48 protein-coding genes and 2 pseudogenes (1 of these 50 running past the window's edge) are annotated in these 57671 nt (G+C 70.7%); 35 read left to right on the top strand and 15 right to left on the bottom strand.

The window, feature by feature from the left end:
• Both ABZX90_RS39120 and ABZX90_RS39115 read left to right on the top strand, forming a co-directional pair.
• Nucleotides 1–287: the 3' portion of an acyl-CoA dehydrogenase family protein gene (locus ABZX90_RS39120; RefSeq protein ID WP_355213092.1), read on the top strand. The gene continues 976 nt to the left of window position 1, outside the view; the window shows 287 of its 1263 coding nt (coding positions 977–1263); its start codon lies beyond the left edge, outside the window; it ends in the stop codon at nucleotides 285–287.
• Between the two features lies 1 nt (nucleotide 288).
• Nucleotides 289–1071 carry an SDR family oxidoreductase gene (locus ABZX90_RS39115; protein ID WP_355213090.1) on the top strand — a complete coding sequence of 261 codons (783 nt, stop codon included), beginning with the start codon at nucleotides 289–291 and terminating at the stop codon, nucleotides 1069–1071.
• Between the two features lie 230 nt (nucleotides 1072–1301).
• Here the strand turns inward: ABZX90_RS39115 and ABZX90_RS39110 are convergent, their stop codons facing one another.
• Nucleotides 1302–1964, bottom strand: a complete 663-nt coding sequence (locus ABZX90_RS39110; protein WP_351134776.1) for a TetR/AcrR family transcriptional regulator — start codon at nucleotides 1962–1964, stop codon at nucleotides 1302–1304.
• Nucleotides 1961–3238: a helix-turn-helix domain-containing protein gene (locus tag ABZX90_RS39105; RefSeq protein WP_351134778.1), complete on the bottom strand. Its 1278-nt coding sequence runs from the start codon at nucleotides 3236–3238 to the stop codon at nucleotides 1961–1963. Before ABZX90_RS39105 ends, ABZX90_RS39110 begins: the two co-directional genes overlap by 4 nt.
• 206 nt (nucleotides 3239–3444) lie before the next feature.
• Between ABZX90_RS39105 and ABZX90_RS39100 the strand changes: the two genes are divergently transcribed.
• The 6 genes from ABZX90_RS39100 to ABZX90_RS39075 all read left to right on the top strand — a co-directional run bounded on the left by ABZX90_RS39100 (nucleotide 3445) and on the right by ABZX90_RS39075 (nucleotide 11067).
• A complete protein-coding gene (locus ABZX90_RS39100) occupies nucleotides 3445–4203 on the top strand; it encodes an ABC transporter ATP-binding protein (RefSeq protein ID WP_355213088.1) in 759 nt (252 codons plus the stop codon).
• A complete protein-coding gene (locus ABZX90_RS39095; RefSeq protein ID WP_355213086.1) occupies nucleotides 4200–5006 on the top strand; it encodes an ABC transporter ATP-binding protein in 807 nt (268 codons plus the stop codon). Before ABZX90_RS39100 ends, ABZX90_RS39095 begins: the two co-directional genes overlap by 4 nt.
• Before the next feature lie 5 nt (nucleotides 5007–5011).
• Nucleotides 5012–5893: a branched-chain amino acid ABC transporter permease gene (locus tag ABZX90_RS39090; RefSeq protein WP_351134784.1), complete on the top strand. Its 882-nt coding sequence runs from the start codon at nucleotides 5012–5014 to the stop codon at nucleotides 5891–5893.
• Nucleotides 5890–7038 (top strand): branched-chain amino acid ABC transporter permease, encoded by a 1149-nt coding sequence (locus tag ABZX90_RS39085; protein ID WP_355213083.1) that lies wholly within the window; start codon nucleotides 5890–5892, stop codon nucleotides 7036–7038. The genes ABZX90_RS39090 and ABZX90_RS39085 overlap by 4 nt, the downstream gene beginning before the upstream one ends.
• A gap of 5 nt (nucleotides 7039–7043) precedes the next feature.
• Entirely contained in the window at nucleotides 7044–8321 is a 1278-nt protein-coding gene (locus ABZX90_RS39080) for an ABC transporter substrate-binding protein (RefSeq protein WP_351134788.1), read from the top strand.
• A gap of 325 nt (nucleotides 8322–8646) precedes the next feature.
• Nucleotides 8647–11067 (top strand): SpoIIE family protein phosphatase, encoded by a 2421-nt coding sequence (locus ABZX90_RS39075; protein WP_355213081.1) that lies wholly within the window; start codon nucleotides 8647–8649, stop codon nucleotides 11065–11067.
• 150 nt (nucleotides 11068–11217) lie between these two features.
• On the opposite strand, the gene ABZX90_RS39070 is transcribed toward ABZX90_RS39075, so the two are convergent.
• Nucleotides 11218–12828, bottom strand: a complete 1611-nt coding sequence (locus ABZX90_RS39070) for a cation acetate symporter (protein ID WP_351134792.1) — start codon at nucleotides 12826–12828, stop codon at nucleotides 11218–11220.
• A complete protein-coding gene (locus ABZX90_RS39065) occupies nucleotides 12825–13349 on the bottom strand; it encodes a DUF485 domain-containing protein (RefSeq protein ID WP_355213079.1) in 525 nt (174 codons plus the stop codon). Before ABZX90_RS39065 ends, ABZX90_RS39070 begins: the two co-directional genes overlap by 4 nt.
• Nucleotides 13350–13662: 313 nt before the next feature.
• On the opposite strand from ABZX90_RS39065, the gene ABZX90_RS39060 reads away from it, so the two are divergent.
• Both ABZX90_RS39060 and ABZX90_RS39055 read left to right on the top strand, forming a co-directional pair.
• Entirely contained in the window at nucleotides 13663–13824 is a 162-nt protein-coding gene (locus ABZX90_RS39060; RefSeq protein WP_355213077.1) for a hypothetical protein, read from the top strand.
• Nucleotides 13825–13828: 4 nt separating this feature from the next.
• On the top strand, nucleotides 13829–14626 hold the full coding sequence (locus ABZX90_RS39055) for an NADP-dependent oxidoreductase (protein ID WP_351134798.1): 798 nt from the start codon (nucleotides 13829–13831) through the stop codon (nucleotides 14624–14626).
• Between the two features lie 82 nt (nucleotides 14627–14708).
• Here ABZX90_RS39055 and ABZX90_RS39050 read toward each other — a convergent pair whose 3' ends face one another.
• Nucleotides 14709–15023, bottom strand: a complete 315-nt coding sequence (locus ABZX90_RS39050) for a transposase (protein ID WP_351134800.1) — start codon at nucleotides 15021–15023, stop codon at nucleotides 14709–14711.
• Nucleotides 14947–15799: pseudogene (locus tag ABZX90_RS39045) on the bottom strand (IS4 family transposase); the annotation flags it as partial. The gene ABZX90_RS39050 and the pseudogene ABZX90_RS39045, both read right to left, overlap by 77 nt.
• 746 nt (nucleotides 15800–16545) lie before the next feature.
• On the opposite strand from ABZX90_RS39045, the gene ABZX90_RS39040 reads away from it, so the two are divergent.
• Nucleotides 16546–17730, top strand: coding sequence for a type III polyketide synthase (locus ABZX90_RS39040; RefSeq protein WP_351134802.1), 1185 nt, complete (start codon nucleotides 16546–16548; stop codon nucleotides 17728–17730).
• Between the two features lie 165 nt (nucleotides 17731–17895).
• Here ABZX90_RS39040 and ABZX90_RS39035 read toward each other — a convergent pair whose 3' ends face one another.
• The 4 genes and pseudogenes from ABZX90_RS39035 to ABZX90_RS39020 form a co-directional block, all read right to left on the bottom strand.
• Complete coding sequence (locus ABZX90_RS39035) at nucleotides 17896–20064, bottom strand: SpoIIE family protein phosphatase (RefSeq protein WP_351134804.1); 2169 nt, start codon at nucleotides 20062–20064, stop codon at nucleotides 17896–17898.
• Between the two features lie 392 nt (nucleotides 20065–20456).
• Nucleotides 20457–20666 (bottom strand): hypothetical protein, encoded by a 210-nt coding sequence (locus ABZX90_RS39030; protein WP_355213074.1) that lies wholly within the window; start codon nucleotides 20664–20666, stop codon nucleotides 20457–20459.
• Nucleotides 20667–20781: 115 nt separating this feature from the next.
• Nucleotides 20782–21176: pseudogene (locus ABZX90_RS39025) on the bottom strand (transposase); the annotation flags it as partial.
• Nucleotides 21177–21312: 136 nt separating this feature from the next.
• The gene (locus ABZX90_RS39020) at nucleotides 21313–21453 is read right to left on the bottom strand and encodes a hypothetical protein (RefSeq protein ID WP_355213072.1); all 141 of its coding nucleotides are present in this window, start codon (nucleotides 21451–21453) and stop codon (nucleotides 21313–21315) included.
• Between the two features lie 662 nt (nucleotides 21454–22115).
• Between ABZX90_RS39020 and ABZX90_RS39015 the strand changes: the two genes are divergently transcribed.
• The 21 genes from ABZX90_RS39015 to ABZX90_RS38915 all read left to right on the top strand — a co-directional run bounded on the left by ABZX90_RS39015 (nucleotide 22116) and on the right by ABZX90_RS38915 (nucleotide 49737).
• The gene (locus ABZX90_RS39015; protein WP_355213070.1) at nucleotides 22116–23588 is read left to right on the top strand and encodes a sugar transferase; all 1473 of its coding nucleotides are present in this window, start codon (nucleotides 22116–22118) and stop codon (nucleotides 23586–23588) included.
• Between the two features lie 73 nt (nucleotides 23589–23661).
• On the top strand, nucleotides 23662–24987 hold the full coding sequence (locus tag ABZX90_RS39010; protein WP_355213068.1) for a nucleotide sugar dehydrogenase: 1326 nt from the start codon (nucleotides 23662–23664) through the stop codon (nucleotides 24985–24987).
• Complete coding sequence (locus ABZX90_RS39005) at nucleotides 24977–26260, top strand: glycosyltransferase family 4 protein (protein ID WP_351134053.1); 1284 nt, start codon at nucleotides 24977–24979, stop codon at nucleotides 26258–26260. Before ABZX90_RS39010 ends, ABZX90_RS39005 begins: the two co-directional genes overlap by 11 nt.
• Nucleotides 26257–27627 carry a Wzz/FepE/Etk N-terminal domain-containing protein gene (locus ABZX90_RS39000; protein WP_355213066.1) on the top strand — a complete coding sequence of 457 codons (1371 nt, stop codon included), beginning with the start codon at nucleotides 26257–26259 and terminating at the stop codon, nucleotides 27625–27627. Before ABZX90_RS39005 ends, ABZX90_RS39000 begins: the two co-directional genes overlap by 4 nt.
• A complete protein-coding gene (locus tag ABZX90_RS38995) occupies nucleotides 27624–29144 on the top strand; it encodes a Wzz/FepE/Etk N-terminal domain-containing protein (protein WP_355213064.1) in 1521 nt (506 codons plus the stop codon). The genes ABZX90_RS39000 and ABZX90_RS38995 overlap by 4 nt, the downstream gene beginning before the upstream one ends.
• Nucleotides 29145–29147: 3 nt before the next feature.
• Complete coding sequence (gene asnB, locus ABZX90_RS38990) at nucleotides 29148–31082, top strand: asparagine synthase (glutamine-hydrolyzing) (protein ID WP_355213062.1); 1935 nt, start codon at nucleotides 29148–29150, stop codon at nucleotides 31080–31082.
• A gap of 36 nt (nucleotides 31083–31118) precedes the next feature.
• A complete protein-coding gene (locus tag ABZX90_RS38985; RefSeq protein ID WP_355213060.1) occupies nucleotides 31119–33314 on the top strand; it encodes a bi-domain-containing oxidoreductase in 2196 nt (731 codons plus the stop codon).
• Nucleotides 33311–35263, top strand: a complete 1953-nt coding sequence (locus ABZX90_RS38980) for an alginate lyase family protein (RefSeq protein WP_355213058.1) — start codon at nucleotides 33311–33313, stop codon at nucleotides 35261–35263. The genes ABZX90_RS38985 and ABZX90_RS38980 overlap by 4 nt, the downstream gene beginning before the upstream one ends.
• A 9-nt stretch (nucleotides 35264–35272) precedes the next feature.
• Complete coding sequence (locus tag ABZX90_RS38975) at nucleotides 35273–36814, top strand: right-handed parallel beta-helix repeat-containing protein (RefSeq protein WP_355213056.1); 1542 nt, start codon at nucleotides 35273–35275, stop codon at nucleotides 36812–36814.
• A gap of 1 nt (nucleotide 36815) precedes the next feature.
• Nucleotides 36816–38048, top strand: a complete 1233-nt coding sequence (locus ABZX90_RS38970; RefSeq protein WP_351134109.1) for an O-antigen ligase domain-containing protein — start codon at nucleotides 36816–36818, stop codon at nucleotides 38046–38048.
• A 2-nt stretch (nucleotides 38049–38050) separates the two neighbouring features.
• Complete coding sequence (locus ABZX90_RS38965) at nucleotides 38051–39292, top strand: glycosyltransferase family 4 protein (protein WP_355213054.1); 1242 nt, start codon at nucleotides 38051–38053, stop codon at nucleotides 39290–39292.
• Nucleotides 39289–40533, top strand: a complete 1245-nt coding sequence (locus tag ABZX90_RS38960) for a class I SAM-dependent methyltransferase (protein WP_355213052.1) — start codon at nucleotides 39289–39291, stop codon at nucleotides 40531–40533. The genes ABZX90_RS38965 and ABZX90_RS38960 overlap by 4 nt, the downstream gene beginning before the upstream one ends.
• Nucleotides 40530–41357 (top strand): glucose-1-phosphate cytidylyltransferase, encoded by an 828-nt coding sequence (locus tag ABZX90_RS38955; RefSeq protein ID WP_351134073.1) that lies wholly within the window; start codon nucleotides 40530–40532, stop codon nucleotides 41355–41357. Before ABZX90_RS38960 ends, ABZX90_RS38955 begins: the two co-directional genes overlap by 4 nt.
• The gene (locus ABZX90_RS38950; protein ID WP_355213050.1) at nucleotides 41354–42001 is read left to right on the top strand and encodes a PIG-L deacetylase family protein; all 648 of its coding nucleotides are present in this window, start codon (nucleotides 41354–41356) and stop codon (nucleotides 41999–42001) included. The genes ABZX90_RS38955 and ABZX90_RS38950 overlap by 4 nt, the downstream gene beginning before the upstream one ends.
• Before the next feature lie 3 nt (nucleotides 42002–42004).
• Nucleotides 42005–43030 (top strand): SDR family oxidoreductase, encoded by a 1026-nt coding sequence (locus tag ABZX90_RS38945; RefSeq protein WP_355213048.1) that lies wholly within the window; start codon nucleotides 42005–42007, stop codon nucleotides 43028–43030.
• Nucleotides 43018–44301, top strand: coding sequence for a DUF4910 domain-containing protein (locus ABZX90_RS38940; protein ID WP_355213046.1), 1284 nt, complete (start codon nucleotides 43018–43020; stop codon nucleotides 44299–44301). The genes ABZX90_RS38945 and ABZX90_RS38940 overlap by 13 nt, the downstream gene beginning before the upstream one ends.
• 5 nt (nucleotides 44302–44306) lie before the next feature.
• On the top strand, nucleotides 44307–45617 hold the full coding sequence (locus ABZX90_RS38935; RefSeq protein WP_355213103.1) for a hypothetical protein: 1311 nt from the start codon (nucleotides 44307–44309) through the stop codon (nucleotides 45615–45617).
• The gene (locus tag ABZX90_RS38930; RefSeq protein WP_355213044.1) at nucleotides 45614–46561 is read left to right on the top strand and encodes a glycosyltransferase family 2 protein; all 948 of its coding nucleotides are present in this window, start codon (nucleotides 45614–45616) and stop codon (nucleotides 46559–46561) included. Before ABZX90_RS38935 ends, ABZX90_RS38930 begins: the two co-directional genes overlap by 4 nt.
• On the top strand, nucleotides 46558–47808 hold the full coding sequence (locus ABZX90_RS38925) for a polysaccharide pyruvyl transferase family protein (protein WP_355213042.1): 1251 nt from the start codon (nucleotides 46558–46560) through the stop codon (nucleotides 47806–47808). Before ABZX90_RS38930 ends, ABZX90_RS38925 begins: the two co-directional genes overlap by 4 nt.
• Nucleotides 47805–48356, top strand: coding sequence for a dTDP-4-dehydrorhamnose 3,5-epimerase (gene rfbC, locus ABZX90_RS38920; protein WP_355213040.1), 552 nt, complete (start codon nucleotides 47805–47807; stop codon nucleotides 48354–48356). Before ABZX90_RS38925 ends, rfbC begins: the two co-directional genes overlap by 4 nt.
• A gap of 7 nt (nucleotides 48357–48363) precedes the next feature.
• Nucleotides 48364–49737, top strand: coding sequence for a glutamate-1-semialdehyde 2,1-aminomutase (locus ABZX90_RS38915; RefSeq protein ID WP_355213038.1), 1374 nt, complete (start codon nucleotides 48364–48366; stop codon nucleotides 49735–49737).
• Between the two features lie 7 nt (nucleotides 49738–49744).
• Here ABZX90_RS38915 and ABZX90_RS38910 read toward each other — a convergent pair whose 3' ends face one another.
• The gene (locus tag ABZX90_RS38910) at nucleotides 49745–50452 is read right to left on the bottom strand and encodes a phosphatase PAP2 family protein (RefSeq protein ID WP_355213036.1); all 708 of its coding nucleotides are present in this window, start codon (nucleotides 50450–50452) and stop codon (nucleotides 49745–49747) included.
• A 389-nt stretch (nucleotides 50453–50841) separates the two neighbouring features.
• Between ABZX90_RS38910 and ABZX90_RS38905 the strand changes: the two genes are divergently transcribed.
• Entirely contained in the window at nucleotides 50842–52128 is a 1287-nt protein-coding gene (locus ABZX90_RS38905; protein ID WP_351134096.1) for a hypothetical protein, read from the top strand.
• 193 nt (nucleotides 52129–52321) lie between these two features.
• Here the strand turns inward: ABZX90_RS38905 and ABZX90_RS38900 are convergent, their stop codons facing one another.
• The 3 genes from ABZX90_RS38900 to ABZX90_RS38890 all read right to left on the bottom strand — a co-directional run bounded on the left by ABZX90_RS38900 (nucleotide 52322) and on the right by ABZX90_RS38890 (nucleotide 54269).
• Nucleotides 52322–53509, bottom strand: a complete 1188-nt coding sequence (locus ABZX90_RS38900; protein ID WP_351134098.1) for a tachylectin-related carbohydrate-binding protein — start codon at nucleotides 53507–53509, stop codon at nucleotides 52322–52324.
• A 109-nt stretch (nucleotides 53510–53618) separates the two neighbouring features.
• Nucleotides 53619–53789 (bottom strand): hypothetical protein, encoded by a 171-nt coding sequence (locus ABZX90_RS38895; RefSeq protein WP_355213033.1) that lies wholly within the window; start codon nucleotides 53787–53789, stop codon nucleotides 53619–53621.
• A 171-nt stretch (nucleotides 53790–53960) separates the two neighbouring features.
• The gene (locus ABZX90_RS38890) at nucleotides 53961–54269 is read right to left on the bottom strand and encodes a hypothetical protein (RefSeq protein WP_351134102.1); all 309 of its coding nucleotides are present in this window, start codon (nucleotides 54267–54269) and stop codon (nucleotides 53961–53963) included.
• Between the two features lie 161 nt (nucleotides 54270–54430).
• On the opposite strand from ABZX90_RS38890, the gene ABZX90_RS38885 reads away from it, so the two are divergent.
• Entirely contained in the window at nucleotides 54431–55426 is a 996-nt protein-coding gene (locus ABZX90_RS38885; protein ID WP_355213031.1) for a helix-turn-helix transcriptional regulator, read from the top strand.
• 128 nt (nucleotides 55427–55554) lie between these two features.
• Nucleotides 55555–55926, top strand: a complete 372-nt coding sequence (locus ABZX90_RS38880) for a hypothetical protein (protein ID WP_355213029.1) — start codon at nucleotides 55555–55557, stop codon at nucleotides 55924–55926.
• A gap of 53 nt (nucleotides 55927–55979) precedes the next feature.
• Here ABZX90_RS38880 and ABZX90_RS38875 read toward each other — a convergent pair whose 3' ends face one another.
• Nucleotides 55980–57092, bottom strand: a complete 1113-nt coding sequence (locus ABZX90_RS38875; RefSeq protein WP_355213027.1) for an aminotransferase class V-fold PLP-dependent enzyme — start codon at nucleotides 57090–57092, stop codon at nucleotides 55980–55982.
• Between the last annotated feature and the right edge of the window lie 579 nt (nucleotides 57093–57671).

The raw sequence follows: 57671 nt of genomic DNA, 5'->3' as shown, positions 1-57671 counted from the left end.
TCGGGAACAAGGAAGCGCGCACCGAGATCGCGGCCATCAAGGTGGCCGCCCCGAACATCGCTTTGAAGATCATCGACCGCGCGATCCAGGTGCATGGAGCAGCCGGAGTGACCGAGGACTTCCCGTTGGCGATGATGTACGCGCAGCTGCGGACACTGCGGCTCGCGGACGGTCCCGACGAGGTCCACAAGCGGGCCATCGCCAGGCAGGAACTGCGGCGGTACCGCGACGGGGCCACCACGGCGGCGAGCGGCACCCCCGGCGGCCACAAGGCAGAGGTGAGCTGAAATGGCAGGGCTGGACCTCAGCGGTCGCACCGCCGTCGTCACGGGCGCCTCCCGCGGTATCGGGTTGGCGATCGCCCAGGCCATCGCCGCCGCCGGCGGAAACGTCGTCCTCACCTCCCGGTCCCAGGAGGCGGCGGACGCCGCCGCGGCCCGGGTCGGGGGCACGGCGATCGGCGTCGGTGCGCACGCGGTCGACGAAGAAGCGGCCCGGCGCTGTGTCGATCTGACGCTCGGGCGCTTCGGAAGCCTCGACATCCTCGTCAACAACGTGGGGACCAACCCGGCCTTCGGACCCGTCATCGACCAGGACCACGTCCGGTTCGCCAAGACCTTCGACGTGAACGTGTGGGCTCCTGTCCTGTGGACGGGGCTGGCCGTGCGGGCCTGGATGGGCGAGCACGGCGGCGCCGTCGTCAACACCGCCTCGGTCGGCGGCATGACCCTCGAGGCGAACATCGGGTTGTACAACGCGTCGAAGGCCGCACTGATCCACCTCACGAAGCAACTGGCGCTGGAACTCTCGCCCAAGGTTCGCGTCAACGCGGTGGCGCCGGGTGTGGTGCGCACGAAGCTGGCCGAGGCTCTGTGGAAGGACCATGAGCAGGCCCTGTCCGCCGCGACGGCCCTCGGGCGCATAGGGGAGCCGGCCGACATCGCCTCGGCGGTCGCCTTTCTCGTCTCGGACGCCGCGAGTTGGATCACCGGCGAGACGATGGTGATCGACGGCGGCCAGCTCCTCGGTGACGCGCTCCCGTTCAGGCAGGGAGCCGACACCGGTCTCTAGGGCCTGGCCGGCCGATCACGACGCAGACGCAGCGCTGGACAGGCGCCGTCCCTTTCCTGCAACTTGATCGGCCGGACAGGTCCTGGCCTGGACAGCGTCGCGATCGACGCCGAGGCGTACACCCCCGTGGCCGCTGTTGCCCTGAGGCAGCGGTCGGCGCGGGGTGTTCGGGGAGTGAGGCGTCGTCGGGCTGGGGCCGGTCCTGTCGCCCCAGCCCGGTGCCGGGCGTTTCAGCCGGGCGACGCCGACAGATGGATCAGGATGCCGCACACCTCGTCCACGATCTCCCGGGCTTCCGTCTCGTCCCCGCAGTCGCCCAGCTCGCGCGCCGTTCCTCCGATGACGGTGGTCAGCACGCTCACCCTGACCCGGCCGGCGCGACGCCGCTCGTCGATCTCCAGGAGCCGGGCGTTGCGCCGTACCCATGCGCGGTCCCACTGGCGGCGCAGCGCGTCGAAGCCCGCGGGGCCGTCGTCTTCGACGAGGAGTCTGCCGAGCCTCCGGTTGTCCCAGGCACCCTCCAGGTATGCCCTGGCTCCCGCCACGAAGAGGGCGATGGGGTCCTCCACGCCACGGTTGCGCTCGGCGGTCAGTGTGGCCGCGGTTCGACGTTCCTGCTCCTCCCGGAACTCCTCCCACAGGGCGAGGTACAGCCCTCGCTTTCCGCCGTAGTGCTGGAAGAGGCTGCCCACCGGGATGCCGCAGCGCGCCGCGATCTCGGTGAGACCGGCGTCGGTGTAACCGCGCTCGGCGAACACCTCCAGCGCGGCGTCGAGCAGCGTGCGCCGGAGGCTTCCGTCCTGCCCGGCGTACCCCTCCGGCAGGCCCGTTCCCCCCTGCCCGCCCGGCTGACGTGCCGCCTCGGGCCCGGCAGATTCCCCGATGCCGCTCACTTGCAATCCCCGCCTTCCTCAGCCCCGTCGCGGATGGCGAGGGCGACCAGTAGTTCCATGAGGTCGGCGATCCGGCGCGGATTGCGGCCGCTGCGTTCCTCGATCCGGCGCAACCGGTAGTGCGCCGTGTTGTGGTGCACCCGCAACCGGTCGGCAGCCAGCCGCAGATTGAGGTCCGCCGCCGCGAAGGCCCGTATGGTGACGGCCAGCGTGTCGCCACGTCTGCGGTCCTCTTCCAGCAGCGCACGCACCCGGCGATCGACCAGCTGGCGGGCGACGTCGTCGGCGCGCAGCGCCAGATAGTCGAACGGGGACAGCCGCGGCAGCGCCGCCACCCCGCCCTCGCTCGGCACCAGGTCGAGGGCGGCTCGTGCCTCCTGGTAGGCGCGCGGGAGTTCACCTGAGCCCTGTGCGACCGTACTGATCCCCATGGAGAGGATGGTTCCGGCCCGCGCGAGCCGCTGCTGCACGGCCTCGAAGTGGGCGCATATGTCCTCTGCGGCCATGCCGGCCCGGACCACGGGCACGGCCACCACCTCGCCGTGGCGTACGACGACCAGCGTTCTGCCGGCCCAGGGCCCGGCGACGCTGATCGACGCGCTGGCGGCATACCCGTTCTCGGCCGAGGTGGGGTCCCCGGCGCGGGTGTCGTCGACGCACACCGCCACGACCGCCATCATCGGCGAGCGCGGTCCGATGCCGTACGCCTGCGCCGCAGCGAACAGCGGACCGCGCGTAGGCGCCACCCCGGCCAGGAGCTGGTCCAGGAGATCCCGGCGCTCCCGGTCCGCGTCCGCCACCACGTGCTGCTGGTACTCGACGTAGGCCTGCGCGGCATGGGTGCTGGCGTAGTCGACGTACCGCATCAGCGGGGTGACGAGGGACAGCGCGGCCTGCTGGGCCCCGGCGGACGTGCCCGCGCAGTCCAGCAGCGCGTCCCACAGCACCTGCCGGCCGACCCGGAAGGCACTGATCCAGTCCTCCAAGGCGAACCCCGCGCGTGCTCGGCGCATCGCTGCCGCGCGGCTGAAGACCAGGTCCTCGGGGGCGATGTCGCGATCGCCGGCAAGCGCCGCCAACTGCATCCGGTAGTGCTCGAGCACCTGGTCTCGTACGTCGCCGAAGAACCGTTCGTCCTGCAGCGCGTACGACGGGATCTCCGCGCGCATCACCTCGACGGCGGTCTCCGCCACCTCCTCGACCCGGTCGTGGACGGCTTGCAGGATCCGCCGCCGCTCCAGGCGGAGCGGTTCGGACAGTCGGGAAGTGGCCATGGCAGGACCGCGAGGCATGGCGCCGATCGTCGCCGTCCACCTCGTGCTTCGTCAACAGGCTGGGCGTGAGACATCTCCCGGCACCTGTGCGCGGCGCACAGTTTCGTGACGGGGAAGTTGGGTGCTCACACCCAATGTGCGCTTGGAACGCCCCCGCCTACTGTGACGCTCGCCCACCCCCCAGCACGTCGGAAAGGGCGTCACTCATGCTCGCGGTCGAAGGCATCACCGTGCGCTTCGGCGGGATCACGGCATTGGACGGTGTCGCATTCACCGTCGAGCCAGGCACCGCCGTAGGGCTCATCGGGCCGAACGGAGCCGGCAAGACCACCTTGTTCAACTGCCTCACCAGGCGCTGCACCGCCGACGGCGGAGACGTGCGCTTCGAGGACGAGGACCTGCTGGCCCTCCCTCCGCACGCCGTCGCCGGGCGTGGCATCGCCCGCACCTTCCAGAACCTGGGCCTGTTCCCGCAGCTCACGGTCCGGGAGAACGTCATGGTCGGCGCCCACAGCCGGGGGCGCACCGGACACCTCGCCGCGGCGCTCCGGCTGCCTCGCGTCCGGCGGGAGGAGAGGACGCTGCGTGACTTGGCGGACGACCTGCTACTGCGGCTCGGCCTGGCGGACGTCGCCGACCGCCCCGCCTCCGGACTGCCGTTCGGCACGCTCAAACGCGTCGAACTCGCCCGGGCTCTCGCGGTACGGCCCCGGCTGCTGTTGCTCGACGAACCCGTCAACGGGCTCAGCCACGGGGAGGTGGACCAATTCGCGGATCTGGTCCGCTCGGTGCGCCAGGAGTTCGACCTCACGCTCGTGGTGGTCGAACACCACATGGCCTTCGTGATGGGCCTGTGCGACAAGGTGATCTGCCTCGACTTCGGCCGCAAGATCGCCGAGGGCTCGCCGGAGGAGATCCAGCGCGATCCGGCGGTCGTCGAGGCGTACCTGGGGGTGGCCGCATGAGCGATCCGACCACCGACCGCACCGAGGACGCGGCGACTGCGGAGCCGGACTTCCTGAAGGTTGCCGACCTGCACGCCGGATATGGCCAGGCCCGCGTGCTCCAGGGCCTCGACTTCTCGGTCGCGCGTGGCGAGGTGTGCGCGATCCTCGGACCCAACGGCGCGGGCAAGACCACGACGCTGCGGGTGCTGAGCGGCATGGTCCGCGGCCGGGGCTCGGTCACCTTGAACGGCACGGAACTGCTGGGCCGTTCGCCCGAGCAGGCCGCCAGGCTCGGCGTGGCACATGTGCCCGAGGGCCGGGGCACCTTCAACGACCTGACCGTCGAGGAGAACCTGCGCATCGGCGCCCATCTGCGCACCGGCCCGCGGCGGCGGGGTCGCACCGAGCGTGCGGCCGTGGTGGCCGACCTGGAACGGATCTACGACTACTTCCCCAAGCTGCGCCAGCGGTCTCGGCAGGCCGCCGGCAGCCTCAGCGGCGGCGAGCAGCAGATGCTCGCCGTCGGCAGGGCGCTGATGCTGCGGCCCTCGCTGCTGCTCCTGGACGAGCCGTCCCTGGGGCTCGCGCCGCTGGTCACCCGCGAGCTGTTCGAGATCGTCCGTGCCGTCAACGAGGAGGAACGAACCACCGTGGTCGTCGTCGAGCAGAACGCCCGGCTCGCGCTGGATATCGCGCACCGGGCCCATGTACTGGAGGCCGGCCGCCTGGTGCTGTCCGGACCGGCCGCACAGATCCGCGAGGACAGGCAGGTCGCCGAGGTGTACCTCGGTGTCTCCGTCCTCTCCCGGAAGGCCGGGTGAGGACGGTGACCGATCTGCTTCAGCAAGTGGTGGAGGGACTGGGCTCAGGCGCCGTGTACGCCAGCCTGGCGCTGGCCCTGGTGCTGATCCACCGGTTCACGGGGATCGTCAACTTCGCGCAGGGCGAGCTGGCCATGCTCTCGACGTACGTCGCCTGGCAGCTGGTGGCGTCCGGGATGCCGTACTGGCTGGCACTGCCGGCCACTCTCGCGGTGTCCTTCGCCGGCGGCATGCTGCTCGAGCGGATCGTCATCCGCCCCGTACAGGGCGCGCCCGAGCTGACGGTGGTCATCGTCACGGTCGGCCTGTTCATCTTCGTCAACGCGCTGGCCGGCCTGATCTGGTCGTTCACCGTGAAGGACTTCCCGCAGCCCTTCCCCGACGGCGGACTCGACCTGACCGGTGTGCGTATGGACTGGTCGACGCTCGGGATCATCGGTGTGGTGGCCGTCGTGATGGGCCTGCTGTATCTGCTGTTCCAGCACACCTCCATCGGTCTGGTGATGCGGGCGGTCGCCTGTAATCCGGCCTCCGCCCGGTTGTCCGGCATCCGGGTGGGCCGGGTGCTGATGCTCGGCTGGGGCCTGGCCGCGACGGTCGGCGCGGTGTCGGGCGTGCTCGTCGCCCCGGTGCTGTTCCTGGAGCCCAACATGATGGGCGGGGTGCTGATCTACGCGTTCGCCGCAGCCACTCTCGGGGGCTTCGACAGCCCGGTCGGTGCTGTCGTCGGAGGCCTGTTCGTGGGTGTCGCCGAGACCCTGACCGGGGCGTACGTGGACGTGATCGGCGCCGATCTGAAGGTGGGCGTCCCCCTGGTGATCATTCTGGCGGTGCTGCTGGTGCGGCCCCAGGGCCTCTTCGGACGGGCGGCGGTGGAGCGCGCATGAGCACCATCACAGCGGCACTCGGCACCGACCGGGTCCGGTGGCTGCGGGCCACGCTCACTGTGCCCGTCGCGGCGGCGGTCGCCGTCGGCGCTCCGTTCTACTTCGCCCCCTTCCAGGTCTTCCAGCTGACCATGGTGCTCGTGTACGCCGTGGCGCTGTCCGGCCTGAACCTGCTGGTCGGCTTCGGCGGGCAGATCTCGCTCGGGCACGGCGCGTTCTTCGCGGCGGGCGCCTACACGGCGGCGGTCATGCTCGACCGGTACGACACCGGCCACCCGGCCACGCTGCCGGTCGCGGCCGCCGGATGCTTCCTGCTGGGCCTCGGGTTCGGAGTACCCGCGCTGCGACTGCGCGGACTGTACCTGGCCCTGGTCACCCTCTCGTTCGCGGTGTTCCTGCCGCCCCTGCTCAAGCGGCTCGAACCGGTGACGGGCGGCTCCATGGGGCTGACCGTGAACAAGCTGCGGCCGCCGGCGTGGAGCGGGCTGGCCGAGGACCAGTGGATGTACTTCGTCGTCCTCGCCGTCACCGCGGTGGCCCTGCTGCTCGCCCGCAACCTGCTGCGGTCGCGGGTCGGCCGGGCACTGCTGGCCGTACGGGACAACGAGAGCGCCGCCGAGATCATGGGCGTGCGGCTGTCGCTGCACAAGACCCTCGCCTTCGCGTGGAGCGCGATGTTCGCGGGTGTCGCGGGGTGTCTGTACACCTGGGTGATCGGCTTCGTCTCGCCCGACTCCTTCAGCTTCGTTCTGTCCATCACCCTGCTGGCCGGCCTGGTGGTCGGGGGTCTCGGCTCGCTGTACGGACCCCTGCTGGGGGCGGCGTTCGTGATGTACGTGCCGAGCGTGTCCCAGGACGTCAGCGAGGCGGCGCCGGGAGTGGTGTTCGGCCTGCTGATCATCACGGTGATGTTCGTGGCCCCGACGGGACTGGCCGGTCTGCCGGGCCGTGTCCTGGGCGCAGTCGCCCGTCGCCCGCCTCGCACCACCGCTGCCCTCGACCGGACACCGGAGGCCGAATCCGCGCCCGATGCGGAGCCGGAGTCCCAGGCCCTGTCCGGACCCTCCGAGACCCACACTCCTGCGGACCCCGCAGGTGCCGACGCCGAACCCGTGGGCGTACCGCCCCGCACGGAAAAGGAATGAACCACATGCGCAAGACGACCGCTCTGCGGGCGGCCGCGGCCGCGACCGCCGCACTGCTCACCGCGACCGCCTGTAGCAGCCAGCGAGGTCAGGACGCCCAGGACACCGCCGCCGGTGGCGCGTGCAAGGGCCAGCAGACCACCGGCATCACCGACAAGACCATCAAGCTGGGTGGGATCTACCCGCTGTCGGGACCTGCCTCCGCGTACGGCACGATCAGCAAGGGCGTGGCCGCCTACTTCAGTTACGTCAACGACAAGGGCGGCATAGACGGCCGCAAGGTCGAGTTCGTCGTCCGCGACGACGGCTACCAGCCGCCCAAGGCGGTCGAGGAGGCCCGCAGACTCGTCGAGCAGGAAAAGGTCTTCGCGGTGTTCCAGACCCTGGGCACCCCGTCCACGGCAGCCGTGTGGGACTACCTCAACAAGCAGAAGGTGCCGCAGCCCTTCGTCGCCACGGGTGCCTCCGCCTGGGGCACGGGTGATCAGCACCCCTGGACCATCGGCTGGCAGCCCAACTACGTGGCCGAGGCACGCGTGTACGCCAAGTACCTGAAGGACGCGAGGCCCAAGGCCAAGGTCGCGGTCCTCTATCAGAACGACGACTTCGGCAAGGACCTGCTCGGCGGGTTCAAGAAGGCCGTCGCCGACAGCGGCGTCAAGGTGGTCGCCGAGGAGAGCTACGAGGTCACCGACCCCTCCGTGTCGGCACAGATGGCGAGCCTCGCACGCTCCAAAGCGGACGTGCTGCTGGATGTCGCCACCCCCAAGTTCGGCAGCCAGGCCCTCGCCGCCGACGCCAAGAACACCAAGTGGAACCCGCTGCACATCGTGAACAACGTGGCCTCGTCCGCCGCCGTGCTCAAGCCGGTCGGGTTCAAGAACGTCCAAGGCGTGGTCTCGGCCACCTACTTCAAGGACCCCGCCGACCCGCAGTGGGCCGCCGACCCGGAGATGAAGGCGTACAAGGACGCGCTGCACACGTACGCACCCGACGCCGACCCGGCCAACCAGTTCAACGCCTACGGCTGGGCCGTCGCCTCCAGCCTGCACCAGGCCCTGGAGGCGATGAAGTGCCCGACCAGGGAAGGACTGCGGGACGCGGTGCGCAGCCTGAAGGACGTGAAGGTGGGCATGCTGCTGCCCGGGGTCACCATGTCCACCGGCCACGATGACGCCTTCCCGCTGGAGACGATGCAGCTGATGCGGTTCAAGGGCGAGCGGTGGCAGCTGTTCGGCAAGCCGGTCGACACCCGCAAGGAGTTCGGCCCGGCGGCGAAGTGAGCCGGCGAGGGCGGTCCGCATCGATGCCCCGATACCTGGGGACCGCGCTCGCCCCGTCACCGGAGCCCGGAGCCGTGCGTGCCTGCCGGTACGTGGACGATCCGACGTCCGCCGGACACGGCGGCGCCGGACCGGGCCGCCGGCTGCGGCGGCGGAGGTGGTCGCTGTCCGGTGGACGCGAAGGAGTCACACCAGGCGCGGTGCCGCTGACAGCGGGCCGACGGGCCTGCCGTGATCCCGCGCGCGAGCCGCGGCCGCGCGCGCGGCCCCACGGGGTTCACTAGGCTTAGGTGTATCTGCGGGTCAGCCGGCGGTGGAGATGCGGATGACGGAGCTCAGCGCAAGCCACGACGATCCGTTCGCCCCGCGCCTCGCGGTCCTGGCGGTGCTCGACGACCGTGGTGCCGTGGTCGGATGGAACCGGCGGGCCGAGGAACTGCTCGGCCATCCGGGCGCAGCCGTGATCGATCGTCCGGCCTTCGAGGTCCTCGTCGATCCGCGCGATCTGCCGGCCGTCAGGGAGGCCGTGGCGAGTTGCCGGAGAGCCGGCGGCTGGTCCGGGGTGCTCAAGGTGCGGCACCGCGACGGACGGTTTGTGGAAATGGGGCTCAGGGCCCAGACGTTCTCCCGCGACGGCCGGGTCCGTGAGTGGCTTGTCGCCGGGGCACCTGCGGCCGACGTCCTGGACTGGCAAAGGGACCGCGCGCTTCTCGACGGGTTGTACCACCAGTGTCCGATCGGCCTGGTCGTCCACGGCCCCGACCTGAAAGTTCTCCGGGTCAACCGGGCTGTCGAACGCTTCTCCGGCGTCCCGGCAGCAGATTTTCGAGGTCTGCCGACCGGCTACATGCTCCTTCCCGACGACGCGCGCAGGGCCGTGGATCGTGTGCGTCAGGTGATGGAGACCGGCAGACCGTTGATCTACTCCGAGCAGTTCGCTCGCCTCGAATCGGATCCGGCACGAGAGCGGGTCGCCTTGGTCTCGGCCTTCCGGATGGAGGATCACTCCGGCCGCGTCCTGGGCGTGGCCGAGATGATCGAGGACATCACCGAGCGCCATCGGGCCCAGCGTCGGCTCGCGCTCCTCGACCAGGCCGGCAGCCGTATCGGAACCACGCTTGACGTGGCGGAGACCGCCCGGGAACTCGCCGAGGTGATGGTGCCGCACCTCGCCGACCATGCGTCGGTGGACCTGCTTGAGCCGGTCACATGCGGCGAGGAGCCGGCTCGGGCACCGGCGGGACCTTTGGTTCGAGTGGGGGCCTGCGGCATCGGAGCCCAGCAACCCGGCCCGCCCCACGGCCAGGGCGCGCCGGTGGAGTTCGCACCCGACACACCCCAGTCGAGATGCCTGGCCGAAGGGCGGCCCGTCCTGGAACCGGTTCTGTCGTCCGACTCGTTCTCGACCGAAAGCCGCCAGGGGACCCACGCCCCGGACCTGGGCGCCCACTCGCTGATCGTGGTACCTCTCGCCGCACGTGGCCTGGTGCTGGGTGTGCTGACCCTGTGGCGTTCGAGCCGCCCCGATCCCTTCGAGGCGGACGATCTCATCCTCGCGCAGGAACTCGGCTCGCGCGCCGCCGTCGCCATCGACAACGCCCGGCGCTTCACCCAGCAGCAGCAGACCGCGTTCACCCTGCAAAGCAGCCTTCTGCCCCGGGCGGTCCCGGACCAGCCAGCCGTCGAGGTGGCCCTGCGGTACCTGCCGGCCAGCGCGGCCCCGGGCCTGGGCGGCGACTGGTTCGACGTCATTCCCCTGTCCGGGGCTCGGGTCGCCCTCGTCGTCGGCGACGTCGTGGGACGCGGCATCCACGCCGCTGCCACGATGGGCCGGCTGCGTACCGCCGTACACACGCTCGCCAGCCTCGACCTGGAACCGGACGAGGTTCTCTCCCGCCTGGACGACCTGGTCACCCTGCTGGCGGCCGAACAGGAAGCATTCGGCGAACGGCCCGTGGGCGAGCAGGTCGTCGGCGCCACCTGCCTGTATGCCGTGTACGACCCTGTCTCCCGGCGGTGCTCCGTGGCCCGCGCCGGCCACCCGCCGCCGGTGGTGACCGGTCCGGATGGACAGGCGGCCCTGCTCGACCTGCCCGCAGGCCCACCTCTCGGCCTGGGCGGCCTGCCGTTCGAGGCCCGGGAGATCGACCTGGCCGCGGGAAGCCTGCTGTGTCTGTACACCAACGGAATCATCGGCGAACGCAACGTCGACGCAGACATCGGCCTGAGCAAGCTGTGCGCAGCGCTCACCCGCCCTGCGGACGAGCTGGAACGGACATGCCAAGCCGTGGTCGACTCGCTCGTGCCCGCACACCCCAGCGACGACATCGCGTTGCTGATCGCCCGCACCCGCATGCTGCCACCGGAGGATGTGGCCTCCTGGCAGTTGACGCTGGAGCCTGTCGGCGCCGCCCGGGCTCGGGCATTGACCTCGGCCAAACTGACCGAATGGGGCCTGGAGCACTTGGCGTTCAGCACCGAGCTGATCGCCAGCGAACTGGTCACCAACGCTTACCGTTACGCCAGTGGCCCTGCGACCCTGCGGCTGATCCGTGAACGGTTTCTGGTGTGCGAGGTCAGCGACACCAGCCACACCGCACCCCACCTGCGCCGCGCCCGTACCACCGACGAGGGCGGGCGTGGCCTGTTCCTGGTGGCCCAGATGGCCGAACGCTGGGGCACTCGCTACACCCGCGAAGGCAAAACGGTGTGGACCGAGCAGCCAATGGCCGGCACGGTCACCTGACCGTCGCAGGCCATAGCGGTCGCCGACTCACACAGCGGCGCGCGTGTCGGCATACGGCTGCCACGGGGCCCCGTGCCGGGCCTTCGGCCCCTGGGCGCACTGCGGCGGCGGGAGCGAGGCCGCCTGCCCGGTCCGCCCCCGCCACCTTGGTCATTCGGCTGCGGCCAGCAGACGTGCCTCGCTCTCCTCGTACAGCCGTCGGCTCTCCCGGCTGTCAGCGCCGCGGCGCCGGTGGTCCAGACGACTGCCCAGCCAGCCCGCCAGGTAACCGAACGGGATGGAGACCAGTCCGGTGGACTGCATCGGGAACCAGTGGAAGTCGGCGGTCGGGAAGACGGCGGACGGCGTGCCCGAGACGGCCTTGGAGAAGACCATCAGCACCAGCGCGCAGGCCGCGCCGCCATAGAGGGTGGCGAGCAGGCCGGTGCGCGTGAATCCTCTCCAGAACAGGGAGTAGGTCAGCGCGGGAGCCACCGCGGATGCCCCGATGCAGACGGCCAGAGTGGTCAGCACGCCGACGTCCCATTTTTGGACCAGGGTGGCGAGCCCGATGGCCACGGTTCCCACGGCCACGCTCGTCCACGCCGCCACCGTCATCTCCGTATGCGGCTCCGCCTGTCCCCGTCGCGCCGCATGGGCGAACAGGTCGTGGGCGAGCGACGAGGCCGCGGCCAGGGTCATCCCCGCGACCGAGGACAGCAGAGTGATGAACACCATTCCCGCCACGGCCGAGTAGAGAATCGTCGCACCCACGGAGGCGGGGGCCCCGCCGAGCACCTGCGACAGCATGAGCACCGAGGTCCTGCCATGCGGGTCGGCCGCGATGATGGACCGCGACCCCACCAGGGCCGCCGCGCCCGTACCCAAGATGATCACGAGCAGGCAGAAGGTGGTGACCGTGCCGACGGCCCACGACATGGAGCGACGCACGGCCGGTACGTCCTGCGCGGAGAACAGACGCATGGTGATGTGGGGCAGGCAGGCCACGCCGAGGACCACGGTGATCTGGAGACCGACGAAGTCCAGCCGGTCGCCGGCCGAGGTGCCCAACTGAAGGCCCTGCTGAAGGAAGGCGGGGCCCGTGCCGCTGCCGTGCTGGGCGGCCCTGAGCAGGTCTCCGGGGTTCCAGCCGAACCGGTGCAGGACCAGGGCGGCGACGACGACGCTGGTACCGAGCAGGATGACGATCTTGATCATCTGAAGGAGCGCGGTTCCCCGCATACCGCCGAGCGCCGCGTAAATGATCATCAGGCTGCCGACGATGACGATGCATGCCGTCCTGGCGCCCGCCCCGTGCGGGATGTTCAGGATGAAGGTGAGCAGCGACCCGGCCCCGGAGAGCTGGACGACCAGGAAGGGCAGGGTCGCCGAAAGCGTCACGACGCAGGAAGCGATCCGCACGGCCCGCCCGGGCATGGTGCGGGCCAGGACGTCGCCCATGGTGAACCTGCCGGCGTTGCGCAGAGGTTCGGCCAGCAGGAACATCAGCAGCACCAGAGACAAGGCGGTGCTGACCGTGAGGACATAGCCGTCGTATCCGGCGAGCGCGATGATGCCGCTGGTACTCAGCACTGTGGCCGCGGAGATGTAGTCGCCCGCGATGGCCAGGCCGTTCTTGAGCGGGGTGAGCGAAAGGTAGCCGGTGTAGAAGTTCGTCAGGTCGTCACGGTCCGGTCCCGTCATCACGCACATCAGCAGCGTGACGGTGACCAGGGCGGTGAAGAGGACGAGGACGGTGGCCTGCGACCCGGAGTCGGTCATCTCGCCACCCCCGCGGACCCGCCGGCCGCCCGCTCCCTGACGGCCCGGGCCAACGGGTCCACCGAGCGCTGTGCGCTGCGCCCGTACGAAAAGACCGCCGCGAAGGTGACGACGAGCTGAAGGATCCCCAGGGCCATTCCCAGGCTCAGCTCTCCGGTGATCCTGGCCCCCATCAGCTCCGGTGCGTAGCAGGACAGCACGACGTACACCACGAAGGAGCCGAGCGCAGTGAACGTGGAGACCCGGCGGAGCACGCGGTAGGCGGAGCGGAGGGCGGCGAGGTCGGCGCCGTGCCCATGTGTCTCGTGCGCGTACGGTTCCTGCCGGGCGGCTTGCCCGTACCAGTCGTACGGAGAGTCGTCGTATCCGGACGGGGCGGGCTCCTGCCCCGGACCCCGCCCGTACTGCTCGTACCGAGGGGCGTGGCCGTACTGCTCGTACCGAGGGGCGTGGCCGTACGGCTCGGTCCGCGGCTGCGGCCATTCCGGCTGCGGATACCGCTCGTCATCGGGATATGTCATCGCGTGGCCTTCCGGTGCGGCTCGGATCCTTGGGGGCGGCTGGTGGAGAAAGGTGCGCGCACCATACCGACTGGTTGGAATGCTGGGCGAGCCTGCGGGGAGTCACGTTTTGGGCTCGACGTGGCCTCCGGCGGGCGGCGTCCATCGACGGCTCGACGGCCTGCGAAGCGTAGACGGGTGACGGGTGGAGCGGCCTATGGCGCATATCACGGCAATCGACGTACCTACTGGTCGGTATGGTCAGGGGTAGCCGCAACGACAGGAGGCGCGATGTCTGCGAACCAACCGCCAGATCCGACTGGCAGCCCGCCCCGTGGGCGAGGTCGAACCGGATGACTGGGAGCACTGTGCGGGGCCCGTCGACGAACCGGGCCAGGGCCGGTTCGCGGGCCGCACGCGCGTCATCTCCCTGGACCCGGCGATGCGGGGCTGGCTGGACGACCGTCCCTCCTACCTGCCGCCGGTGGGCATGTGACGTGATGCGCGCCGGATCGGTCATCGAGGTCACCGCCTCCAACCACCCCGACTTCCAGCCGGGTGATCACGCGGTCGGAATGTTCGGCGTCCAGGAGCACGTGGTCTCCGACGGCAAGGGCGCCATGAAGATCGACACCTCCCTCGCCCCGCCCTCGACGTATCTGGGCGCACTGGGCATGCCCGGGATGACCGCCTACTTCGGCCTGCTGGACGTCGGGGCGTTGAAGGACGGCGAGACCGTCGTGGTGTCGGGGGCAGCCGGCGCGGTCGGTACCATCGCGGGTCAGATCGCGAAGGCCAAGGGCTGCCGGGTGGTGGGTATCGCCGGTGGGCCGGAGAAGTGCGCGTTGCTCACCGGCGAACTGGGATTCGACGCGGCGATCGACTACCGCGCCGACGACGTCAGGAAGGCGCTGCGCCGGCACGCCCCCGACGGCATCGACGTCTACTTCGACAACGTGGGCGGCGACATCCTCGACGCTGCCCTGACCCGGCTGGCGATGCACGCGCGCGTCGTGGTCTGCGGTGCGATCAGTCAGTACAACAACGCCACCCCGGTCAAGGGCCCCTCGAACTACCTGACACTGCTGGTGCGCCGCGCACGGATGGAGGGATTCGTCGTCTTCGACCATGCCGAGCGCTATCCACAGGCCGCGCAGGACATCTCCGCCTGGATCGCCGACGGCCGCATCAAGGTCAAGGAACACGTCGTGAGAGGGAGCGTGGACGACTTCCCCGAGACGCTGCAGATGCTCTTCCGCGGCGAGAACGTCGGCAAGCTCGTCTTGGAGCTGGCATGACGGCCGCCGGGAGCGGGGCCGCGCTTTAACGGTCGGCGAGGCCACTGCAGTGGCCTCGCAGCAGTTTGACTCTCTGCAGCGGTCAGCAGGTCGGGCCGCTCGCCCTGGTCGGCCTCGGCCTGGAGGCCCATTGCCACAGGGCTTCCTTGTGGATGCCCAGGTCCCGGACGGCGTGCGAGAAGGGGCGGCCTGAGGTCCTCACCTCGCGGACGGCTCGCTCACGCAACTCGTCGGGGTACTTCCAAGGCCGCGTAGTCAAGGCGAGTTCACGGTTGTCAACGCCCCGGAGACGGGGTCGTGCCGGCAGCCGGACGTTTTCACTCGTCGTCAAGCGCGTGGAAGCCGCGGGCGATCCTGTGGAGGATGCCCTCGTGGACCCACCGGCCGAGTTCGGCACGTAGTCCGCGTGTGTCGTCCAAGCCGATCCCCCGGGCGATCTCGCAGGCGCGCCAGGAACGTGCCGGGTCGGTCCGCATCAACTGCAGCGTCCGGTCACGTCGACCCACCGGGGTCTGTTGACTCTGGTCCACGGTGATGGTCACGTCGCTGATGCGGGCCGCAGCCGAGGACCTGGGCCTGGTCCGGCGGTGACGCGTACCGGGAGATCGGGCACTTGACGCGGCGCGGGGCGATTCGCGGCCGACGCGACGGCAGCAGGTTCTCCGGAACAGCCTGTCCGATCCGGCCTGGTTCTCCGTCAGGCAGCACGCCTGCAGCGGCGATGACCTGGTCCTTGGCGGCTTCCAGGGCGACGGTGAACGAGGTGCGGTCGGGTCGGTTCCGGGCCTGGGGTCGGCAAGCTCCGCCATGGTCCGAGGCGCAGCCTGATAGGCGGCCAGGTGTGCTCATAGCTCCTGCTGGACACCGGCCGGTCCTGGGAGCGCAGCAACAGTCCGGTCTGCAGCGTGTGACGCAGGGAGTGGAAGGCCGACTCGATCTCCCAGCGTTCGTGGTGGAGCGCGGCCAGTCCGGCGGCGGGATGGCGGCAGTTATCGAGGAGGGTGTGGCCTGTCCCTGCAGCCGCAGTCCTTGGGCGGTGGTTACGGCGATATGCGCGTCGATGGTGCGCAGCCCGACCCCGTTGATCCGTGTCAGACACGTTCCGTCGGGCAGCGGCGCCCAGCGGGCCGGGGTGCGGGCCCCTTTGAGCCGGAGCAGCAGCTGGGCGGGCGACCGACCCCGATCGGTGGGCCATCTCGACCATGTCCGAGGGCCTTTGACTCCCCGTGGCCGCAAGGCCGGCCGACAGTGGGTGGGGTCCGTGGGCTCATGACCCGCGCGCAGCGTCGACGACACCGTCCAGCGCGCGCGTCGGACCCACCGCGACGGCGGCGCTGCGCCGCTTTCCAGCTGCCCGTTGAGCGTGACCGCACCGTCGTGGACGGCGACTTCGGAGATCCGGGGGCTGAGCCGGAGCGCGTCGGCGAACACCTCACGTTGCACGGCCTGCCAGATCTCCTCGGCGGAGCGCAGGAAGACCTGGAGCAGGTCGCGGCGGGTGACGATGTCGACGAGCCGGTCTTTTTCGTCGACCACCGGGAGTCGTTCGATGCCGTGTCGCGTCATCGGCCGGGCGGCCTCGGGCAGGGCCGCCTCCGCGGGACCGTCACGGCGGGCGCCGACACCAGCCCGCCGGCGGTGCGCGCCTGGAACAGGCAACCCCACTGCTGACGGTGAGTCAGGTAAGGGCTGTGGAACCACTCTGAGGGCCCTCTGTTTCAGCGGTGTGTGCCGTATCACGCCCTTCAAGGACCACCCAAGTTGTCTTAGTCACAGCGGAAATGTCCCTTTGGCGTCCATGCTCGACCTGGACAGCGACTCCCGAAGTGGAGCCCATCGGCATGGGCGCGAAGTTCCAAAGCGGCCCATGACGCAGCCCTCGTGACGTTCCTCCTTGTTCCCCTGGAAAGGTGCCCATCATGGCCGCTTACCTCTGTCCTCCTGCCGTGATACACGGCGAGCACGCCGTGGAGACCAGCCAGATCGTGGCGGAGGTGCGCGACCGGCACCCGCATGCGGCGTGGGCGCCGAGGATCGACGGCATCGCGGCCAGTACGGGCATCGAGACCCGCGGGTGGATGCTGCCGCTGGAGACCGCCGTCGCGCCCGGCGACGGCAGCGGCCTGCAGGCTGTCGGCATCCGGACCGCCCAAGAGGCGCTGGCACGCGACGGGTTCACCCAGCAGGACGTGGACCGCGTGATCGCCGCCCTCGAGGCGATACCCGCGCCGCAGACCGTCCAGGAGCGCACCGCGCCGGCCTGGGAGGCCGTGCAGTCCTACGGGGAGCGTGCGGCGCGCGGGGCCCTGCAGATCGCCGGGCTGGACGCCGCAGACATCGACTGCCTGATCACCAGTCACTCCACCACCCCGGCGCTGCCCGGTCTGGACATCGCCCTGGCCAACAAACTTGCGCTCCGCAACGACGTGATGCTGCTGCCGGCCACGCAGTGGGCCTGTGTCGCGGGGACCCGCTCCCTGGCCCTGGCGGCTGATCTCGTGGCCGCGGACCCCGATCGGGTGGTCCTGGTCGTGATCGCGGAGGCGCTGAGCACGACCTACCAGCCCGCGGACGACAGCCTCGAGTCCCTGATCGTCCGGTTGCTGTTCGCGGACACCGCGGTCGCCGCGGTGGTCACGGGCCGCCCGAGGCGCGAGTCGGTGCTGCGGCTGGACGCGGCCTGGCACCACACCGTGCCCGACACCCAAGACCTGCACTGCCTGGAAACGCGGGCGGACGGCACCCACTTCGTGATGGACCGGCGCGGGCCGCGCGCCGTACAGGAGACGGTCACCGCGATGTGGGAGTGGCTGCGCGTCCGTTACCAGGACGACCCCGACTCCTGGCACCCCGACGTGCTGCTCGCGCACCCCGGAGGGACCCGGGTGCTGGAGTACATGGAGCAGACGATGCCCGACGCGTGGCCGTCCGGGCTGCTGGACTACAGCCGGGACAGCTACACCAGCGGCAACCGCGGAGGCGCCGCCGTGTTCGACATCCTGAGGCGGGCGCACGACGCCGGACAGAAGTCGGGCAGTCGCGCCGTCCTGTACGCGGCGGCACCGGGCCTCACCGCCACCGCCCTGGAAGGGGAGTGGCTGTAGCGCGAGCCCGCGCCACCCGTAGCAGCGAACGGGCCGCCCGCATCACCGGTCACGCCACCGGTACCGCTGAGCGCCGTCCGTAGTGTCGGTGGCGCCGGCTGACGCGCACGCCCCCCTGCCCTCGCCGCGCGCGTACGCCCGGCCGCGCCCCGCCCCGCGGCCGCGTCATCTTGCGACTTCCGCCCAGACCACCTTGCCGGTGTCCGTCCACCGCACCCCCCACCGGGTGGTGAGCCGGTGCACGATGTGCAGGCCACGCCCGCCGTCGTCGAGGAGGCCGCCCCGGCTCAGACGCGGCCTGCCGTTGCCGGTGTCGCCCACCTCGCACAGCAGGCCGTGACCACCACCGGCCCTGATCAGTCGTATCGTGATGGGACCGGCGGCAAAGCGCACCGCGTTCGTGACCAGCTCGCTGACCAGCAGCGGCACGTCGTCCTGCGTGTCGCTCCTGGTGTCCCATTGCCGCAGCAGTGCGGAGACGTGCGCGCGGGCACGGGCGGGCGCGTCGTCGCGAGCGGGTAGCCGCCAGGTCGCGGTGTCCCCCTTTTGGTAGCCGATCATGCGCGCGAGCAGCAGGGTCACGTCGTCGCGCTGGCGCACGGGCGCCAGCGCGGAGACGACGTGCCGTGCGGCCTGATGCAGGGCATCCCAGGGGTGCACCGTGGACACGGCATCCGCCAGCCTGCTGATGCCCTCGTCGATCGACAGGGCCGGATCCTCCACCAGGCCGTCGGTGTAGAGGGCGAGCAGGGAGCCCGGGGGTGCGCTGAACGTGTGCACGTCGAACGGCTCCCGCAGCGCGAACTCGGCGCCCAGGCCGGGGTGAGGGCGGACCGCGAGCGGGCCTGCGCGCCCGTTTGGAAGCACCAGGACGGGAGGGAGGTGGCCCGCGCTGGAGAGCGCCACGTCGCGGCTGACCGGGTCGTAGAGGGCGATGCAGCAGGTAGAGCCGAGGGCGCTGTAGCCGGCCGCCAGCCCCGACTCCGCGTCGTCCAGCAGCGTCACGGTCTCGTCCAGGTGCTCCAGCACCTCGTCGGGTGCCAGCCCCGCGGACAGCAGTGCGCGGGCCTCCATGCTCAGCTGGCCCATGGTTGCCGCGGCTCCCAGGCCGTGCCCGACGACGTCACCGACTACCAGCGCGGTACGGCCGTCCGGCAGCGGAAAGCTGTTCACCCAGTCGCCGCCGACGCCCGCGCTGTCGGGGGTGGCGGGCTGGTAGACGCTGGCGATCTCAATGGTGTGGCCGCCGGTCCGGGGCAGCAGCCGGCGCTGCAACGCCAGCACCTGCGTGTGCTCGCGCTGGTGTTGACGGGCCAGGTCGACGTGATGGGCGGTCCTGGCCACCAGTTCCTGCAGGTCGAACAACTCGCTGTCGCGGAAGGGGCAGTCCGCCCGTCGCCAGACCTCCGCCACGCCCAGCACGACGGGTGGCGCGCCGTCCAGGACCAGCGGTACGCACGCCACACTCGCCGACCGGTCACCGGGCACCAGGGCACGTATCACTCGCTGACTGCCAAGTAGCCGCTCGACCGCCTCCCGGTCGGGTATGACGATGGGCTGCGGGGCATCGTCCCGCCGTACCGCCTGTGCCAGCAGGCGACTCGCGTCGCTCGGAAGTTCGCCGCCCGGAGTCACGTAACCCTCGGGCCACGCCCGGTCCGGCACCAGGGCTGCCCGCCGTAGCCGGATGCGCCCGTGCGCCTGCTCGGTGACTCCCTCGCCCGTCCACACGGCGAAGTCGAGGTCGACGGCGGCCACGTCTCCCCAAGCCAGCAGGGACTCCGCCAGCGACTGCGCGGTCTCGCCGATGTCCAGCGAGGTGCCGATCGCGGTCTCGGCGGCGTACAGGTGCAGCCTCCTGGCCATGGCGATCACGGAGACGGTCAAGCCCTCCTGAGGCGGCGCGGCGGGCAGGATGCTCAGCGAGACCACCAGCTCCGACCCGTCGCCGCGCCGCAGGCGCTGGATCCGGGCGACGTGCGCCTCACCGATCTCCAGGACCTGCCGCAACCGCCGTGTGACCGTCGGTACGTCCCCGGCGGGCAGGAGATCGGCGAAACGACTCCCGGCCACGGCGTCCAGACCCGCGAATACGGGGGCGTCCAGATTGCTGCGGGTGATTCTCAGATCCCTGTTCAGGATGACCACGCCGAGAATCTGATCCTGACGGTCGGCTGCCGGGTTGTCGGGTACGCGTTGGCTGGTGGCGCGGTCGCCCCGCGCGTTCGCAGGACCGGCCGCCGCTGCCGCTCCGCCGCGCGGGATGTAGCGCCCCAGGGCGCTGCTGACCTGGTCAAACGGCGAAGAGGACGAGGGGGAGGGTGTGGAGTCCATGCGGCTCCCTCAGCAATCCCCGGCGCAGCGCCGGGGCTGCACTCGGACCCGTGCGTCGGGGCACCGAGATCCCTGACCGCACACCTCATTGAATAACACCGGGGGTCGCTTCGCCCACACCAGCGGATCGCGCGGTGAACGCTGACCATGAGGGAATGCCGCGGCCGGTGGGGCCGTGCTCCGCCTTGCCGGGGGCGTCGCCCGCCAGGATGCGACGACCGCCGCAGGACCACCGGGGGCCGGCGCCGACGGTGATGGCCAGTCCGAGTTCGCTGCAGAGGCGCGCACAGGAGCAGCATGATCAGGCCGCCCTCGAGCGCGTCGCCGCGCAGCCAGTCGGCCTTGGCTTCCTGGGATCTCCTGGAGGGCTTGCGGAATCCGGCCAATATTGATCAGGGCGTGGCCCCGGGACTGAGCGCGTTCGTCTCGTGCAGTCCGGCCGGTGACCCGGTCGGTTTCGCGTCGAGCAGGTCACGGACCTCCCGGTACAGCGGATGGTCCACCAGTACGGAGATGAGGTAGTCGAGGAGGGCGGCGGTTTGCTCGATGGGGAACAGCGGCGCGTCGTGCAGGTGGCGGTCCAGCCGGAGCAGGGTGCGCATGCCGGTGTCGAGGTCTGTGAGCGGCGGCCCTGTCCGCAGGGCAGGTACCTGCTCATCGGCTCCCACATTTTCGTGCCTCTCGACGACCAGGCAGCCAGGGACGCCGCGTCTGCCCGTCGACGATGAGGGGGTGCTTGCTGCCCGGACGTGCTCGGTCGACCGGGCTGGGACCGCTTTTGGGCCCCGCCGGGCAGCCCGCACGTGCGAGGAGTCGATCACCGCCCGGGACCGGTCCAGTTTGTCCTTCGGCCGCAGCTTCTCCAGCAGCACCACATTCAACTGCACCCAGACTCTGGCCTAGTTCCTTGCCGCCAGGCGCCGCCAGCAGGTCGTCCCCGAGCCGAAGCCGAGTTCCTGGGGCAGGTACTCCCACTGGATGCCGGTGTGCAGGACGAAGAGGATCCCGCACAACGCCTGCGGGTCCGGCACTCGAGGTCTGTCCTCGACCAGGTTCGGCGCTGGCACGGGCAGCAACGGCTCGATGAGCGACCACAGTTCATCCGACACGATCCACGGCCGCGACTGGCGTTCACATTCGCGGCGAAGTTATCGAAGCGGGCCTGGCAGAAGCTGTCCGAGACGAGCGGGAGGCAACGGCCTTCGGCTGGCAGGTGGATCTTCGTGGTCCGTCCGCCGCGGGAGCGTCTTAGGGAGTGGTGGTGCGGCCGGCGTGCTGGTGAGTGCGCTCGATCGTGGAGTCCACGGCGACGAGCCGGTCGAGGTCGACCTCGGCGTCTGCCTGCGCGAGCAGAGCGGTGAAGATCCCTTCCTGCGTGCCGTCGATCATTCGCACCCGCACCCCACTGCCCCGTGCTCACCGCCAAGTTCCGCCGGACTGGCCCCAGTTGGTAGCGCAGAACGCCACGGGGTTGTCGCCCCGGTGCCGACAGACCGGAGAAACCCCGTCATCACAGGTCACAGCACGTCTTCGCCGTCAAGGCACCCGCAGACGGTCACCGAACCCTGGATCCAGCTTCAAATCTTGAGCACAAATTACACACACCCCTCTCTTCAGACGGGCCCCGATGGTCTAGATTGACCGTGCTTCACATGCCGGGACACGAGGCGACAAATCGTGATCTATAGGTCAGACGCTGCGCACAGCCAGTTGCTGCGTCGCTGCTGTCAGTCGTGGGGGTGGTCAGTTCTCGGAGCCCGAGAGGGGGCTTTGGACGCGGGGAGCACCTGAGGTTTCGACGGGTTCCAGCGCACCTCGAGAATCTGGCAGGGCATGTGAGTCCGCTGCCGCCAGGGTGGGTTGTTCAAGTAGCGCTGAAGCAGCAGGGATGTCATGCGCTGGAGGCGAGTGCCTCCCGGAGGGAGGAACAGTGCGGCGCGGGGAGGCGGGGGCCTCCCGAGGGGGACGAACTGTGCGGGGGGTGGGGACCTCCCGGGGGGAGGGGCAGTGTTGGGCGACCACGTCGTACCACTGGGGACCGGGGGGGTTCTGTGCGACAGGGGGGATTAGTCGGCCCGTTTCCGTCGGCGCACGGGCGTCTGGCGGACGGAGCAATCAGCCGGCCGACGAGCGGCTGGGAACAGCGGTACCGCCGTACCGTGATCACCAGCGATACCGTGGTCACCGCCTTGGTGGTGGCGGCGATCGGCAACTTCTTCGGGGCCCGGGACGCGGCCAACTGGCACGAGAAGTGGGGAATACTCGCATTCGGCACAGAGCTGCTGGTGCTGGGAGCGCTTGCGGTGAGCCGGTCGTGGGCTCCGGCCGTGCTCGGCCAGGGCGCCGAGGAATTCCGCCGGCTCGGACGCTCACTGTTCACCGCGACCGTCGTACTGGCGCTCGGCGGGATCGCCCTCACCTCGCGCAACATCAAGCTCTGGATCTTCGTCGCGATCCCAGCGATCGCGCTCGTCACGATGACCGCGCGGTATCTGCTCCGTCTCTCGCTGCACAAGCAGCGGAAGGAAGGGCAGTGCCTTAGACCGGTGCTTGCCGCCGGGAGCCCGGACACCGTGCGCGACTTGATATCCCGAACCCGCAAGTTCCCGCACCTCGGATGGCGCGTGGACGGAGTGTGCACGACGGACGGGATCGACGGTGACGAACTGGACGGAGTGCCGGTCGTCGGCCGACTGACGGACGTCGCCAAGTACGTCGATCACGACGGCTACCGGGTCGTCGCCGTCACGCCGGACGTGTACTGGACTCCGGAGCGGCTGCAGCGGCTGGCCTGGAACCTCGAAGGCAGCGACGCCGAGATGGTCGTGGCCCCCGTGCTGATGGAGGTGGCCGGCCCGCGGCTGCACGTCGACGCGGTGCTCGGGATCCCGCTGCTGCGGGTCAGCATGCCGACCTTCACCGGGGGCCGCCGGGCGATCAAGGGGGTCGTCGATCGGGTGGGCGCGGCGATCCTGCTGATGCTGTTCGCGCCGCTGATGCTGCTCGTCGGACTGCTGGTGCTGGTGGACAGCCGGGGCGGGGTGTTCTACCGCCAGCGAAGGGTCGGCAAGGACGGCCACGAGTTCACCATTCTCAAGTTCCGCACCATGGTCACCGGGGCCCATGGGGCACGTGCCGCACTGGCCGACCGCAACGAGGGTTCGGGGCTGCTGTTCAAGCTCCGCCGGGATCCGCGGGTGACCCGGGTGGGAGCAGTGCTGCGCCGGTACTCGCTCGACGAGCTCCCGCAGCTTTTCAACGTGCTCACCGGATCGATGTCGCTCGTCGGTCCGCGGCCTCCGTTACCGGAGGAGTCCGCCGCGTACGGCCCGGACATCCGGCGGCGGCTGCTCGTCAAGCCCGGACTCACCGGCCTGTGGCAGATCAGCGGGCGCAGCGACCTGCCGTGGGAGGAGGCCGTCCGCCTTGACCTTCGGTACGTGGAGGACTGGTCGCTCGCCCTCGACACGGTGATCTTGTGGAAGACGCTGCGCGCGGTGCTCCAAGGGCAGGGGGCCTACTGATGCGCGGGGGGCGTTGTCCGGCCGACGTGCGGACCGCAGGCCAAAAGGGCCTGCCTGGGGGGAGGAACGGATCATGAGAGTCAGCGTTCTGGGGCTCGGCTACGTGGGCTGCGTGTCGGCCGCATGCCTGGCCGGCCAAGGCCACGAGGTCATCGGGGTGGACGTGAACCAGGCGAAGGTCGACCTGGTCAACGACGGCAAGGCCCCGGTGGTCGAGGAGCGGATCGGCGAGCTCATCGCCGAGGTCGTGCGGTCCGGAGCATTACGCGCCACCGACGACGTACGCGAGGCGATCATGGGCAGTGACGTGTCGCTGGTCTGCGTGGGCACACCGTCGGAGCCCAACGGCAGCCTGTGCACCACGTACTTGGAGCGGGTCACCGAGCAGATCGGCGCCGCGCTGGCGGACCGCAGTGGGCGCAGTGGCCGGCACACGGTCGTGTTCCGCAGCACCATGCTCCCGGGCACCTGCATGAACCTGCTGGTACCGATCCTGGAGAAGTACGTCGGCGGCACGGCCGGGGTGGACGTCGGGGTCGCGGTCAACCCGGAGTTCCTGCGCGAGGGCACGAGCGTGCGGGACTTCTTCGACCCGCCCAAGACGGTCATCGGCGAGCTCGACCCGGCGAGCGGCGACGCGGTGGCGGCGCTGTACGAGGGCCTGCCCGGCGAGGTGTTCCGGGTGCCGGTACCGACGGCCGAGGCCATCAAGTACGCGGACAACGCCTTCCACGGCCTCAAGATCGGCTTCGCGAACGAGCTGGGCGCGGTGTGCCAGGCACTCGGGGTCGACTCGCACCAGGTGATGGATGTGTTCCTGGCCGACCGCAAGCTGAACATCAGCCCCGCCTATCTGCGGCCCGGCTTCGCCTTCGGCGGCTCCTGCCTGCCCAAGGACCTGCGCAGCCTGGTCCACGCGGCGCAGCGGGCCGACGTCTCGGTGCCCATCCTCTCCCACGTGCTGCCCTCCAACTCCGACCATCTGCAGCGTGCGGTGGACCTGGTCGAGCGCACCGGAAAGCGGCGGGTGGGCCTGTTCGGCCTTTCCTTCAAACCCGGCACCGACGACCTCCGCGAGAGCCCGCTCGTCGAACTGGCGGAGAGGCTCTTCGGCAAGGGGTACGACCTCAAGATCTATGACGCCAACGTGAGCCTCTCCCGGCTGATCGGCGCGAACCGCGAGTACATCGAGACCCGGCTGCCGCACCTCGCGCAGCTGCTCGCGGACTCCGTCGACGAGGTGCTCGACCACGCCGAGGTCTGCCTGGTCGGGACCAAAGATCCGGCCGTCCTTTCGGCGCTGCCGCACGGCGGCAGCCCGGTGATCGTCGACCTCATCCGCCTTCCCGACGCCGAGACGCGCCGAGCCGAACCGGGGTACATGGGCCTTGCTTGGTAACAGATCGTTTGATGACATAGCCGGCGGCCACGGCTCGGGCCGGCGCGCGCTGATCCTGGTGGAGAACCTGTCGGTGCCGTTCGACCGGCGGGTGTGGCAGGAGTGCACGACGCTGCGCGACGCGGGCTGGGAGGTGCACGTCATCTGCCCCCGTGGGGAGAAGCGGGACACGGAACCGGAGGCGTTGATCGACGGGGTGCGCATCCACCGCTATCCGTTGCGCGCCGCCACCGGAGGACCGGCCGGCTACCTGCGGGAGTACGGAACGGCGCTGTGGCACACGGCCCGGCTGGCCCGCAAGGTCGGCCCGGTCCACGTCGTCCACGCCTGCAACCCGCCCGACCTGCTGTTCCTGTCGGCCCGGTGGCTGCAGCGGCGCGGCGCACGGTTCGTCTTCGACCAGCACGACCTGGTACCCGAGCTGTACCTGTCCCGGTTCGACCGCGGCAAGGACCTGCTCTACCGCGCCGTGTGCGCGCTGGAACGGCGGACCTACCGGGCCGCGGACATCGTGCTGGCCACGAACGAGAGCTACCGGGACGTCGCGGTGAGCCGTGGCGGCCGGCGCCCCGAGGACGTCTTCGTGGTGCGCAGCGCGCCCCAGATCGAGCGGTTCCAACCGGTACCGCCCGAGACGGAGTTGAAGCGCGGCAAACCTCATCTGCTGTGCTACCTCGGCGTCATGGGCCCGCAGGACGGCGTCGACTACGCTCTGCGCGCCCTCGCAAAGCTGCGCGACGAGTTCGGGCGGACCGACTGGCACGCGGTGTTCGTCGGCTCCGGCGACGCCTTCGACGCGATGGTGGAGCTGTCGCGGCAGCTCGGGCTCACGGACCAGGTGCAGTTCACCGGGCGCATTCCGGACGCCGACCTGGTGCGCTACCTGTCCACCGCGGACGTGTGCCTCTCTCCCGACCCGCGCAATCCGCTCAACGACGTGTCGACCATGAACAAGGTCCTGGAGTACATGGCCATGGGCCGGCCGATCGTCTCCTTCGACCTGAAGGAGGCGCGCGTCTCCGCCGGCGACGCCGCCGTCTACGCGCCGGCCAACGACGAGGCCCAGTTCGCCAAGCTCATCACGGTGTTGCTGGACGATCCGGAGAAGCGGGCCCGGATGGGCAAGATCGGCCAGGAGCGAATCGGCGGGCAGCTTTCCTGGAGCAACTCGCAGGCATCGCTGCTCGCCGCCTACGCCGCCGCGTGCCGGGACCGCAGTGCGGTGTCGGCGAGCGGTCCGGTGCGCACAAGGAAGAAGAGGCAGCGCAGTTGAACGAAGACACCATCCGCCTCGTCACGATCGGGCGGATACTCCGCCGGCGGTGGCGGCTTCTGGCCGTCCTCGCCGTGGTGGGCGCACTATTCGGCTACGGCACCTCGGTGCTGGTGTTCCCGCCGCGATACACCGCGTCGGCGCCGGTACTGCTGCCGGGCATCTGGGAGGAGCGCGAGCTGCTCACCCAGGTGGACATCGCCACCAGTTCGGCAGTGGTCGGCCGCGCGGCCGCCGCTCTCCACTGGACCGGCGTCAGCGACACCGAGCTGCGGGACAACGTGAGCGCCAAGGCCGCCGACGGGAACATCATCACGATCTCCGGTACGGCCGACACCCCGGAGCGCGCGCAGCGGCTCGCCGACCGGGTGGCCCAGCAGTTCGTGCAGTTCGCCGCGCAGGTCGCGGGCAGCGGCACCGACTCCGCGGCGGCCGCGGAGACCGAGGCGCTGCGGAAGCAGGTGGCAGACACCAACCGCCGCATCAGCAAACTGGCCAAGGCTGCCGATCCGGGACAGACCGTGGAGAGCGTGCAGACCCGCACCGCGCTCGAGAACCTGCGCACCTCGCTGGAGGCGGCCATGAAGAAACTCGACGAGGCCGGCCCGGCGAGCAACAAAGCAGGCATGGTCGTCATGGGGTCGGCCGCACGGCCGACCGGCGAGGCGCCGCCGACGAGGATTCAGCTCATCGTCGGCGGGGCGCTGCTGTTCTTCCTGCTCGCGGTCATCGGCCATCTCGTCGCAGCACGGATGAACCGCCGACTGCGCACCGAACCGGAGATCGCCGCGGCGCTGGGCTCGACGCTCCTCGGCACCGTCGACGTGCCCGGTGAACGGCGCGCGCACCCGCCGGCAGGCGGGGGCCCACGAGCCCGGATCGGCCGACTCCTCGGCACCGACACACCGTGGGACACACCGGCCCCGCAGAAGTCCGGCGACGAGGCCGGCAGACGGCTCCGCTACCGGCGGGTGTGCGCTCGCCTCCGGGAGCAGCTGCCGGCTCCCCGGCGGCTGCTGGTCGTCGTACCGGACGGAGACGAGATCGCCCGCCGGGCCGCCGGACAGCTCGCCGCCGAGGCCAAGGGCGATCCGCAGCTGCGGGTGGTGGAGGTGTCGGTGGACCGGCCGATGGTGCCGGACCACGACACCGAGTCGGGCGCCCTGGTGGTTCTCAGCCCGGGCAGCTGGACCGCGGAGGAGCTCACCGGCATCGCCGAGGCGTGCGCGGACGGCAGGCACGAGGTCGTCGGCGTCGTCGTGGCCGGCACGGTCGAGGCCCAGCCCACGCGCTCTGCCGACCAGCTTCCGGACGACGCCACTCCGACGTTCGCGGTGCCCGGCCACGTGCGGGGAGGTTCAGCGTGACGACCAGCACGACTTCGAAATCGCCGGTCGACGCGCCGCTCCTCGACCTGCAGGCGCTGGTGGTGTCGGTGCGCAGGCGCCGCCGCCTGTGGAGCGCAATGGCACTCCTCGGCCTGCTGGCCGGCGCGGCGGTGGCGGTCCTGATGCCGCCGGCGCCGAGCGCGATGACCAAGGTGCTGGTCGCGCACGCGGAGGACCAGCCGAACGACACCGGAACACTGATCCGTACCGACGTCGCGGTGCTGCAGACCACACGGGTCGCCGACATGGCCCTGAAGTCCCTCAAGTCCCCGGAAAGACCGGAGGACTTCATGCGGGACTACCGGGGTACCGGCCTGACCAACAACCTGCTGCAGATCGATGTGACCGGCGACAGCGAAGCGGAAGCGGTGGCCCGGGCCAAGGCGCTGGCCGACGCGTTCGTCACGGACCATGTGACGCGGATGCAGGAAACCGCGAAGGCCGAGGCCAAGGCCCTGCTCGACCAGCGTGACCGCACGCGGGACGAGCTCGCCCAGGTCAACAAGGAGATCGGAGACCGGTCGCCGGACAGCGACCCGACAGCGTCGGCGAGCATCGAGTCGCTCTTCGCCCGCCGGGCCGAACTCAACTCGCGGATAGCCGACTTCGACCAGCGTGCCGCGGACGCGCGTACCGGCACGCCCAGCGTCATCGCCGGCACGCAGATCGTGGACGCCGCGCGCGCGGTGCGGCACTCCCTGCCCAAGGCCGCGGTCACCGACGCCGCGATCGGGCTCGTCCTCGGCCTCTTCCTCGGGCTCGCGCTTGCCGCGGTCGGCGTCGTGGTGGCGGACCGCCCGGTGCTGCGCCGGGACATCGCGGCGAACCTGGGCGCTTCCGTCATCGCGGAGCTGCCCCGCCGGTCGGGCAGGCCGTGGCAGCGCCGACGAACCCGCAAGGCACGCGAACGGCTCACCGCGTCCCTGGCCCGCACCGTGCGCGGCTCCGCGGAACCGGTGTCGCTGCTGGAACTGGGCTGCGCGCGCAGCACGAGCGTGATCGCTCTGAACGTTGCCCGAGCACTGTCGGCCGAGGGGGCCGTGGCCGTCATCGACGGTCTGCCCGGCCCGCAGCTCTCCGGCCGCCGCCAGAAACCAGGAGACCCCACCGTGGTCAGCGGCGAGCAGGCCGCGGCCGTACCGGATCAGGGGCACCTGATCGGCGTCGGCTCGGTCGCACCCGGCACCGCGTGGACCGACCTCCAGTACCTCGGCACCCAGACCGTGCTCGTCGTGCGTGCCGGGCACGGCAGCGCCGCATGGCTGCACACCGTGGCGCGGCAGCTCGCGGACCAGCGCATTCCGGTGATCGGTGTGGTGCTGATCGACCCCGATCCGCGTGACCGGACCGACGGCACGCTGTGGGACGGGCTGCACACCGCGCTGCGCGGCCAGAACGAGCGGCTGGCCCGACAGAACGGGACAGGCCGGCGGCGGGCTGAGCGGCTGCCGATCTGGGCGGCACGGGTCCCGGACAGCGACCAGGAGGTGCGGTAGCACATGTGTGGCATCGCAGGCACTTACCGATGGCCGGACGGGAAGGCCGTGGCCGACCGGCTCACCGAGACCCTCGCCCACCGCGGTCCGGACGGGGCGGGCCGGTACAGCCACCCCGTCGGTGACGGCGAAGTGCACCTCGGGCACCGTCGGCTGGCCATCATCGACCTGTCCGAGACCGGTGCCCAGCCGATGGTCTCGGACGGCCTCGTCCTGACGTACAACGGCGAGCTGTACAACGCTCCCGAGCTGCGTGCCGAACTGTCGGCCGCCGGGGTGCGCTTCCGCGGTACCTCGGACACCGAGGTGCTCCTGGAGGCCTGGCGGCGCTGGGGCACGGACTGCCTGCCCCGCCTCCGCGGCATGTTCGCGTTCGGGATCTTCGACGAGCGCACCGGCGAACTGGTGCTGGCCCGCGACCAGTTGGGCATCAAGCCGCTGTTCCTGCTCCGGCGCGGCGAGGGCCTGGTGTTCGCCTCCGAGCTCAAGGCGTTCGCCGCCGCGACCGGCGGGAAGCTGGAGGTGGACCACGCGGCGCTGGTGGCCTCGCTGCTGTACTACTGGGTGCCGGACTCGCGGTGCGCGTTCCGGGAAGCGGAGAAGCTGCCGCCGGGGACCTGGCTGCGGTGCCGGCCCGACGGCCGGGTGCAGCGCGGCCGGTTCTGGAACCTGAAGGACGTCGCCGCCGAGGGCCGGGAACGAGCCCGGAGCGGCGAACAGCCGGACTTGGCAGCCATCGTCGAGGAGTCGACCCGGCGGCACCTGCTCTCCGACGTACCCGTGGCGACCTTCCTGTCCGGCGGGCTCGACTCCAGCTACCTGACCGCACTGGCGGCCCGCGACCGGCCCGGGATCTCCGCCTACACGATCGGGTTCCGCGCCGAGGACGCCAAGTTCGAGGCGATGCCGGACGACCTGCGCTATGCCCGGCAGGTGGCCGAGCGGTTCGGCGTCGACCTGCACGAGATCGAGATCGCCCCGAACGTACTCGACCTGCTGCCGCAGATGACGTACCACCTGGACGAGCCGATCGGCGACCCCGCCGCGATCAACACCTTCCTGATCTGCTCGGCCGCCCGGGAGGCCGGGGTCAAGGTGATGCTCTCGGGGATGGGCGCCGACGAACTGTTCGCCGGGTACCGCAAACACCTGGCCAACCTCCTTGCCCTGCGCTACCAGCGCGTCCCGCGGCCGCTGCGCCGAGGGGTGTCCGCGGCCGTGGACCGGTTGCCGGTCGCCACCTCCCGCCGGGGGTTCCGGTCGGTGCGCTTCGCGAAGCGGTTCCTCTCCTTCGCCGATCTGCCGGAGGAGACCGCGTTCCGGCGCAGCTACACCATGTACGACCAGGACGAACTGCTCGCCCTGGTCGATCCGGACCTGGCCGGCACGGTCGACGACGTGCTCACCGAGCATGCGGACATCTACCAGGACAACGACCTCGACGACTTCGTCAACCGCATGTGCCTGGGCGACGCCCGGATGTTCCTGCCGGGCCTGAACCTCGCCTACACGGACCGCTCCAGCATGGCCGCGTCGACCGAGGTGCGGGTGCCGTACGTGGACGTCGAGGTGGTCAAGGCGGCGTTCGCCGTGCCCGGCGATCGCAAGATCGTCGGACGGCAGGGCAAGGCCGTACTCAAGGAGGCGGCCACCTCGATCCTGCCCCGCGAGATCGTGTACCGGCCCAAGGGCCTGTTCAGCGCCCCGCTGCGGGCCTGGATGAGCCGGGATCTGGCACCGCTGGTGCGCGAGGTGGTCAACGACGGCGAGCTCGTCCGCTCCGGGATCCTGCGCCGCGACGCGCTGGCCCGGATGGTCGCCGAGGACGCCGCCGGGCAGCAGGACTTCTCCAAGCATCTGTGGCACGTACTGACGCTCGAGTACTGGTATCGCGACGCGACCTCCGGGTCCGGCCAGAGCACTCGCTCGGCGGCGTAGAAGACGGCGAAGACGGCGTAGAACAAGGGGACTTGAGTGAAGCAGGTTGTTCAGAACTACAAGAGCGGCGAGCTGGCGGTGCTCGACGTTCCGGTGCCGGTGTGCAAGCCGGGCGGTGTGCTGGTCCGCAGCGCCTACTCGCTGATCTCCACCGGCACCGAGCTCATGAAGGTGTCCGAGGCCGGCATGTCGATGCTGGGCAAGGCCCGCTCCAGGCCGGACCAGGTGGCCAAGGTCATGCAGAGCGTGGCCACCAACGGGGTGCCCGCCACCTACCGCAAGGTGATGGGCAAGCTGGACTCCTACACGCCGCTGGGCTATTCACTGTGCGGGGTGGTCGAGCAGGTCGGCGCCGGGATCGACGACGTGAAGGTCGGCGACCTGGTGGCCTGCGCCGGCAACGAGCACGCGTTGCACGCCGAGCTGAACTGGGTGCCGAAGAACCTCTACGCCTCGGTGCCGGACGGCCTCGCGCCGCGCCACGCGGCCTTCGGCACCGTCGGGTCGATCGCGATGCAGGGCGTCCGCCAGGGCGAGCCGCAGCTCGGCGAAGTGGCACTCGTCATCGGCCTCGGCCTGATCGGTCAGCTGGTGGTGCAACTCCTCACCGCCTCGGGAGTTCGTGTCGTCGGCGCCGACCCGGACCCGGCGCGCTGCGAGCTCGCCGCGCGCCTGGGCGCCGCGGCCTGCGGCGATCCCGGGTCCGCGGCCGTGGAAACCGCCGTCGCCGAACTCACCGGCGGTCACGGCGTGGACCAGGTGTACCTGGCCGCCGGCGGCGGCAGCAACCAGCCCGTCGAGCTGGCCGCCCGGCTCTGCCGGGACCGCGGCCGGGTCGTCGACATCGGAAAGTGCCGCCTGGACCTGCCGTGGAACGCGTACTACGAGAAGGAACTCGACGTCCGGTTCTCCCGCAGCTACGGCCCCGGGCGCTACGACCCGGAGTACGAGCTGGAGGGCCGCGACTACCCGATCGGCTACGTGCGCTGGACCGAGCGCCGCAACCTGGCGTGCTTCCTCGATCTCCTCGCCCGCGGCAGCGTCGACGTGGAGCCGTTGGTCTCGCACATCGCCGACTTCGACGACGCCGTCGAGACGTACCAGCGCCTGAAGGACGGCGAGTTGAAGGCCGTGGCCGTGCTGTTCCGGTACCCGGAACAGGCGCAGGACACGGCGGAGGCGGCCGCACCGGTGGTGGCGGTGCCCGCGGTGGCTGTGTCCACCAAAAGCATGAAGCCGAGTCCGGCCCGCGCCACCAGCACGCCGGTGAAGCTGGCGTTCGTCGGCGCGGGAAACTACGCGACGTCGATGCTGCTGCCGCACCTGGCACAGCGCGAGGGCGTGGAGTTGTCGACCGTCGTCACCACGACGGCGCTGTCCGCGGCCAACGCGCAGCGGAAGTTCGGCTTCGCCGAGGCGACCACCGATCTCGACGCCGTGCTCGGCGACAAGTCCATCGACGCGGTGTTCGTGGTCACCCGGCACAGCTCGCACGCCGAACTGACCCGACAGGCACTGCTGGCCGGCAAGACCGTCTTCGTGGAGAAGCCGCTGGCCCTCACCGAGGACGAGCTGGCCGGCGTGCTCGCGGCGGTGGAGGAGTCCGGCAACGACCGGCTGCAGGTGGGCTTCAACCGCCGGTTCGCGCCCCTGCTGCAGGAGGCCAGGAAGCGGTTCGGCACCCGGACCGGTCCGGCGAGCCTGCGCTACCTGGTCAACGCGGGCCGGCTGCAGCACGGCAGCTGGTACCTCCAACAGGGCACCGAGGGCTCGCGGTTCGAAGGCGAGGGCGGGCACTTCATCGACACGGCGAGCTGGCTGCTGGAGGCCGACCCGGTCTCGGTGTACGCGGTCGCCCCGTCCGGCAACGAGGACCTCCAGGTCGTACTGCGCTACCCGGACGGGTCCACCGCCACCATCAGCTACGTCACCACCGGCGCACCCGGCTTCCCCAAGGAGACGCTGGACCTCGTCGCGGACGGCAAGGTGCTGCGGCTCGACGACTTCGTCCGTGCTTCGGTGTACGGCCGTAAGAAGTGGGTCAGTTCGCGGCTGCCCAAGGCCCGGGACAAGGGCCAGTCCGCCGAACTGGCCGCGTTCATCAAGGCCGTGCGGACCGGCGGGCCGATGCCGGTGCCGCTGGAGTCGCTGGTCGCCACCACGGCGGCCACCCTCGCCGTACAGGCCGGCCTGGCCGGCGGTGTGCCGGTGACGTTGGAGCGGGCACGATGACCATGAGCGCGGGCTGGTACCTGCGGCGGCTGTCCCGGATGGGACCGCAGGAGGTCGCGGGCCGGGTGGGCGACGCGGTGCGCAGGCGGCGGTGGCGGTCGGCGCCGCCGGACTGCCCGAGCGTGCCCGGCGCCCGGTTCACCGCGGTCCTGCCCGCAGGGACGATCGCCGCCATGGCTCCGGACGCCGCGAAACGCCTCGTCGCCGAGGCGGACCGGCTGATGGACGGGCACGCCGAGTTCTTCGGGGTGGACCGCGACGACCTGGCCGACCCGGACTGGTCGTACGATCCGAAGACCGGGCGACGGGCTCCGCAGGTCTACGCCTTCGACGTGCCATACCGCGACGAGGGCACGGTCGGGGACATCAAGCAGATCTGGGAGCCGTCCCGGCACCAGTACCTCACCCAGCTCGCCGCCGCCTACGCGATCACCGGGAACGAGCGGTACGCCGAACGCGTGGCCGAGCACCTGCGCTCGTGGTGGTCGGCCAACCCACCACTGCGCGGCGTCCATTGGGTCAGCGGCATCGAGCTGGGCATCCGGCTGCTGTCCTGGGTGTGGATCCGCCGGCTGCTCGACGGCTGGCCGGGCGCGGCCGGGCTGTTCGAGGACAACCCGGTGGCGTTGAACCAGATCTGGCACCACCAGCGCTGGCTGGCCGCCTTCCCCAGCCGCGGGTCCTCGGCGAACAACCACGTCATCGCCGAGGCCGCCGGGCAGTTCGCCGCGGCCTGCGCGTTCGACTGGTTTCCCGCCTCGGAGCGTTGGCGAGCCGACGCTCTGCGGTCCCTGGATCGGAACCTGCGCAGCAACACCTACCTCTCCGGCCTCAACCGCGAGCTGGCCACCGAGTACCACGGACTGGTGCTGGAGCTCGGCCTGGCCGCGGTGGCCGAGGCGGACGCCGCAGGCGTGCAGGTCCCCGCGTCCGTCCGCCTTGTGCTGCTGCGCATGACCGACGCGCTCGCGGCCGTCGTGGACAACCGGCTCCGGCCGCCGCGCCAGGGGGACGCGGACGACGGGCACGGTCTGATCGTGGACGGCGCGGGCACCGACCGCTGGGGCTCGCTGCTGGCCACCGGGGACGCCGTGTTCGGCCGGCTCGACTGGTGGCCGACGGTGACCGGCACCGATGTGCGCACCCCGCTGCTGGCCGCGCTCGCCAAACCCACGGAACTGTCCGTGACCCGCCCGGCGAGCCGACCGGCACACTTCGCCGACGCGGGTATGACGATCCTGCGCGGCCCGGAAGAGATCTGGTGCCGCTGCGACGGTGGTCCGCACGGCTTCCTGTCCATCGCCGCGCATGCCCACGCGGACGCGCTGTCCGTGGAGGTGCGGCACGACGGGGTCGATGTGCTCGCCGACCCGGGGACGTACTGCTACCACGGGCAGCCCGAGTGGCGGCAGTACTTCCGGTCCACCCTCGGCCACAACACCCTGCAGCTGGACGGCGGTGACCAGTCCGTCTCCGGCGGCCCGTTCCTGTGGACCCGGCATGCCCGCACCCGCGTCCTGGCCGCGGACACATCCGACGCCTCCGACGGGGGGACGGCCCGCTGGTCCGCCGAGCACGACGGCTACCAGGGCTCCGTGCACCGCCGCCGGGTGGAGCTGACGGCCGCGAGCCAGGAGCTGACGGTGGTGGACGAGGTGAGCGGGTCGCGCCGGACCGTGAACCTGGCGTTCCACCTCGGTCCGGCGATCACCGCGGACCTGGTGGGGAACCGGGCACAGCTCACCTGGACCCGCGACGGCGAGGACCGCTCCGCCGTACTCGACCTGCCCGGGCAGCTGTCCTGGCAGGCGCATCACGGCGAGACCGACCCGCCGCTGGGCTGGTACTCCGCCGGATTCGGGCGCAAGGGACCCGCTACCACTCTGATCGGCACCGGCTCCACCGACGGCACGGAGGGTTTCACCACCGTGCTCGGGTTCCGCGGCTAGGGGGGGCACGTGGGGATCAAGAGGCGGCCCTGGGCGTTGGCGGTGGCACCGCTGGCGCTGGCCCTGCTGGCGGCGACCGGCTGTGACAGCAGCACGCCGGAAGCCAGTGCGAACCCGACCGCCGTGCCGACCACGTCCGGGACGCGGTCCACGTCCCTGGCCCGGGTGTGCGCCAACCCCGCGGCCGGGCCGACGAAGGCGCCGACGGGGGCGGTGACGGTCGACCCCGCGAAGGTCGGTGACCTGGTGGCGAAGACCAAGAACAGCCCCCCGAACACCACGTTCTGGCTCCGGCCGGGCAAGCACAGGCTCGACCCGGACCGTTACGCCCAGGTCGTCCCCAAGAAGGGGGACCGCTACCTCGGTGCGCCGGGCGCGGTGCTCGACGGCGGGAAGAAGAACCAGTACGCGTTCAGCGGCAACGCCGGCGACGTCACGATCCGCTACCTGACCGTGCAGCGTTTCGTGGCGCCGTCGGACGAGGGCGTGGTCAACCATGACTCGGCCGACGGGTGGGTGATCGAGGACTCGACGATCCAGGACAACGACGGTGCCGGGCTGATGGCCGGTGCCCGCCAGCAGGTCCGCGCCAACTGCCTGCGGAACAACGGCCAGTACGGCATGAACGCGTACAAGGGCAAAGGCCGTATCACCGGACTGGTGGTCGAGGGCAACGAGATCGTGGGCAACAACACCGGCGACTGGGAGCGACGCAAACCGGGCTGCGGCTGCACCGGAGGCATCAAGTTCTGGGCCGTCAATGGCGCCGATGTACAAGGGAATTGGGTGCACGACAACCGCGGAACCGGGTTGTGGGCGGACACCAACAACAACGACTTCCTCATCGAGAACAACGTGATCGAGGCCAACGACGGTGCCGCGCTGATCTACGAGATCAGCTACAACGCGATCATCCGGAACAACACGATCCGGCGGAACAACTGGGTCGAGGGCCGCAAGGCGGCCGACAGCGGCGACAGCTTCCCGTTCGCGACCGTCTACCTGTCCGAGTCGGGCGGCGAACCACGGGTCAAGGCCCGTACCGACAAGATCGAGATCTACCGGAACGTGCTGGAGAACAACTGGTCCGGGATCACCCTGTGGGAGAACGCCGACCGGTTCTGCAACAGCCCGGCCAACACCTCGTCCGGTGACTGCACGTTGCTGGTGAAGAAGACCGCCGGCTGCGCGAAGTCGGCCATCGCGAAGGCACCGCTCTATGCCGACTGCCGGTGGAAGACCCAGCGGGTGGACATCCACGACAACCGCTTCGTGCTGGACAAGTCCGTCGTCAAATGCACGGCGAAGTGCGACCGCATGGCGGTGCTGTCCAACTACGGCACCTATCCGGACTGGTCGCCGTACAAGGGCGAGAAGGTGGCCGACGCGATCACGCAGAAGCAGCACAACCGCTGGCACGACAACGTCTACGTCGGACCGTGGAAGTTCGTCGCCCACGACCCGAGCCGGGTGCTCGACTTCGAGGGCTGGCAGGGCATGCCGTACCAGCAGGACGCGGGCAGCACCCTCGACCCACGGGCCGGTGGTTGAGATGGAGGCGGAGCGCACGCCGAAGGTCGTCGGGGTGGTCTGGGGGCTGCTGGTCCTCAACACGCTCGGCTCCGCCGGGGCGAAGACCATCGTCCCGCTGCCCCGTTCCCTCATCCAGCTGGTCACCATGGGTGCTCTGGTCGCCGCGTTCACGCTGGCGCTCGCGGTCAATCTCCGGCTGCGCATCCGAGCCAGTGCGTACGTGCTCCTGCTCACCTTGCTGCTGGTGACGAGCTTGATCTCCAGCGTGCAACTGGAGTCCGGGTTCGGTGCGCTGTTCCGCTGCTTCCGGCTGACTCTCTTCGTCTGCACGCTGTGGCTGCTCAGCCGCTGGTGGGACGGTGGCCTGACGTTCGTACGGCACCACATCCGGATGTACTTCGCGGTGCTCGGGTCGGTGGCCGCCGGCCTGGTCGTCTCACCGGGCGCGGCCCTGCCCGACCTCTACGGCGGACGCCTGGTCGGCGCGTTGTGGCCGCTCACCCCGCCGCAGATCGGCCAGTACGCCGCCGTGATCATCGGGCTCACCGTGCTGCTGCTTCTGGGCCGCCGGACCGACAAGACGAGTGCGGCGGTGGTCATCGTGCCGTCGCTCGTCCTGCTCGCGCTCACCCATACCCGGACGGCCACGCTCGGCCTGCTGCTCGGGCTGGTGTTGGCGATCGGCTCGCTCCTGCTCACCAGCTCCGCGGCCCGCCGCTTCTTCACCTGGGCGGTGGTGTGCGCCACGGTGGCCGCGGTGGGGTTCGCCTCCATGCTCCAGGCGTGGTTCCTGCGCGGACAGAGCAAGGAGAACTTCTCCAGCCTCACCGGTCGGGCCAAGGTCTGGGACGCCCTGCTGTCCGCGCCCCGGACGACCGGGGAGAAGTTGTTCGGCGTGGGCCTGGGCGACAAGTCGTTCGGCGGGCTGCCGATCGACAACAGCTGGCTGGCCGTCTACAACGAGCAGGGGCTGATCGGCGTCACCCTCGTCGCGGCGATCATCATCGTGCTGGGCGGCGTCGCGTTGCTGCGGCCACCGTCGCTGCAGAGGGCCTGCGCGATCTTCCTGATCAGCTACTGCGCGATCGCGTCGTACACCGAGGCCGGCCTCGGCGACGCCTCGCCGTATCTGCTGCATCTGGCCCTGGCCGCCTCGCTGTTGGCGACACCTGCCAAGGCCACCCCCCTCGCGCTGCCCGACGTCCCCCGACGACGCGTCCCGCGCTGGGCCCAGAGAGCAGAGGTGAGGTGAGCATGCACATCCTCGTGGTGCACAACCGCTACGGCTCGGCGCAGCCGAGCGGAGAGAACAAGGTCGTCGACCAGGAGGTGGAGCTGCTGCGTGCGGCCGGCCACCGGGTCGAGATGTTCGAGCGACGCAGCGACGACATCGGCGCCATGTCCCTCCTCGCCAAGGTCGCGGTGCCACTGCGGGTGCCGTGGAACCCGGCGGTCCGCGCGGAGCTCACCGCCCGGCTGCGCACCGAGCGGCCGGACGTGGTGCACGTCCACAACGTCTTCCCGCTCCTGTCGCCGGCGGTGCTGGCCGCCTGCGCCGACGCCGGCGTGCCCGCCGTCGCCACGCTGCACAACTACACCCAGGTCTGCCCGCCCGGCACGCTGCAGCGGGACGGCCGGCCGTGCACCGAGTGCGTCGGGTCCGCGCCGCTGCCCGCCGTCCGGCACGGCTGCTACCGGAACTCCCGGCTGGCGACGGTGCCGCTCGCGGTCAGCCTGTCGGTCAACCGGCGACGGTGGTGGTCCGGCGTGGAGCGGTTCTTCTGCATCTCCGAGGCGCAACGCGACGTGCTGGTGCGGTCGGGGATGCCGCCCGAGCGGCTGGCGGTGAAGCACAACTTCGTGCCCGACCCGGGCACGCGCCGGACGGACGCCGGTGAGCATGTGCTCTATCTCGGCCGGCTCGCGGAGGCCAAGGGCGTGCGGCTGCTCATGGCCGCGTGGGACGAACTCGCCGCCGACGGCGGGGTGGGCGTGCCGCTCGTGATCGCCGGTACGGGGCCGCTGGAGCCGGAGGTGACCGCCTGGGCGGCCGGCCGGGACGACGTCCGGTACGTCGGCCTTTATGACACGGCCCAGTGCCAGGAGGCCATCGCGCGGTCGGTCGCCGTGGTGGCTCCCTCGACGTGGCTGGAGGCGTTCGGCCTGGTGGTCGTGGAGGCGATGGCGGCCGGGGTCCCGACCGTCGCCGCCGGTCACGGCGCCTTCGTCGAACTCGTCGAGGACGGGGTGACCGGGCTGCTGCACCGGCCGGGCGAGTCCGCATCGCTCGCGTCCTGCATACGCCGGATCGCGGCCGATCAGGACCGCAACCGGGAGATGGGCCAGGCGGCCCGGCGCCGTTACGAGCAGGGGTTCAGCCCGGCCGTCGGCCTTGAGCGCCTGGTGGAGGGGTACCGCACCGCGATCGCGGGTCGGTCCGGCGGCGGGGACAGCGCGCCGCCGATAGGGACGGAATCAATGGGGGGCAGTAAATGACACGTTGCCGACTGTGCGGCTCGGCGGCGCTGGCGAGCGTCGTCGACCTGGGGGCGACCCCGCCGTGTGAGAGCTTTCTCGCCGCGGACCAACTGGACCTGCCGGAACCGGCGTACCCGCTGCACCTGCGGGTCTGCACCGACTGCTGGCTCGCGCAGATCCCGCCGCTGATCACGCCGGAGGAGACGTTCAAGGAGTACGCGTACTTCTCCTCGTACTCGACCTCCTGGGTGGAGCACGCGCGTACGTTCGTCGCCGACGCCGTACAGCGGGTGGGTCTCGGCACCGACGGATCCGAGGCCTTCGTGGTCGAAGTCGCCAGCAACGACGGGTACTTGCTGAAGCACGTGGTGGACCGGGGGATCCGCTGCCTCGGCATCGAGCCGTCGGTGAACGTCGGCGCCGCGGCGCGGGACGCGGGTGTGCCCACGCTCACGGAGTTCCTGTCCCCGGACACCGGATCGGCCGTCCGCGCCGAGCACGGCCCGGCGGATCTGGTCGTGGCCAACAATGTGTACGCGCACATCCCCGACGTGGTCGGGTTCACCCAGGGGCTGCGTGCCCTGGTCGCCGACGACGGCTGGGTCTCCATCGAGGTGCAGCACCTGCTGACCCTGATCGAGGAGAACCAGTACGACACGATCTACCACGAGCACTTCCAGTACTACACGGTCGCGTCCGCGATCCGGGCGCTGGCGAGCGGCGGACTCACGCTCGTGGACGTCGAGTTGCTGCCGACGCACGGCGGGTCCATCCGGCTGTGGGCCCGGCCGGCCGAGGTGGCCGGCGAGCCGAGCGGGAAGGTGGCCGAGGTCCTTGACCGGGAGAAGGCCGCCGGGCTCCAGGACCTGTCCGGGTACACCGAGTTCTCCGGCCGGGTGGCCAAGGTGCGCCGGGACCTCCTTCGGTTCCTCATCGAGGCGGCCGAGCGCGGTGAGACGGTCGTCGGCTACGGCGCCCCGGGCAAGGGCAACACCCTGCTCAACCACTGCGGCATCCGGCCCGACCTGCTCTCGTACACGGTCGACCGCAACCCCTACAAGCACGGCAGGTTCACCCCGGGCACCCGCATCCCGATCCTGGCACCCGAGCGGATCGCCGCCGACAAGCCGGACTACGTCCTGGTCCTTCCGTGGAACCTGCGGGCCGAGCTGACCGAGCAGTTGTCCTTCGTACACGAATGGGGCGGCCGACTCGTGTTTCCCATTCCGGAACTGAGCATTGTCGAGGTCAAGCGATGAAGGTCGTCCTGTTCTGCGGCGGTTACGGGATGCGGATGCGCAACGGAACCTCCGACGACGTGCCGAAGCCGATGGCGATGGTCGGCCCACGCCCGCTGATCTGGCACGTCATGCGCTACTACGCGCACTTCGGGCACACCGAGTTCATCCTGTGCCTCGGGTACGGGGCGCACCACATCAAGAACTTCTTCCTCAACTACGAGGAGACGACCTCCAACGACTTCGTGCTGCGGGGCGGGCGGACCGAGCTGCTGTCCACCGACATCGCCGACTGGACGATCACGTTCGCGCAGACCGGCATCGAGTCGCCGATCGGGGAGCGGCTGCGACGGGTGCGGCATCATCTGGACGGCGACGAGATGTTCCTCGCCAACTACGCCGACGTGCTCACCGACGCCCCGCTGCCGGAGATGATCGACCGGTTCGCCCGACGCGATGCCGGTGCGTCGATGATGGTGGTGCCGCCGCAGTCGTCGTTCCACTGCGTGGACCTGGGCGAGGACGGCCTGGTGGGGGGCATCACCGCGGTGAGCGACATGCCGCTGTGGGAGAACGGCGGCTATTTCGTGCTCCGCCAGGAGGTCTTCGACCACATACCGGAGAACGGGGACCTGGTCGCCGACGGATGTGCCCAACTGGCCAAGCGCGGACGGTTGGTGGCGCATCAGCACCGCGGCTTCTGGAAGCCGACCGACACCGTGAAGGAGCGGGCGGCGCTCGACGACGCGTACGCCCGGGGCGACCGCCCGTGGGCCGTGTGGGAACAGGACGGCGCGGGGACGAGCGCGACCGGCGGCAGGCACGGCGCCGGAGCGAGGGCGTGATCCGGCTCGGCGCCGCGCGCCTGGACCGGATCGCCGCGGTGGGCGCGCACTGCGACGACATCGCCATCGGCGCCGGCGGCACGCTGCTGACGATGTGCCTCGCGCGGCCGGGCATCCGCGTCGACGCGCTGGTGCTCTCCGGCGGTGGCAGCGAGCGGGAGCAGGAGGAGCGGGCCGCGCTCGCGGCCTTCTGCCCGGGCGCCGATCTGCGCCTGACCGTGCTCAAGCTGCCGGACGGCCGGATGCCTGCGCACTGGGACGAGGCCAAGGCCGCGGTCGAGGAACTGCGTCTGCAGACCGAGCCGGACCTGATCCTCGCCCCGCGTACCGATGACGCGCACCAGGATCACCGCGGCCTGGCGCAGCTGCTGCCCACCGCGTTCCGTGACCACATGGTCCTCGGCTACGAGATCGTCAAGTGGGACGGCGATCTCGGCCGTCCGTCGGCGTACCAGCCGCTCTCGCCGGAGATCGCCGAACAGAAGGTCCGGCTGCTGCAGGAGCACTACCCCTCGCAGCGGCACCGGCCCTGGTACGACCGGGAAGCCTTCCTCGGCCTCGCGCGGATCCGCGGCATCGAATGCCACGCGCGCTACGCCGAGGCGTTCGCCGTCACCAAACTCACGCTCAACCTGGGGAACTGAACTATGCGCGTACTACTGACCGGACACCAGGGCTACCTGGGCACCGTGATGGCCCCGGTCCTCAAGGCCGCCGGGCACGAGGTCGTCGGCCTCGACGCCGGCCTGTTCGCCGACTGCGTGCTGGGCGAGCCGCCCGCGGACCCGTCCGGGCACCGGGTGGATTTGCGCGACGTCACGGCCGAGCACGTGGCCGGGGTGGACGCCGTGATCCACCTGGCCGCGCTGTCCAACGACCCGCTGGGATCGCTGGCGCCGGACCTCACGTACGACATCAACCACCACGCGTCCGTGCGGCTGGCCCGGCTGGCCCGTGACGCCGGAGTGCGGCGCTTCCTGTACGCGTCGACCTGCTCCGTCTACGGCGCCGCAGGCGGGGACGACCTGGTGACCGAGGACGCCCCGCTGCGCCCGGTGACGCCGTACGCGGAGTCCAAGGTACGGGTGGAGGACGACCTGCACGCGCTGTCCGACGGCGACTTCAGCCCGGTGTTCATGCGCAACGCCACCGCCTTCGGCTACTCGCCCCGGCTCCGTGCCGACATCGTGCTGAACAACCTGGTGGGCCACGCGCTCCTGTCCGGCGAGGTCCTCGTGCTCTCCGACGGCACCCCCTGGCGCCCGCTGGTGCACGCCGCCGACATCGCACGGGCCTTCACGGCCGCGCTGACCGCGCCGCGGGAAGCGGTGCACGACCGGGCGTTCAACATCGGCAGCGAGGTCAACAACGTCACGGTCGCCGAGATCGCCGAGCAGGTCGCCGAGGCGGTGTCCGGCTCGAAGGTGGTGATCACCGGGGAGACCGGCGCCGATCCGCGGTCGTACCGGGTGGACTTCTCCCGGTTCCGCGCCGCGCTGCCGGGCTTCGACTGCGAGTGGACGGTGAAGCAGGGCGCGCTCGAACTCGCCGACGCCTACCGGAAGTTCGGGCTGACCCGGGAGGACTTCGAGCGACGGTTCACCCGGCTTGCCGTGCTGCGGGCGGCGACCGAGGCCGGCACCGTCGACGACACCCTGCGGTGGCGCCGATGACCACGGCCGGGGAGGAGATGCACGCGCTGGTGGAGCGGCTGTACCCGCTGTGCCGGAGCATCACCGGCGACGGTGTGCGCGCCACCCTGGAGATCGTCGGCGAGTACCTCCCGCTGCGGGTGCACGAGGTGCCGACCGGGACCCAGGTCCTCGACTGGACGGTGCCGCAGGAGTGGAACATCCGGGACGCCTACATCGCCGACACCGCCGGCAATCGGGTCGTCGACTTCGCCGCGTCCAGCCTGCACGTGCTCGGCTACAGCGTGCCGGTGGCGCGGACCATGCCGCTCGCCGAGCTGCGCGAACACCTGCACACCCTTCCGGACCACCCGAGTTGGGTGCCGTACCGCACCAGCTACTACACGCCGGAATGGGGATTCTGCCTGGCCCAGGAGACCTTGGACGCGCTGCCGGACGGCGAGTACGAGGTGCGCGTCGACTCCACGCTCGAAGACGGCCACCTCACCTACGCCGAGCATGTGATTCCCGGTCAGGTCCCCGACGAGGTCATCGTCTCCTGCCACGTCTGCCACCCGTCGCTGGCCAACGACAACCTGGCCGGCATCGCGGTGGCGACGTTCCTGGCCCGGGCGCTGGCGCAGGAAACGCCGTACTACACCTACCGGTTCATCTACGCTCCCGGCACCATCGGGGCAATCACCTGGCTGGCCCGCAACGCCGAACGGATCGAGCGGGTCAAGCACGGCCTGGTGCTGGCCTGCGCCGGCGACTCGGGCCGACTGACGTACAAGCAGAGCAGGCGCGGCGACGCGGAGATCGACCGGGTGCTGCGTCACGTGCTGACCGCATCCGAACGCCCGCACCACGTCACCGAGTTCACCCCGTACGGATACGACGAGCGGCAGTACTGCTCACCCGGCTTCAATCTGGGCGTGGGATCGCTCAGCCGGACCCCGTACGCCGGGTACCCCGAGTACCACACCTCGGCGGACAACCCGGACTTCGTCTCCCCGGAGGCGATGGCGGACACGCTCGCCGTCTGCCGCGAGGCGTTCGCCGTCCTCGACCGCAACCGGCGGTACGTCAACCTCAGCCCGTACGGCGAACCACAACTGGGCCGGCGCGGGTTGTACGAGTCGCTCGGCGGCCGCAGCGACGCCAAGCAGGCCCAGATGGCCATGCTCTGGGTGCTCAGCCTCTCCGAAGGCGAGCACAGTCTGCTGGACGTCGCCGAGCGGTCCGGGCTGCCGTTCGACACCGTCGCCGCCGCGGCCGACGCCCTGTGCGGCGCCGGGCTGATCAAGGCATGACGCCGATGACCACCGAGGGGGAGAAGACGACGGCATCGGCGGCCCCGGCCGGACCCGCCCGGCAAACCGCCAAGCGGGCCATGGTCGGCCGACTGTCCTGGGGGCTGGCCGACCAGGCGGCCTCCAGCGTGAGCAACTTCGCGGTGGGCATCTACGTGGCCCGCTCGCTGGGGGTGACCGCGTTCGGGGTCTTCAGCCTCGCCTGGGTGACGTACGGCGTGGTGCTCAACGTCTCCCGCGGGCTGGCCACCGATCCGCTCACGGTGCGCTTCAGCGGCGTGCCGAGCGCGTCCTGGCGGGGGGCGGTGGGCCGGTCGACGGGTACCGCACTCGGCGTCGGTGCCGCCCTGGGCGCGGTGTGTCTGGCGGCCGGGCTCGGCCTCGGCGGCCGCGTGGGGCCCGCGTTCGCCGCCCTTGGTGTCATGTTGCCGGGGCTGCTGCTCCAGGACGCCTGGCGGTTCTCGTTCTTCGCCGCCGGCGCCGGACGGAAGGCGTTCGTCAACGACGTCGTGTGGGGTGTCGCACTCGTCCCGGCCATGGTGGTGGCGGCCCGTGCGGGCACCGTGGCCGCCTTCGTGCTCGCCTGGGGCGCGTCCGCCACGGTGGCGGCGGGGTACGGCTACATCCAGTCCGGCATCCGGCCCCGGATGACCGAGGCGCGCGGGTGGCTTCGCGAGCAGCGCGATCTCGGCTACCGGTACCTGGTCGAGAACGTCAGCCTCAGTGGCGCGAGCCAGCTGCGGGCGTACGGGCTCGGCGCGATCGTCGGGGTCGGCGCGGTGGGTGCGGTGCGGGGCGCCGAGCTCCTGCTCGGCCCGTTCCTCGCGGTGCTCATGGGGCTTTCGCTGGTCACCGTCCCGGAGGCGGCACGGGTGCTACGGCAGGCCCCGCACCGGCTCCGCACGTTCTGCCTCCTCCTTGGCGGGGGGCAGGCCGCCGGCGCGCTCCTCTGGGGCGGGGCGCTGCTGCTGGTGCCCGGCCGGTTCGGCGAGCTGGTGCTCGGCGGCGTCTGGCACTCCGCCTCGGAGCTCATCGTGCCGATCACCCTCGGCGTCGCGGGCGCGGGCCTCGGCACCGGCGCGGCTGCCGGGCTGCGCGCGCTCGGCGCGGCCCGGCGCAGCCTGCGCTGCCAACTGTTCGCCTCCGCCTGCTACGTCGGCGGCGGGCTCGGCGGGGCGGTCGCCGCCGGCACGGTCGGCTCGGCCTGGGGCGTCGCCGCCGCGACCATCAGCGGCTCGGCCGTGTGGTGGCTGCAGCTGCGGTCCGCCCTGCGTGAGCGCCACCGCAATTCCATCCCCGAAGTGAGGATTTCATGACCGCCCAACCCAGGCTGAGCATCGGCCTGCCCGTGTACAACGGCGAGGAGTACCTGGCCGAGTCGCTCGACGCCCTGCTCGGCCAGACCTACGAGGACTTCGAGCTGGTCATCTCCGACAACGCCTCGACCGACGGGACCCAGGAGATCTGCCGCAAGTACGCCGCGCGGGACTCGCGCATCCGGTACCTCCGGCTGCCCCGGAACATCGGCGCCACGCCGAACCACAACCATGTGTTCGCCGAGTCCCGCGGCGAACTGTTCAAGTGGGCCTCGCACGACGACCTGTACGGCCGGGACCTGCTGCGGCGCTGCGTCCAGGCACTGGACGAGCGGCCGGACATGATCCTCGCGCACAGCGGCCAGGCCGTCATCGACGGCGACGGCCAGGTGAAGGTCCCCTACGAGTACGGGCTCGCCACCGACTCTCCGCACGCGCCGGAGCGCTTCCGCAGTCTGCTGTTCGAGCCGGGTGGCGACGACTTCTACGGGGTGCTGCGGGCCGACGTGCTGCGCCGGGTGAAGCCGATGGACAGCTACCACCATGCGGACCGCACGTACGTCGCCGAGATCACCCTGCACGGGCCCTTCCACCAGGTGCCCGAGCTGCTGTACTTCCGCCGCGACCACCCCACCCGCGCCGAGCGGGCGAACCCGTCCAAGCGCTCCCGGTGCGTCAACCTGGACCCGCGTCGGGCCGGCTTGCTGCACCCGACGCCCCGGCTGCTCGCCGAGTACATGTGGGGCTTCGTCGCCGCGATCCGGCGGGCGCCGTTGTCCCCGGCCGACCGGCGCGCGTGCTACCGCCACCTGGCCGCATGGATGACCAGCCGGGTCCGGCCGGGCGCCGGCGAGCGGATCGAGGACCGCGCCCCGGTCGACCCGGCCCAGCTCACGGTCTCCGTCGACGCCCTCGTCGCCGGCCGTGAGGGAAGGCAGGCATGACGACTGGACACGAAACTCCGGTGCGCGTCGGGGTGTTCGGCCTGCTCGGCTCCGGCAACCTCGGCAACGACGGATCGCTCGAAGCCGTGCTCGGGTACCTCCGCGCCGGACACCCCGAGGCGGTCGTTGACGCGCTGTGCGGCGGACCCGAGGCCGTGACGGCCCGGTTCGGGATCCCCGCGACGCGGCTGCACTGGTACCGCGGGGAGTACCGGACCGCGTCGCGTGCGGGCGCGATCGCGGCGAAGGGTCTGGGTAAACTCGTCGACGTCTTCCGCACCGCTGCCTGGGTACGCCGGCACGACGTGGTGATCGTGCCCGGTATGGGCGTCCTGGAGGCGACACTGCCGCTGCGGCCGTGGGGCTTCCCGTACTCGCTGTTCCTGCTCTGCGCGAGTGGCCGGCTGCTGCGCACCCGGGTGGCGCTGGTCAGCGTCGGCGCCGCGACGATCGGCAACCGGCCGACCCGGGCCCTGGTGCGCTGGTCGGCGCGGCTGGCCGCATACCGTTCGTACCGGGACGCGCAGTCCCGTGACGCGATGCGGGCGATGGGCGTGGACACCGCGCGCGACGAGGTCTACCCGGACCTCGCGTTCGCCCTGCCGACGCCGCGCGCGAGCGGACCCGACAAGCTCTCAGTCCCGTCGGCCCCGCCGGGCCCGGTCTGCGTCGGCGTCATGGACTTCCACGGCGGGAACGACGATTGCGCCCGGGCCGATGAGATATACCGGCGCTACCTCGACGGGACGGTCCGGTTCGTCCGCACATTGGTCGAGGAGGGCAGGGCTGTCCGGCTGCTCACCGGTGACGAGTGCGACGCGTCGGTGGTCGCCGCGATCCTCGACGCGGTGGACTCGCCGCTGGTCACCGCTGCCGAGCCGTCCTCACTGGCCGATCTGATGAAGGAGATGGCCGCTGCCGACACCGTGGTGGCGGTCCGCTACCACAACCTGATCTGCGCGCTGAAGACCGGTACGCCGGTGCTCGCGCTCTGCTACGCGACGAAGAGCGACGCGCTCATGGCGGAGATGGGCCTTGGTGCGTACTGCCACCCGGCGCGCGAGGTCGACGCCGACCGACTGCTCGAACAGTTCCGTGCGCTGGAGAAGCGTTCGGCCGAGCTGCGGCAGACCCTCACCGAGCGGAACCTGGCCGCCGCCCGGCGACTCGAGCACCAGTTCAACTCCTTGACCGCCGCCCTGTTCCCGGCGACCGACCAAGCCCACACCTTGCGGAAGGCTCCATGAAAGCGAACGAAGTCCCGGAGATCACCGGCGCGTACCTCTTCGAGCCGACGCCGTACGCCGACGAGCGCGGCTTCTTCTGCCGCACCTTCGACGCCGACGTGGTCCGCTCGGTGGGCCTCGACCCGGACGCCTTCGTCCAGGACAGCCTGTCCCGCTCGGTCCGGGGCGTGCTGCGCGGCCTGCACCTGCGCTCCGGTGCGGGGGAGGCCAAGCTGGTGCGGTGCTCGTACGGGAGGATCTTCGACGTCGTCGTGGACCTGCGGCCCGACTCGCCGACCTACCGCAACTGGGCCTTCTTCGAGCTGTCCGGCGAGACGCAGACGACCCTGTACATCCCGGCGGGGTGCGCGCACGGCTTCCAGGCGCTGACCGAGACCGCCGACACCTCGTACCGGATCGACCGCCCGCACGATCCGGCCGAGGACGTGACGATCGCCTTCGACGACCCGGAACTCGCCATCCCCTGGCCGCTGCCGGTCGCATCGATGTCCCAACGGGACCGGGAGGCGCCGAGCCTCGCCAAGGTCCTGCAGCACAAAGAAAGTTGAGGCCGGCGTGCCCACCGAAGACACCCAAGAACTCCTCCTGCCCCGCTCGCAGCTGGCCAACGAGCGGCTGCACGCCATGATCCCCGGAGGCGCGCACACCTACGCCAAGGGCGACGACCAGTACCCCGAGAACCTGGCCCCGGTCATCAGCCACGGCCGCGGCGCCCACGTGTGGGACGTCGACGGCAACCGCTACATCGAGTACGGGTCAGGCCTGCGGTCGGTCAGCCTCGGCCATGCCCACCCGCGCGTGGTCGAGGCGGTGCGGCGGGAACTCGACCGCGGCAGCAACTTCGTCCGGCCGTCCATCGTGGAGGTCGAAGCCGCGGAACGCTTCCTGGCCACGGTGCCGACGGCCGAGATGGTGAAGTTCGCGAAGAACGGCTCCGACGCCACCACCGCCGCGGTGCGCCTGGCCCGCGCCGCGACCGGGCGCCCGCGGGTGGCCATCTGCGCCGACCATCCGTTCTTCTCCGTCGACGACTGGTTCATCGGCACCACGCCGATGTCCGCCGGCATTCCGGCGGCGACCAACGAGCTCACCGTGGCGTTCCCCTACGGGGATCTGGCCGCCACGGAGGAGCTGCTGACCCGGTACCGGGACGAGGTCGCCTGCCTGATCCTCGAACCCGCCGGCCACACCGAGCCTTCCCCAAGCTCTCAACTCCGTTCGAGCAGGGGAGACCCCACTCCCGGATACCTCGCCGGCCTGCGCGAGCTGGCCGACCGGCACGGCTGCGTACTCATCTTCGATGAGATGATCACCGGCTTCCGCTGGTCCGAGGCGGGCGCCCAGGGCCTGTACGGCGTCGTCCCCGACCTCTCCACGTTCGGCAAGGCGCTGGGCAACGGATTCGCCGTCTCGGCGCTGGCCGGGCGCCGCGATCTGATGGAGCTGGGCGGGCTGCGTCACTCCGGCGAACGGGTGTTCCTGCTGTCCACCACGCACGGTGCGGAAACGCACTCGCTGGCCGCCGCGATGGCGGTGCTCACCACCTACGTAGAAGAGGGCATCACCGCGCGGCTGCACGCCCTCGGCGAGCGGTTGGCCACCGGTGTCCGCGAGGCAGCGGCCGGCATGGGCGTCGGCGACCACATCGTCGTCCGGGGCCGGGCCAGCAACCTGGTCTTCGCCACCCTCGACGAGAACCGGCAGCCGTCGCAGCAGTACCGCACGCTGTTCCTGCGCCGGCTCCTCGCGGGCGGAGTGCTGGCCCCGTCGTTCGTGGTGAGCAGCGCGCTCGACGACGCGGACATCGACCGCACCGTCGACGTGGTGGCCCAGGCATGTGCGGTGTACCGGAAGGCACTGGACGCCAGTGACCCCACCCCCTGGCTGGGCGGGCGGCCGGTGAAGCCCGTGTTCCGACGCTTGGCGTGACGTGACGTCAGCGACGCTCACGCCGACCGGCTGCGGCCATCCGATCGACCAGCCGGTCGGCCATCCGATCGACCAGCCGGTCGGCCATCCGGTCGACCAGCCACGCGGTCGCCGGTATCACCGCGAGCGCGGTGCACCATCCGCCGAGGACGTCGGTCGGGTAGTGCGCGCCCAGGGCGACCTGCGCCCAGCCCATCGCGGCGCCGGCAACCAGCGCCGCGGCGAGCACGAGTGACGTGCCGCCCGTGCTGCCGAGGCCGAGCCGGCCGGTCGCGAGCAGCGCCGCCACGAGGGCGAGCGCGGTGAGGAAGGCGGTGTGCCCGCTCGGGTAGGACAGGTTGTCGCCGTGGATGGTGCGTCCCACCAGGTGCTTGAGCAGGGTCGCCGTCCCCACGGTCATGCCCACGCCGGCAACGACGAGCACCGCCGCGCGAGGACGCCGAAGCAGCAGGCAGCCTGCCACGGCGGCCACGACCAACAGCGCCGCTCCGGCGGGCTCCCCCCAGAAGTCCAGGGCCAGAGCGACGTTCCGCCACGGCGGCCGCACACTGTCCGCCGTCGGCTGGGTGATCCACCTGTCCACCATGCCGGGCTCGTCGTGGTCGGCGTACAGGACCCCGAGCACGGTGAGCGCCGACGCGGCGAGGGCCGCAATCAGCCCGAGCCGCACGCGCAGCGATGGGGGCAGCGTCGCGGGCGCCGACCGACCGGTCACACGCCCACCGCGTCCGGTCGACCTGCGGTAGTGACCGCCAACGCGAGCCCCCCGTCGTGTCCGACCCACCCTCCAGCGACCATAACCGTTGATTGCGCCCTGAGGTTGCCCGGAGGGTCAAAGTTCCGTCCAGACAACCGACTTGGGGCCGATGGAAGAACCCGAGCCTCCTCGGGCTGTAGGAACAACCGGTGCCCCGTCAGGACGTAACAGGCCAGGGACGTTTGCGTCCACACGATGTCTCTTCCCACCCCCGTGACCTGCGGCGAAAGTAGTTCCTGCCACCGGGCGTCACACCCACGACATCCTTCACAGCTGCACCTGCAGGGCAGCTGTTTGGGCCAGGGATGTGCCTTCGCCCGCTCGACTCACACGCCGCAGGAGAAACCATGAAGCTGAGTCATGCCATCCGCCGCACGTCCGCCGCGGTCGCCGTCGGCGCGATGTCCCTCGGACTGGTCACGATCACCGGCGAAGCCGCGCATGCCGTCGCCTCGTGCACCGGGAACGTGTCGATGTACGGCACGCTGTCCGACGGTCGGCTGACGTACACGCAGATCGAGCCGAACACCGGCGACCGGGTCAAGACGCTCATCGGCCCGAACCTCGGTTTCACGCCCAAGGCGATGGCGACCCTCAACTTCAACACGGTCCTGGTCACGTCGACCACCGGTGACCTCTACCGGGTCGACGTGCAGACGAACAACACCTCCCTCGCGGTCGCGGGAGTCGTCAAGATCTGGGACGGCGGCTGGACCTTCGACAAGATGGTCTACGACGGCGCCGGCCACCTCTATGGGACGGTCGACGGGCAGCTCCACCAGTATCTGGTGTCGCAGGACAAGCCCGCAGGGTCGGCCCACATAGGACAGCACGTCGTGATCGACACCGGCTTCGTCCTCAAGACGCTGGCCGCCGCCGGCGACGACCGCATCATCGCCTCGACCTCGGACGGCCGACTGCTCAGCTACAAGATCAACGGCGTGAACGACTGGGACCGCTCGGTCCTGAAGTCGAGCGGCTGGTCGGCGGTCGACTCGCTCTCCTCGCCCGGCGGCGGCCTCTACTACGGCCGTACCAGCGGCGGGATGTACTGGTACCACGACTCGGACCCGACCGACGGTGACGGCAGCGACATCGCATACCACCCCAACGACCCGGTGGACGCGTCCGGTTGGACCCAGACCCTGCTGTCGGCCTACGCGGACAACTGCGCCTACGTGGCACCGGCCCCGCCGAAGTCCGTCCAGGGCGGGACCATCTACCGCAACGAGGTCATGACCCGGGCCAAGGACTGGTACAACCGCAACGTCCAGTACAGCCAGACCGCCTACGCGACCGACATCGAAGGCGACGACTCCTATCGCACCGACTGCTCCGGCTTCGTCTCCATGGCCTGGCACCTCACCACCTCGCTGACGACCGAATCCCTCCCCAGCGCGGGTACGCAGATCTCCAAGGCCGACCTAAGGCCCGGTGACGCGCTGAACGACTACTCCGAGCACGTGGTCCTCTTCGCGGGCTGGAAGGACCAGGACGCGGGTTCCTTCTACTACTACTCCGAGGGCAGCCCGTCCTCGGACATGAACTACTCGACCGCGAACGTCTACAGCGGCACCATCGACAGCCACCCGGCCTCTTCGTACATCGCCCTGCGCTACGACAAGATCGCCTGACGCCCCTCCCGATGCCTCGAAGGCCCCGCCGGTCCCGGCGGGGCCTTCGAGGCATCGCCGTGCGCAACTTCCCCTCGGCCGCTGCCATCTCGGGAACCGTCACCCTCCTTGAGGGCTGAACTCCGTCGGCCCACGCCAAAAGAGCGGCGCCCCCGCGGACCGAGGGGGCGCCGCCGTTTCAAGTCGGCCGGCATCAGTACCAGTTGTTCGCCTGCCAGAAATTCCAAGCGTTGCACGGGGAGCCGTAGCGGCCGTCGATGTAGCTCAGACCCCACTTGATCTGAGTGAGGGGGTTGCCCCTCCAGTCGTCGCCCGCGACGTCCATCTTCGTGGCGGGCAGCGCCTGTGGGATGCCGTAGGCGCCGGAGGAGGAGTTCGTCGCGTTCCAGCGCCAGTCGCTCTCGTGGTCCCAGAGGGTCTCCAGACAGGCCCACTGCGCGGAGGTGGCCCAGGAGGCGTCCTTGGTGTTCATCAACTGCCTGCCGGCGGCTTTGACCTCGGTGATGTTGTCACGGTCGACCGTCTCTGCAGTGGTGGTGCAGGTGTAGGTGACCGGTTGGGCGGACAGCAGCTTCTGGGTCCAGCCGCTGGTGTTGACCGGGTCGTCGAGGTGGTACGAGATGTCGGAGCCGGAGCCGTCGACCGGGTTGGCGTCCTTGTACCAGTACATGGCGCCGGTGGACAGGCGGCCGTAGTAGAGGCCGGCGCCCGGCGAGACGAGCTGGTTGAAGCCGGACCAGCCCGAGGACTTCAGGGTGTTGCTCTTCCAGGAGCCCGCGCCCGCTACGGAGTAGTCGAGCAGCCGTCCGTCCTCGGTGGTGGCGCTGAGGCGGTCGTCGCCGGTGGCGGTGAGGGTCTTCAGTACGAACCCCGTGTCGATCTCGGTGCGCACGCCGATGTGCTGGGAGCCGGCCGGCTTGTCCTCGGTCACGTTGTAGCGCAGCAGCAGGCCGGCGGCGGTGGTGCCGTAGAGATGGCCGTGGCCGTCGTAGGTGAGCTTGTCGTGGGTCCAGCCGCTGTCGGCTATCTTCACCGGCGCGTTCAGCAGGGCGAGGCTGGTGTTGTTGGTCTTGATGTCGACGCGGTAGAGGGCACCGGAGGTCGACGTCACCAGGATCGTGTTGAAGTTGAGGGTGGCCATGGCCTTCGGCTCGAAGCCGAGAGCGGGCCCGACGAGCACCTTGGCGAGGTCTCCGGTGGCCGGGTTGATCTGGCTGAACGTCAGCCTGCCGTCGTCGAGTACGCCGTAGATGTTCACTCCGCCCGAGCAGGTGGTGGCCGCTTCGGCGGTGGGGGCGGTCACCGTGAGGAGTCCGGTGCCGAGAGCACCGGCCGTCAGCAGGCCTGTGATTCTCCGGCCGTTCTTGCGGATGTACTTCACTCTTCGTTCCCCCGGGGGCGGTTGTGGTCGGTCAGGCAGGCATTGGACGGTCGCCGAAAGGCCGGTGAGCGGACGTCGGCCGCAGCGAGTGGCTGTCGGCGGGGGCGGCTTACTGCCAGCCGGCGTCCGCCGTGGCGACCTGCCAACCGGCGTCGGCGACGACCGAGGAGGCCGGAACCGTGTCCGCCGTCGACTGGAGCGTGACCACCGGGGCGGCGAGAGCCGCGGCGATGACGAGGGAGGAGACCGCGGCGACCTTGGCGATTCGGGTGCGAAGCATGGCTGTTTCCGTTCCTTCCAGGGATGAGATGCGGTGTCCGGCCCGCCGTCGCGCCCCGCGGTGACGCTCGGCTCGGCCGGTGATCCATAGGTTCGTCGCAGCTCAGGTCCGTGAAAAGAGTTCAGGGATGGACGGAAAGGGCCTTGGACTGATGCGTCCACGCAGGCCGCTTCAGTCCACGGTCCGCGGTGCGAAGGCCAGCGGCATCAGCGGCACCCCCGCGCCGGTCAGTCGCGCCGAGGCGAATTGCGGTACGTCGCACAGCAGTCGGTGGCAGACCCGTACGGCCCGCCCCTCCGCCTCATCCAGCGAACCGGCCAACAGATAGAAGCCGAGCGTGAGTTGAGAGGGAGGGGTGGGATGCACGGCAACGTGCTCGACGCGGTCGTGGGGGACGATCGCCGATCGCACCAACGCCCTGATGTTCTGCGGCAGTTCATCGCCGGAGGGCAGTTGCAGATGCGTGTGGACCAGGTACATGCGCTCCAGAGTCTCAACGGAAACCGTGAGCAAGTCGGCCTGAGAACTGGACGGTTGAGGCCATGACCGGTTCCGTCCTGCCCCTGTGACGATCCCGCGCCCCTCTGCGAAGATCATCGTCGAACAGGGGATGCTGTACGCAGGCAACTGGGGGGAACCAGATGTTGACCGCTCTCGGGCTCGACTCCGTCGCGGAGACGGTGTACCGCGCCATGCTCAGACACCCGGCCGCCGGTGTCGCGGCCCTCGCCGACGCCGTGGGGCTCTCCGGGGAAGAGGTGCGCGACGCCCTCGACACACTGAGCGAGCTGGCGCTGGTGCGCCCCGCGGCCGGGGACGCGGGCAGGCTCCGGGCCGTCTCCCCGGACATCGGCATGGAGATCCTGATGGGCCGCCAGCAGGCCCAGCTGGCGGCCCATCAGCAGCGCCTCGAAGCCTCGCGGGCGGCCGCGGCCCAGCTCATCTCCGAGTACGCCGAGCTCCGTCCGGTCACCAGCCATCCCGGGGTGGAGCAACTGGTCGGCCTCGACCAGATACGCGACCGGCTGGCCGTGCTCACCCGCGAGGTGCGCGAGGAGTTCCTGACCTTCGCCCCCGGCGGGCCGCAGACCGCGGAGAACATGGCCGCCTCCCGGCCGCTCAACCAGGATCTGCTCGGCCGCGGGGTGCGCATGCGCACGATCTACCTGGACAGCGTCCGCGCCAACCGGCCCACCGTCGAACACGCCACCTGGCTGGCCGGACTCGGCGGCCAGATCCGCACGACTCCGTCCCTGCCGACCCGGATGATCCTCATGGACCGGACGACCGCCATGATCTCGGTCAGCAGCGACGACACCGCCGCGGGCGCCGTCCTGCTGACCGGCCAGGGCACGCTGACCGCGCTGTGCGCGCTCTTCGAGACCACCTGGGAGGCCGCCCAGCCGCTCGGCGAGATGGCCCCCACCGACCCGAACGGGCTCACCGGCCAGCAGGCGACCGCCCTCCGTCTCCTGGCCGAGGGCCACACCGACGAGGCGATCGCCAAACGGCTCGGGGTGTCGCATCGTACGGCCCGTCGGATCGCCTCCGAACTGATGGACCGCCTCGACGCACGCAGCCGTTTCGAGGCCGGCGTACGCGCCGTTCAGCAGGGCTGGCTGCCGGCGCGCCCCTGAAGGCGCGCCGGGGCCGAGGCGACACGACGGCTTCCGGGGCGGAGGGCGGTGGGTCACTGTTCTTGCCCGAGACCCGCGGCATCCGTCCACAACCTCCCGGCGGGACGACCTGCGGGCAGAATGTCCTCATGACAAAGCTGCCCGTACGGTCGGACCGTCGTACCTCCGCAGGTTCGGTGCTGTCGTTGTGGTCACAGGACTCCGTGTTGTCCATCGGCTCCGTGGGCTCGGTGCTGTCCGTGGGGTCCGTCGGTTCGGCCTTGTCGGTCGGCTCGATCGGAAGCGCGTTGTCGGTCGGCTCGATCGGTTCCTCCCTGTCCTTGATCTCGACCGGCTCGTGGATGAGTGTCGGATCGTTGTTCTCCGCACAGTCGCGGTGGTCGGTGCTGTCCTGGCGTTCCTCTCGCGGGTTCCTGGCCGCGGGAGCGGTTGGGGCAGCGACCGGAGGCGCCCTGCTGCTGGCCCAGATGCTGCACAAGGCCGACCACGCCCGGCGATGAGCGACCGCGTCCGAGACAGGGCGCCGATCTGAAAGTCGGCAGAGGAAACGAGTTCAGTTCCGCAGCGCGGACAGCCCGGCCGCCACCCGTTCGGAAGCCTCCGGCGGGGTCGAGGCGTGCGGGGAGAACCTGAGCGAGTCGGTGCGCACCGTCGGTGTGACCCCCTCGGCGTGCAACGCCTTCGCGACGACGGACGGATCGTGGTCCGGCATCGTGAAGGACAGGATGCCCGCGCGCCGCGCCGGGTCGGTGGGGGAGAGGATGTGGCCGTCGAACCGCTTGACGACCTCGGTGAGTTCGGCGATCCGCGTGGCGATCGCGGCCTCGATCGCGGCGACGGTGTGCCGCTCGACGAGGTCCAGCGCGGCCGCGAACGCGGCGGCCGACACCGGGCTGAGGTTGGTGATCGACCACCGCCGCGCGTCCGCGGCGGGCGGGTGCTCGATCCCGTCGAAGAGGCCGACGTCCTCGACGCCCGTCCAGCCGGTGAGGACCGGGTCGAGGGACTCCAGCGCTCGATCGGACAGGGTCGCGAAGCCGGTCGCCCATCCCGCGCGCAGCCATTTCTGACCGCCCGCCACCACGACGTCGGCCGCGTCCCAGGACATCCCGGCCACGCCGAACGCCTGGATGGCGTCCACGATCAGCAGCCGGTCAGGTCCGATCGCCTCGCGCAACGCCGCCAGGTCGGCGCGGAAGCCGGTGCGGAAGTCCACGGCGCTGACGGACACGGCGACGACGTCGTCGGTCAGCGCGGCACGGACCAGGTCGGGGGTGACCCCGCTGCCGGGTGTCGGCTCGAGCCAGTGCGGTGTTGCCCGGCCCAGGTCAGCGGTGCGGCGCCACGGATAGTGGTTGGCCGGGAAGTCGGTGCGCGGCGCGAGGACCACACCTTCCCGGATGCCGAGAGCGGCGTGGAACAGGCCGGTGGACGCGTTCGGGAGCAGCACGGTGTGCCGGGCGTCCGTGCCCGCGAGGCGGGCGGCCGCGTCACGCGCGGCCGCCTCCGCGCGCATCAGGCCGTCCACGGTGGTGTGATCGGCGCGCGCGGACTCCTCCATGGCTCGCGCGGTGGCGGCCACGGCATCCCGCGACGGCGGACCGAACCGTGCGAAGTCGAGGTACCCGGCGGGCGTGTCGAAGTGGGCTGCGTACGACGTGAGCACGGGGCTCGTCCTTCCGGGACGGTGCGGGCGGTACGGGTCGGGCGGGTCGGGCGGTGTGACGGCGAGTGCGCCGGGTGAGGAGCGCCGCGTGGCCGACGGACCGGCGTCCGCCCTTCGCCACCGCGCGCGTCTCAACCGCTCGCACGCTACGCGCTTCACACCGCTCGGACCGGCCCGGGGTGCCGCGGGTGCCGACCGGGGTGCCGGCCCGCGACTGCCACGGACGTCACCGTCGCTGCTCCTGTCTCCTGCTCGCCGCCGCCGGGACCACAGGGACGCGCGGCCCTTCACGCACCACCGCATCGGCGGCAGACCGAACCGGCAGCGCGATGTGCGGCGAACCGGCGGCAGGGTCTACGGGGGCGAACTCCCCGGCCGTCGGTACGAGGAGCGCGTTGTCCGGACCCGGTCGCCCGCGCCGAGCACGACAGCGCGCCCGACCGAACCGACGAGGCGGACTGCGTGCTGCGCCGGCGGCAGAGGCGGGACGGGCCGGGGCCCCCCCAGCGGGGGCCCGGCGGCCCCGGAGCCGCTGGCCGCGCCGCCGGGGCGCCGGGTGCGGGGGGTTAAGCCGGGGGC

The organism is Streptomyces sp. NPDC002935, assembly GCF_040611295.1.
Classification (GTDB): domain Bacteria; phylum Actinomycetota; class Actinomycetes; order Streptomycetales; family Streptomycetaceae; genus Streptomyces.
This window is presented reverse-complemented; position numbering and strand designations above follow the sequence as displayed.

What these genes read in the sequence shown, in the direction of transcription:
- ABZX90_RS39080 (WP_351134788.1), top strand. Translation starts at nt 7,044, where the DNA reads ATGCGCAAGACGACCGCTCTGCGGGCGGCCGCGGCCGCGACCGCCGCA.
- ABZX90_RS39040 (WP_351134802.1), top strand. Translation starts at nt 16,546, where the DNA reads ATGGCCGCTTACCTCTGTCCTCCTGCCGTGATACACGGCGAGCACGCC.
- asnB (WP_355213062.1), top strand. Translation starts at nt 29,148, where the DNA reads ATGTGTGGCATCGCAGGCACTTACCGATGGCCGGACGGGAAGGCCGTG.
- ABZX90_RS38905 (WP_351134096.1), top strand. Translation starts at nt 50,842, where the DNA reads ATGAAGCTGAGTCATGCCATCCGCCGCACGTCCGCCGCGGTCGCCGTC.
- ABZX90_RS39105 (WP_351134778.1), bottom strand. Translation starts at nt 3,238, where the DNA reads ATGGCCACTTCCCGACTGTCCGAACCGCTCCGCCTGGAGCGGCGGCGG.
- ABZX90_RS39065 (WP_355213079.1), bottom strand. Translation starts at nt 13,349, where the DNA reads ATGACATATCCCGATGACGAGCGGTATCCGCAGCCGGAATGGCCGCAG.
- ABZX90_RS38885 (WP_355213031.1), top strand. Translation starts at nt 54,431, where the DNA reads ATGTTGACCGCTCTCGGGCTCGACTCCGTCGCGGAGACGGTGTACCGC.
- ABZX90_RS38930 (WP_355213044.1), top strand. Translation starts at nt 45,614, where the DNA reads ATGACCGCCCAACCCAGGCTGAGCATCGGCCTGCCCGTGTACAACGGC.
- ABZX90_RS39070 (WP_351134792.1), bottom strand. Translation starts at nt 12,828, where the DNA reads ATGACCGACTCCGGGTCGCAGGCCACCGTCCTCGTCCTCTTCACCGCC.
- rfbC (WP_355213040.1), top strand. Translation starts at nt 47,805, where the DNA reads ATGAAAGCGAACGAAGTCCCGGAGATCACCGGCGCGTACCTCTTCGAG.
- ABZX90_RS38890 (WP_351134102.1), bottom strand. Translation starts at nt 54,269, where the DNA reads ATGTACCTGGTCCACACGCATCTGCAACTGCCCTCCGGCGATGAACTG.
- ABZX90_RS38970 (WP_351134109.1), top strand. Translation starts at nt 36,816, where the DNA reads ATGGAGGCGGAGCGCACGCCGAAGGTCGTCGGGGTGGTCTGGGGGCTG.
- ABZX90_RS38980 (WP_355213058.1), top strand. Translation starts at nt 33,311, where the DNA reads ATGACCATGAGCGCGGGCTGGTACCTGCGGCGGCTGTCCCGGATGGGA.
- ABZX90_RS39085 (WP_355213083.1), top strand. Translation starts at nt 5,890, where the DNA reads ATGAGCACCATCACAGCGGCACTCGGCACCGACCGGGTCCGGTGGCTG.
- ABZX90_RS39115 (WP_355213090.1), top strand. Translation starts at nt 289, where the DNA reads ATGGCAGGGCTGGACCTCAGCGGTCGCACCGCCGTCGTCACGGGCGCC.
- ABZX90_RS38895 (WP_355213033.1), bottom strand. Translation starts at nt 53,789, where the DNA reads ATGCTTCGCACCCGAATCGCCAAGGTCGCCGCGGTCTCCTCCCTCGTC.
- ABZX90_RS39100 (WP_355213088.1), top strand. Translation starts at nt 3,445, where the DNA reads ATGCTCGCGGTCGAAGGCATCACCGTGCGCTTCGGCGGGATCACGGCA.
- ABZX90_RS39020 (WP_355213072.1), bottom strand. Translation starts at nt 21,453, where the DNA reads ATGATCGACGGCACGCAGGAAGGGATCTTCACCGCTCTGCTCGCGCAG.
- ABZX90_RS39075 (WP_355213081.1), top strand. Translation starts at nt 8,647, where the DNA reads ATGACGGAGCTCAGCGCAAGCCACGACGATCCGTTCGCCCCGCGCCTC.
- ABZX90_RS39030 (WP_355213074.1), bottom strand. Translation starts at nt 20,666, where the DNA reads ATGCGCACCCTGCTCCGGCTGGACCGCCACCTGCACGACGCGCCGCTG.
- ABZX90_RS38965 (WP_355213054.1), top strand. Translation starts at nt 38,051, where the DNA reads ATGCACATCCTCGTGGTGCACAACCGCTACGGCTCGGCGCAGCCGAGC.
- ABZX90_RS39055 (WP_351134798.1), top strand. Translation starts at nt 13,829, where the DNA reads ATGCGCGCCGGATCGGTCATCGAGGTCACCGCCTCCAACCACCCCGAC.
- ABZX90_RS39010 (WP_355213068.1), top strand. Translation starts at nt 23,662, where the DNA reads ATGAGAGTCAGCGTTCTGGGGCTCGGCTACGTGGGCTGCGTGTCGGCC.
- ABZX90_RS38880 (WP_355213029.1), top strand. Translation starts at nt 55,555, where the DNA reads ATGACAAAGCTGCCCGTACGGTCGGACCGTCGTACCTCCGCAGGTTCG.
- ABZX90_RS39095 (WP_355213086.1), top strand. Translation starts at nt 4,200, where the DNA reads ATGAGCGATCCGACCACCGACCGCACCGAGGACGCGGCGACTGCGGAG.
- ABZX90_RS39035 (WP_351134804.1), bottom strand. Translation starts at nt 20,064, where the DNA reads ATGGACTCCACACCCTCCCCCTCGTCCTCTTCGCCGTTTGACCAGGTC.
- ABZX90_RS38945 (WP_355213048.1), top strand. Translation starts at nt 42,005, where the DNA reads ATGCGCGTACTACTGACCGGACACCAGGGCTACCTGGGCACCGTGATG.
- ABZX90_RS38960 (WP_355213052.1), top strand. Translation starts at nt 39,289, where the DNA reads ATGACACGTTGCCGACTGTGCGGCTCGGCGGCGCTGGCGAGCGTCGTC.
- ABZX90_RS38955 (WP_351134073.1), top strand. Translation starts at nt 40,530, where the DNA reads ATGAAGGTCGTCCTGTTCTGCGGCGGTTACGGGATGCGGATGCGCAAC.
- ABZX90_RS38925 (WP_355213042.1), top strand. Translation starts at nt 46,558, where the DNA reads ATGACGACTGGACACGAAACTCCGGTGCGCGTCGGGGTGTTCGGCCTG.
- ABZX90_RS38935 (WP_355213103.1), top strand. Translation starts at nt 44,307, where the DNA reads ATGACCACCGAGGGGGAGAAGACGACGGCATCGGCGGCCCCGGCCGGA.